At 43.6% G+C, this 57671-nt stretch carries 53 protein-coding genes, 6 tRNA genes, 3 rRNA genes and 2 pseudogenes (2 of these 64 running past the window's edge); 44 read left to right on the top strand and 20 right to left on the bottom strand.

Annotation, left to right across the window (positions count from 1 at the left end; translation table 11 throughout):
• Window positions 1-705: part of an LTA synthase family protein coding region (locus ACYQ3Q_RS05235; protein ID WP_459927568.1), annotated on the bottom strand (this coding region is incomplete at its 3' end). Its footprint begins 939 nt before the window's first position; the window shows 705 of its 1644 annotated nt.
• Window positions 706-982: 277 nt separating this feature from the next.
• Between ACYQ3Q_RS05235 and ACYQ3Q_RS05230 the strand changes: the two genes are divergently transcribed.
• From ACYQ3Q_RS05230 to ACYQ3Q_RS05205, 6 genes are all read left to right on the top strand, one after another.
• Window positions 983-2056: an alanine:cation symporter family protein gene (locus tag ACYQ3Q_RS05230; RefSeq protein WP_459927567.1), complete on the top strand. Its 1074-nt coding sequence runs from the start codon at window positions 983-985 to the stop codon at window positions 2054-2056.
• Window positions 2057-2395: 339 nt separating this feature from the next.
• Entirely contained in the window at window positions 2396-3856 is a 1461-nt protein-coding gene (locus tag ACYQ3Q_RS05225) for an aminotransferase class V-fold PLP-dependent enzyme (protein ID WP_459927566.1), read from the top strand.
• A gap of 31 nt (window positions 3857-3887) precedes the next feature.
• A complete protein-coding gene (locus ACYQ3Q_RS05220; RefSeq protein ID WP_459927565.1) occupies window positions 3888-4820 on the top strand; it encodes an FAD-binding oxidoreductase in 933 nt (310 codons plus the stop codon).
• The gene (locus ACYQ3Q_RS05215) at window positions 4817-5512 is read left to right on the top strand and encodes a (Fe-S)-binding protein (RefSeq protein WP_459927564.1); all 696 of its coding nucleotides are present in this window, start codon (window positions 4817-4819) and stop codon (window positions 5510-5512) included. Before ACYQ3Q_RS05220 ends, ACYQ3Q_RS05215 begins: the two co-directional genes overlap by 4 nt.
• A gap of 116 nt (window positions 5513-5628) precedes the next feature.
• A complete protein-coding gene (locus ACYQ3Q_RS05210; RefSeq protein ID WP_459927563.1) occupies window positions 5629-6906 on the top strand; it encodes a nickel pincer cofactor-dependent isomerase, group 22 in 1278 nt (425 codons plus the stop codon).
• A 123-nt stretch (window positions 6907-7029) separates the two neighbouring features.
• The gene (locus ACYQ3Q_RS05205; protein WP_459927562.1) at window positions 7030-7662 is read left to right on the top strand and encodes a fumarylacetoacetate hydrolase family protein; all 633 of its coding nucleotides are present in this window, start codon (window positions 7030-7032) and stop codon (window positions 7660-7662) included.
• A 106-nt stretch (window positions 7663-7768) separates the two neighbouring features.
• On the opposite strand, the gene ACYQ3Q_RS05200 is transcribed toward ACYQ3Q_RS05205, so the two are convergent.
• The 3 genes and pseudogenes from ACYQ3Q_RS05200 to ACYQ3Q_RS05190 form a co-directional block, all read right to left on the bottom strand.
• Window positions 7769-8569, bottom strand: coding sequence for a ParA family protein (locus tag ACYQ3Q_RS05200; RefSeq protein WP_459927561.1), 801 nt, complete (start codon window positions 8567-8569; stop codon window positions 7769-7771).
• A 176-nt stretch (window positions 8570-8745) separates the two neighbouring features.
• Window positions 8746-9984: a M48 family metallopeptidase gene (locus ACYQ3Q_RS05195; RefSeq protein WP_459927560.1), complete on the bottom strand. Its 1239-nt coding sequence runs from the start codon at window positions 9982-9984 to the stop codon at window positions 8746-8748.
• Window positions 9985-10319: 335 nt separating this feature from the next.
• Window positions 10320-10601 (bottom strand): annotated as a pseudogene (locus tag ACYQ3Q_RS05190) ((Fe-S)-binding protein); the annotation flags it as partial.
• Between the two features lie 337 nt (window positions 10602-10938).
• Here ACYQ3Q_RS05190 and ACYQ3Q_RS05185 point away from each other — a divergent pair.
• From ACYQ3Q_RS05185 to ACYQ3Q_RS05150, 8 genes are all read left to right on the top strand, one after another.
• Complete coding sequence (locus tag ACYQ3Q_RS05185; RefSeq protein ID WP_459927559.1) at window positions 10939-11310, top strand: DUF134 domain-containing protein; 372 nt, start codon at window positions 10939-10941, stop codon at window positions 11308-11310.
• Between the two features lie 271 nt (window positions 11311-11581).
• A complete protein-coding gene (locus ACYQ3Q_RS05180; protein ID WP_459927558.1) occupies window positions 11582-12286 on the top strand; it encodes a DUF1638 domain-containing protein in 705 nt (234 codons plus the stop codon).
• The gene (locus ACYQ3Q_RS05175; protein ID WP_459927557.1) at window positions 12279-13565 is read left to right on the top strand and encodes an FAD-dependent oxidoreductase; all 1287 of its coding nucleotides are present in this window, start codon (window positions 12279-12281) and stop codon (window positions 13563-13565) included. The genes ACYQ3Q_RS05180 and ACYQ3Q_RS05175 overlap by 8 nt, the downstream gene beginning before the upstream one ends.
• Before the next feature lie 66 nt (window positions 13566-13631).
• Window positions 13632-13784, top strand: a complete 153-nt coding sequence (locus tag ACYQ3Q_RS05170) for a hypothetical protein (RefSeq protein WP_459927556.1) — start codon at window positions 13632-13634, stop codon at window positions 13782-13784.
• An 11-nt stretch (window positions 13785-13795) separates the two neighbouring features.
• Entirely contained in the window at window positions 13796-14416 is a 621-nt protein-coding gene (locus tag ACYQ3Q_RS05165; RefSeq protein ID WP_459927555.1) for a methyltransferase domain-containing protein, read from the top strand.
• Between the two features lie 464 nt (window positions 14417-14880).
• Window positions 14881-15426 carry a hypothetical protein gene (locus ACYQ3Q_RS05160; protein WP_459927554.1) on the top strand — a complete coding sequence of 182 codons (546 nt, stop codon included), beginning with the start codon at window positions 14881-14883 and terminating at the stop codon, window positions 15424-15426.
• Window positions 15312-15596: an SPASM domain-containing protein gene (locus ACYQ3Q_RS05155; RefSeq protein ID WP_459927584.1), complete on the top strand. Its 285-nt coding sequence runs from the start codon at window positions 15312-15314 to the stop codon at window positions 15594-15596. The genes ACYQ3Q_RS05160 and ACYQ3Q_RS05155 overlap by 115 nt, the downstream gene beginning before the upstream one ends.
• 98 nt (window positions 15597-15694) lie before the next feature.
• Entirely contained in the window at window positions 15695-16099 is a 405-nt protein-coding gene (locus ACYQ3Q_RS05150; protein WP_459927553.1) for a DUF302 domain-containing protein, read from the top strand.
• Between the two features lie 373 nt (window positions 16100-16472).
• On the opposite strand, the gene ACYQ3Q_RS05145 is transcribed toward ACYQ3Q_RS05150, so the two are convergent.
• Window positions 16473-17465 (bottom strand): NADH:flavin oxidoreductase, encoded by a 993-nt coding sequence (locus ACYQ3Q_RS05145; protein ID WP_459927552.1) that lies wholly within the window; start codon window positions 17463-17465, stop codon window positions 16473-16475.
• Window positions 17466-17726: 261 nt separating this feature from the next.
• Between ACYQ3Q_RS05145 and ACYQ3Q_RS05140 the strand changes: the two genes are divergently transcribed.
• The 4 genes from ACYQ3Q_RS05140 to nifJ all read left to right on the top strand — a co-directional run bounded on the left by ACYQ3Q_RS05140 (window position 17727) and on the right by nifJ (window position 26192).
• On the top strand, window positions 17727-18278 hold the full coding sequence (locus ACYQ3Q_RS05140) for a TetR/AcrR family transcriptional regulator (RefSeq protein WP_459927551.1): 552 nt from the start codon (window positions 17727-17729) through the stop codon (window positions 18276-18278).
• Window positions 18279-18295: 17 nt separating this feature from the next.
• A complete protein-coding gene (locus tag ACYQ3Q_RS05135) occupies window positions 18296-19381 on the top strand; it encodes an efflux RND transporter periplasmic adaptor subunit (protein WP_459927550.1) in 1086 nt (361 codons plus the stop codon).
• Window positions 19381-22446: an efflux RND transporter permease subunit gene (locus tag ACYQ3Q_RS05130; RefSeq protein WP_459927549.1), complete on the top strand. Its 3066-nt coding sequence runs from the start codon at window positions 19381-19383 to the stop codon at window positions 22444-22446. The genes ACYQ3Q_RS05135 and ACYQ3Q_RS05130 overlap by 1 nt, the downstream gene beginning before the upstream one ends.
• A 218-nt stretch (window positions 22447-22664) precedes the next feature.
• Entirely contained in the window at window positions 22665-26192 is a 3528-nt protein-coding gene (gene nifJ / locus ACYQ3Q_RS05125; RefSeq protein WP_459927548.1) for a pyruvate:ferredoxin (flavodoxin) oxidoreductase, read from the top strand.
• Window positions 26193-26336: 144 nt separating this feature from the next.
• Here nifJ and ACYQ3Q_RS05120 read toward each other — a convergent pair whose 3' ends face one another.
• Window positions 26337-26510: a CDIF630_02480 family spore surface protein gene (locus ACYQ3Q_RS05120; protein ID WP_459927547.1), complete on the bottom strand. Its 174-nt coding sequence runs from the start codon at window positions 26508-26510 to the stop codon at window positions 26337-26339.
• Window positions 26511-26752: 242 nt separating this feature from the next.
• On the bottom strand, window positions 26753-27754 hold the full coding sequence (locus ACYQ3Q_RS05115) for a rhodanese-like domain-containing protein (RefSeq protein WP_459927546.1): 1002 nt from the start codon (window positions 27752-27754) through the stop codon (window positions 26753-26755).
• Between the two features lie 374 nt (window positions 27755-28128).
• Between ACYQ3Q_RS05115 and ACYQ3Q_RS05110 the strand changes: the two genes are divergently transcribed.
• From ACYQ3Q_RS05110 to ACYQ3Q_RS05065, 10 genes are all read left to right on the top strand, one after another.
• Window positions 28129-28749, top strand: a complete 621-nt coding sequence (locus ACYQ3Q_RS05110; protein ID WP_459927545.1) for a rhodanese-like domain-containing protein — start codon at window positions 28129-28131, stop codon at window positions 28747-28749.
• A 58-nt stretch (window positions 28750-28807) separates the two neighbouring features.
• Window positions 28808-31054, top strand: a complete 2247-nt coding sequence (gene phsA, locus ACYQ3Q_RS05105) for a thiosulfate reductase PhsA (protein ID WP_459927544.1) — start codon at window positions 28808-28810, stop codon at window positions 31052-31054.
• A complete protein-coding gene (locus ACYQ3Q_RS05100) occupies window positions 31054-31635 on the top strand; it encodes a TorD/DmsD family molecular chaperone (RefSeq protein WP_459927543.1) in 582 nt (193 codons plus the stop codon). The genes phsA and ACYQ3Q_RS05100 overlap by 1 nt, the downstream gene beginning before the upstream one ends.
• Entirely contained in the window at window positions 31628-32191 is a 564-nt protein-coding gene (locus ACYQ3Q_RS05095; protein WP_459927542.1) for a 4Fe-4S dicluster domain-containing protein, read from the top strand. The genes ACYQ3Q_RS05100 and ACYQ3Q_RS05095 overlap by 8 nt, the downstream gene beginning before the upstream one ends.
• A 1-nt stretch (window position 32192) precedes the next feature.
• Entirely contained in the window at window positions 32193-33110 is a 918-nt protein-coding gene (gene nrfD / locus ACYQ3Q_RS05090) for an NrfD/PsrC family molybdoenzyme membrane anchor subunit (protein WP_459927541.1), read from the top strand.
• An 80-nt stretch (window positions 33111-33190) separates the two neighbouring features.
• Window positions 33191-33553: a QcrA and Rieske domain-containing protein gene (locus tag ACYQ3Q_RS05085; RefSeq protein ID WP_459927583.1), complete on the top strand. Its 363-nt coding sequence runs from the start codon at window positions 33191-33193 to the stop codon at window positions 33551-33553.
• Between the two features lie 109 nt (window positions 33554-33662).
• Window positions 33663-34289 (top strand): cytochrome b N-terminal domain-containing protein, encoded by a 627-nt coding sequence (locus ACYQ3Q_RS05080; protein WP_459927540.1) that lies wholly within the window; start codon window positions 33663-33665, stop codon window positions 34287-34289.
• A gap of 35 nt (window positions 34290-34324) precedes the next feature.
• Window positions 34325-34738, top strand: a complete 414-nt coding sequence (locus tag ACYQ3Q_RS05075; RefSeq protein WP_459927539.1) for a hypothetical protein — start codon at window positions 34325-34327, stop codon at window positions 34736-34738.
• 16 nt (window positions 34739-34754) lie between these two features.
• Window positions 34755-36218, top strand: a complete 1464-nt coding sequence (locus tag ACYQ3Q_RS05070) for a hypothetical protein (protein WP_459927538.1) — start codon at window positions 34755-34757, stop codon at window positions 36216-36218.
• 101 nt (window positions 36219-36319) lie between these two features.
• Window positions 36320-37219 carry a selenium metabolism-associated LysR family transcriptional regulator gene (locus tag ACYQ3Q_RS05065; RefSeq protein WP_459927537.1) on the top strand — a complete coding sequence of 300 codons (900 nt, stop codon included), beginning with the start codon at window positions 36320-36322 and terminating at the stop codon, window positions 37217-37219.
• 39 nt (window positions 37220-37258) lie between these two features.
• Here ACYQ3Q_RS05065 and ACYQ3Q_RS05060 read toward each other — a convergent pair whose 3' ends face one another.
• Genes ACYQ3Q_RS05060 through ACYQ3Q_RS05050 form a run of 3 tightly spaced genes read right to left on the bottom strand, consistent with a single transcriptional unit; the run spans window position 37259 to window position 38636 of the window.
• Window positions 37259-37750: a YeeE/YedE thiosulfate transporter family protein gene (locus tag ACYQ3Q_RS05060; RefSeq protein ID WP_459927536.1), complete on the bottom strand. Its 492-nt coding sequence runs from the start codon at window positions 37748-37750 to the stop codon at window positions 37259-37261.
• A gap of 15 nt (window positions 37751-37765) precedes the next feature.
• Window positions 37766-37996, bottom strand: a complete 231-nt coding sequence (locus ACYQ3Q_RS05055) for a sulfurtransferase TusA family protein (protein WP_034145422.1) — start codon at window positions 37994-37996, stop codon at window positions 37766-37768.
• Between the two features lie 10 nt (window positions 37997-38006).
• Window positions 38007-38636, bottom strand: a complete 630-nt coding sequence (locus tag ACYQ3Q_RS05050) for a YeeE/YedE thiosulfate transporter family protein (protein ID WP_459927535.1) — start codon at window positions 38634-38636, stop codon at window positions 38007-38009.
• Between the two features lie 372 nt (window positions 38637-39008).
• Between ACYQ3Q_RS05050 and mutT the strand changes: the two genes are divergently transcribed.
• From mutT to ACYQ3Q_RS05010, 8 genes are all read left to right on the top strand, one after another.
• Window positions 39009-39395, top strand: coding sequence for an 8-oxo-dGTP diphosphatase MutT (mutT, locus tag ACYQ3Q_RS05045; protein WP_459927534.1), 387 nt, complete (start codon window positions 39009-39011; stop codon window positions 39393-39395).
• A gap of 923 nt (window positions 39396-40318) precedes the next feature.
• Window positions 40319-42080: ribosomal RNA gene (locus tag ACYQ3Q_RS05040) — 16S ribosomal RNA — on the top strand.
• Window positions 42081-42392: 312 nt separating this feature from the next.
• Window positions 42393-42476, top strand: a tRNA-Tyr gene (locus ACYQ3Q_RS05035).
• A 6-nt stretch (window positions 42477-42482) separates the two neighbouring features.
• A tRNA-Lys gene (locus tag ACYQ3Q_RS05030) sits at window positions 42483-42559 on the top strand.
• An 8-nt stretch (window positions 42560-42567) separates the two neighbouring features.
• Window positions 42568-42642, top strand: a tRNA-Gly gene (locus tag ACYQ3Q_RS05025).
• A gap of 13 nt (window positions 42643-42655) precedes the next feature.
• Window positions 42656-42730, top strand: a tRNA-Cys gene (locus tag ACYQ3Q_RS05020).
• A 10-nt stretch (window positions 42731-42740) separates the two neighbouring features.
• A tRNA-Leu gene (locus tag ACYQ3Q_RS05015) sits at window positions 42741-42827 on the top strand.
• Between the two features lie 3 nt (window positions 42828-42830).
• Window positions 42831-42907 (top strand) — tRNA-Val (locus ACYQ3Q_RS05010).
• A gap of 769 nt (window positions 42908-43676) precedes the next feature.
• On the opposite strand, the gene ACYQ3Q_RS05005 is transcribed toward ACYQ3Q_RS05010, so the two are convergent.
• The 6 genes from ACYQ3Q_RS05005 to yyaC all read right to left on the bottom strand — a co-directional run bounded on the left by ACYQ3Q_RS05005 (window position 43677) and on the right by yyaC (window position 47118).
• Window positions 43677-44129 (bottom strand): ATP-binding protein, encoded by a 453-nt coding sequence (locus ACYQ3Q_RS05005; RefSeq protein WP_459927533.1) that lies wholly within the window; start codon window positions 44127-44129, stop codon window positions 43677-43679.
• Window positions 44130-44413: 284 nt separating this feature from the next.
• Window positions 44414-45289 carry an IS3 family transposase gene (locus tag ACYQ3Q_RS05000; RefSeq protein WP_459927236.1) on the bottom strand — a complete coding sequence of 292 codons (876 nt, stop codon included), beginning with the start codon at window positions 45287-45289 and terminating at the stop codon, window positions 44414-44416.
• 23 nt (window positions 45290-45312) lie between these two features.
• The gene (locus tag ACYQ3Q_RS04995; RefSeq protein WP_459927235.1) at window positions 45313-45600 is read right to left on the bottom strand and encodes a transposase; all 288 of its coding nucleotides are present in this window, start codon (window positions 45598-45600) and stop codon (window positions 45313-45315) included.
• Between the two features lie 40 nt (window positions 45601-45640).
• The gene (locus tag ACYQ3Q_RS04990) at window positions 45641-46075 is read right to left on the bottom strand and encodes a type II toxin-antitoxin system VapC family toxin (protein WP_459927532.1); all 435 of its coding nucleotides are present in this window, start codon (window positions 46073-46075) and stop codon (window positions 45641-45643) included.
• Window positions 46059-46286: a type II toxin-antitoxin system Phd/YefM family antitoxin gene (locus tag ACYQ3Q_RS04985; protein WP_459927531.1), complete on the bottom strand. Its 228-nt coding sequence runs from the start codon at window positions 46284-46286 to the stop codon at window positions 46059-46061. Before ACYQ3Q_RS04985 ends, ACYQ3Q_RS04990 begins: the two co-directional genes overlap by 17 nt.
• Before the next feature lie 187 nt (window positions 46287-46473).
• Window positions 46474-47118 (bottom strand): spore protease YyaC, encoded by a 645-nt coding sequence (yyaC, locus tag ACYQ3Q_RS04980; protein WP_459927530.1) that lies wholly within the window; start codon window positions 47116-47118, stop codon window positions 46474-46476.
• 400 nt (window positions 47119-47518) lie between these two features.
• Between yyaC and ACYQ3Q_RS04975 the strand changes: the two genes are divergently transcribed.
• Together ACYQ3Q_RS04975 and truA are read left to right on the top strand one after the other, a co-directional pair.
• A complete protein-coding gene (locus ACYQ3Q_RS04975; RefSeq protein ID WP_459927529.1) occupies window positions 47519-47839 on the top strand; it encodes a DnaJ family domain-containing protein in 321 nt (106 codons plus the stop codon).
• Between the two features lie 253 nt (window positions 47840-48092).
• Window positions 48093-48830 carry a tRNA pseudouridine(38-40) synthase TruA gene (truA, locus tag ACYQ3Q_RS04970; protein WP_459927528.1) on the top strand — a complete coding sequence of 246 codons (738 nt, stop codon included), beginning with the start codon at window positions 48093-48095 and terminating at the stop codon, window positions 48828-48830.
• 272 nt (window positions 48831-49102) lie between these two features.
• On the opposite strand, the gene ACYQ3Q_RS04965 is transcribed toward truA, so the two are convergent.
• Both ACYQ3Q_RS04965 and ACYQ3Q_RS04960 read right to left on the bottom strand, forming a co-directional pair.
• Complete coding sequence (locus ACYQ3Q_RS04965) at window positions 49103-49477, bottom strand: hypothetical protein (protein ID WP_459927527.1); 375 nt, start codon at window positions 49475-49477, stop codon at window positions 49103-49105.
• Window positions 49478-49505: 28 nt separating this feature from the next.
• On the bottom strand, window positions 49506-49694 hold the full coding sequence (locus tag ACYQ3Q_RS04960; RefSeq protein WP_459927526.1) for a hypothetical protein: 189 nt from the start codon (window positions 49692-49694) through the stop codon (window positions 49506-49508).
• 114 nt (window positions 49695-49808) lie between these two features.
• Between ACYQ3Q_RS04960 and ACYQ3Q_RS28700 the strand changes: the two are divergent.
• A pseudogene (locus tag ACYQ3Q_RS28700) lies at window positions 49809-49970 on the top strand (YoqH family protein); the annotation flags it as partial.
• 87 nt (window positions 49971-50057) lie between these two features.
• Here the strand turns inward: ACYQ3Q_RS28700 and ACYQ3Q_RS04955 are convergent.
• Window positions 50058-50438, bottom strand: a complete 381-nt coding sequence (locus ACYQ3Q_RS04955; RefSeq protein ID WP_459927525.1) for an ATP-binding cassette domain-containing protein — start codon at window positions 50436-50438, stop codon at window positions 50058-50060.
• Window positions 50439-50931: 493 nt separating this feature from the next.
• On the opposite strand from ACYQ3Q_RS04955, the gene ACYQ3Q_RS04950 reads away from it, so the two are divergent.
• Both ACYQ3Q_RS04950 and ACYQ3Q_RS04945 read left to right on the top strand, forming a co-directional pair.
• On the top strand, window positions 50932-51414 hold the full coding sequence (locus ACYQ3Q_RS04950; RefSeq protein WP_459927524.1) for a GNAT family N-acetyltransferase: 483 nt from the start codon (window positions 50932-50934) through the stop codon (window positions 51412-51414).
• 504 nt (window positions 51415-51918) lie between these two features.
• A complete protein-coding gene (locus ACYQ3Q_RS04945; protein WP_459927523.1) occupies window positions 51919-53508 on the top strand; it encodes an NAD(P)/FAD-dependent oxidoreductase in 1590 nt (529 codons plus the stop codon).
• Window positions 53509-53904: 396 nt separating this feature from the next.
• Here the strand turns inward: ACYQ3Q_RS04945 and ACYQ3Q_RS04940 are convergent, their stop codons facing one another.
• On the bottom strand, window positions 53905-54099 hold the full coding sequence (locus tag ACYQ3Q_RS04940; protein WP_459927522.1) for a hypothetical protein: 195 nt from the start codon (window positions 54097-54099) through the stop codon (window positions 53905-53907).
• Window positions 54100-54207: 108 nt separating this feature from the next.
• On the opposite strand from ACYQ3Q_RS04940, the gene ACYQ3Q_RS04935 reads away from it, so the two are divergent.
• From ACYQ3Q_RS04935 to ACYQ3Q_RS04925, 3 genes are all read left to right on the top strand, one after another.
• Window positions 54208-55969, top strand: a 16S ribosomal RNA gene (locus tag ACYQ3Q_RS04935).
• A 93-nt stretch (window positions 55970-56062) separates the two neighbouring features.
• Window positions 56063-56359 (top strand): hypothetical protein, encoded by a 297-nt coding sequence (locus tag ACYQ3Q_RS04930; RefSeq protein WP_459927521.1) that lies wholly within the window; start codon window positions 56063-56065, stop codon window positions 56357-56359.
• Between the two features lie 157 nt (window positions 56360-56516).
• Window positions 56517-57671: ribosomal RNA gene (locus tag ACYQ3Q_RS04925) — 23S ribosomal RNA — on the top strand; it runs 2348 nt beyond the window's last position.
• The 16S and 23S rRNA genes sit together here, the layout of an rRNA operon.

Genomic DNA, 57671 nt, shown 5'->3' with positions numbered 1-57671 from the left:
GGCTGCACCGAAATACTTTGGCCAGGGGACAGGCTCGACATGTTTAAGCTGATTAATAGCAGCTTGGCTAAACTGACTGTTTGGCGAAGAGGCAGCGTTGCTTTTACTTAAATAATTATAGAGCTCATATCCTTGGGCATTAAAAAATCCTACATCACGGGTCATGGCCATCCTGTTATCCTTAGCAGGATAAAGCCAGATGTTAAGGAGCGTGAGAACGAGAGCCAGAGAGGTAGTTATAAAGATTGTCTTCTGATGATAAACAGAAGCGGATTTGCGCTGATAGGCAAGGGGCTGCAGAAGCATATTTATCTTGAGAGCTTTTCTGAAATAGGAAAGAGGAAGTAGTATCTTTGCAACTTTCAAAAAATTGCGTCGAATAACTATCAAGAAGAAATCAAAGTAGAAGATCAAGTAGGCCAGGGAGAATAGTTCAAAGATGCTTGAACTAAGGTCTTTAATTAAACCGAGCTGTAGGAGCGCTTGGAAATTGGGGAGTTGCCCAAAATAACTATCGTAGATAACACTAGCCATAAAGTAAGTAGATAGTAGAAAGTTTACGATCCAAAACAATATTGTCCGTGGTTTTGTTAGCTCTAGTAGCCCAAAAATAATCACTACGGAAGCTAACTCCAACAAAATGATCTGTAAATCTGCAGTCTCCGGGAATAAGAAGCTCCTCAAAAAATAAATTTTGAACATCATAATGAGTGTGAATAATTTAACCCTTTCCCTAAAAAGGATGAGAAAAAGAGGAAAACGCATGTGCTTAATTCCTTTCGTCTTGAATGCTTCAGGGCCTATTAATTATCCAGTTTAATCCTATGACATAAAGACGAAAGGTATGATTTCTATAAATAGGGGAAGAATGTGTAAAAAATACCAACTAAAGATCGTCATGAAACATTAGAGCCAGTTTTTTTAACCAAAAACGTCTATGGTGATATGGTTGTAATGAGTATTGAGTAGCAGGGGCTTAGGCATGGCCTTTGCAGTTCTTACCCTGGTATCTTGCGGTATCCTTCTTCCAGGTATTCAATCCAATTCATTCGCTACTGCTGCAAAAGGGGCCTTTGGTATTGACCCGCTCATTGTAGCTGTTCTCTATGCAGGGTTACTCGGATATATCGTATTCGGCGGCGGCAAGAGAATCGCTAAAGTAGCAGGGTTGATTGTTCCATTCATGGCGGTTGCTTACATTGCTTTGGCATTAATTATTTTGATTATTAATTTTAGTACGGTTCCCTATGTTTTCGGCTTAATCTTTAGTAGTGCGTTTAACATGAACGCAGTATATGGTGCTGTCTTCGGATTAGCAATCAGTTGGGGTGTTAAGAGAGGCATATTCTCCAATGAAGCTGGTCAGGGTACAGGTGCACAGGCTGCAGGTGCTGCTGAAGTATCACACCCTGCAAAACAAGGGCTTGTTCAAGCCTTCTCAGTGTATGTTGATACATTGTTGGTATGTACTGCAACAGCAATCATGATACTTTCAACAAACACGTTCAATGTAGCTAACCCAGCGGGCGGTTTCATATCAGAATTTGTTCCGGGCTTGGAAAAAGGAAACTTTACACAAGCGGCTGTTGATTCATTTATACCTGGAATTGGCGGTGGTTTCGTAGCAATTGCCTTGGGCTTCTTTACCTTCACAACTGTGTTAGCTTATGCATTCTACACAGATTCTAATGTTGGCTATCTCTTTAGAAACAACAGTAACGGCAGCGGTTATAAAATGGCGATCACGGCTTCAAGAGTTGGTATTGTAGTTATGGTTTTCATCAGTACAATTATGTCGGCTGACGTCGTTTGGAACTTTGGCTCCGCAGGGGTTGGAGCAATGGCCTGGTTCAATGTTATCGTAATCATACTGCTGACCAAACCAGGGATTGCTACTCTAAGAGACTACGAAGCACAGAAGAAGCTGGGCTTAGATCCTGTATTCGTTCCAGAGAGAATTGGTATTAAAGGCGCTGAACTCTGGCATAAGATTGTTGCCAGATCCTATGCCAAAGAATTAGCAGCCTTAAAGGAAAAAGACAAGAAAATGGTATAAGAATAGACACCGCCAGAAATAAGATGGGCTGGCGGTGTCTATTGTTGTATGGCAGAGCAGGATAGTAACAGTGTAGTTGGGTAATACGGAGTATTTCCTAAGTTAGCAATTTGCTATTTCAGCTAAACATCTTTAGTTTCGAATCCTAGATTTAAAATCTGGGATTTTTTTATATCTAGAAAGTAATTTTGGACTCGCTTTTAATTGCTGAAACAGTGCACCTGTCCCTCTGTTTACCTATCTGGCAGCGAAACAACTTCATGCGAGAAAAAAGTATGTTCAAGGCGAGTAAATTACGATATAACTATATTAATTAGACCGAGGACGGAGGATTAGGTAATGCAATTGCAAAACTACTTTGAAGAGTTTAGAGCTAATACTATCGGTAATAATCAAGTTTTTGAAACGTATTACGGCAATGTCAAGATGGTATATGCAGATTGGACGGCAAGTGGTCGGATGTATGGCCCGATTGAGAGCAAGATTACTAATAAGTTTGGACCCTTTGTTGGAAATACCCATTCCCTGTCAAGTGAAACAGGAATGTTGATGACACAAGCTTACAATATTGCACATCAAAGGATAAAGGAGCATGTCAAGGCAGATCGTAATGATGTAATCATTACGGCGGGTTCAGGAATGACTTGTGTTATTAATAAGCTGCAGCGAATCCTGGGGCTTAAGATAAGTGAAAAACTGTGGCCATTTGTAAACATCCCGGAAGAATTAAAGCCTGTAGTATTTGTCACCCACATGGAACATCACTCCAATCAGACTTCGTGGCTCGAGACGATAGCCGATGTAGAGATAATAAGTCCTGACAGAAACGGACTGATCGATGTTAATAATCTGGACGAATTATTAAAAAAGTATCACGATCGTAACTTAAAGATTGGATCTTTTACGGCTTGTTCCAATGTAACAGGAATTCAGACCCCCTATCATAAAATGGCCAAGATCATGCACCAGCACAATGGCGTTTGTTTTGTGGATTTCGCTGCGTCCGCTCCATATATTCAGATTGATATGCATCCCGAGGACCCTGAAGAAAAGTTAGATGCCATTTTCTTTTCACCACACAAGTTTTTAGGCGGCCCTGCAACATCGGGAGTACTTGTCTTTGATTCAAGACTATATGCCAATAATGTGCCCGACAATTCGGGTGGCGGCATCGTAGATTGGACAAACCCTTGGGGAGAACATAAGTATTCTTCTGATATAGAAATCCGGGAAGATGGTGGGACTCCTGGTTTTTTGCAAGCCATAAGGACAGCACTGTGTCTCAGGCTTAAAGAGGATATGGGTGTAGAGAATATGCTGAAGAGAGAAAAGGAACTAATGAATATACTGTTCAGTGAACTTGACAGTGTCGAGGGACTTCACATTCTTGCGGAAAATATCAGGGATCGTCTAGGAATACTATCCTTTTATGTGGACAATATCCACTATAATCTTTTGGTAAAAATACTCAATGACCGATTTGGAATACAGTCAAGAGGAGGGTGTTCCTGTGCCGGTACATATGGACATTATCTGTTTAACATTGACAAAGGTACATCCTATAAAATTACTAATTTTATTAATTCAGGAGACTTGTCGCAGAAACCAGGCTGGGTGAGATTATCAATACATCCCATTATGACAGACCAAGAGGTACAGTTTATTGCAGATGCGGTGAAGCAGGTCGTTAAAAATATAAAAAAGTGGCAAGATGACTACTCTTACGATGCTAGCTTAAACGAATTTAGAAACAGACATTCCCCTGATCTGGAGAATGTTAAAGAATGGTTTAAGTTGTGATTCAAACGTGAAGAAGTGAGGAGGTTTAAGAATGTCAGAAACTGTTCAGGCCTTGACGAAGATTGTAGGTACGGAGTATATCCATCTCGCATTGGAGGATCGAATGTGCTATTCCTATGACGGCACCTTCCGAACTTTTTTGCCGGACTATATTGTTAGGCCAAAAAACACCCTGGAGATTCAAGAAATTGTAAAGTTGGCCGTGGCTCTTAAGATCCCCCTTTACCCAAGAGGAGCGGGAACGGGCTTAAGTGGGGGCTCGGTTCCTGTTCAGGGGGGGATCGTCATGGATCTTACCCGCTTAAATAGTATTATAGAAATTGATGTGAAGAACTTAGTGGCGATTGTTGAGCCAGGAGTCATCACTGCCGACCTACATAAGGCAGTTGAAGCCTTAGGGTTATATTATCCGCCCGATCCTGCCAGCTTGAAATCCTGTACTATGGGTGGCAATGTGGCAGAAGGAGCGGGTGGGCCCAGGGCCATTAAATACGGGGTCACTCGGGATTATGTCATGGGGTTAGAAGTAGTCACTGCTGCAGGCGAAATAATCCGTACTGGGGGTCGAACCGTTAAAAATGTTGCAGGTTATGACTTAACACGGCTCTTTATCGGTTCGGAGGGGACACTAGGGGTGGTTACTCAGATTATAGTCAGGCTCATTCCTAAACCAGAAGCTAAAAAGACAATTTTGAGTATGTTTCCCAAACTCGATGGGGCAGCCGAGACAGTGCCTCAAATCATTGCAAGAGGAATTATTCCAGCTGCTTTAGAAATTATGGATGACTTGGCCATTAACTGTGTAGAAAATCACTTGCATATGGGACTTCCGAGGGATTCAGAAGCGATTCTGTTGATCGAAGTGGATGGTGACAAGGAGGTCGTTGAAAAACAGGCGCCGATCATTGCTCAGATCTGCCAAGACAATGGAGCATCAGAGGTTAGAGTAGCCAGGGTTGCATGACGAATTACATTTTCCAAAACACTGGAAAATCTGTACTCAACGTGCTTAAAGAGAACCACGTGGAGGTCTTCATACCGGAGCAGCTGTGTTGTGGGGTGCCAGCGGAGGCCAGTGGGGATAAGGAGACTATGATGCATTTAGCCGCGGAGAATGTGAAACTTTTCTCTGGGCTAGAGGTTGACGCGATTATTACCGATTGCCCAAGTTGTGGGATGGCTCTCAAAGAGTATGGAGAGAAATTGGGGACTGAAGAGGCCAAAGCATTTAGTTCTAAAGTCAAGGATATTACGCAGTTCCTGATGCAAGACATTGAACTTAAGATCCCAATCAATAACCTTCCGGTCACAGTAACTTATCATGACCCATGCCATGCCATTAGGGGGCTGAAAATCCAAAAAGAACCACGTGAACTGCTTAAGAGAATTCCGGGTCTGACACTCAAAGAAATGAACGGGTCGAACCAATGTTGTGGTTCAGCAGGTTCGTTCAATCTATCTTATTACCAGCTCTCAATGCAGATTCTTGATAAGAAACTTAAAAATATCACAGCTACTGAGGCTGAAGTGGTGGCTACCGCTTGTCCGGCCTGTGAAATGCAGATTGGTCATGGAGTTCGCAAGAATCACCTGACACAGAAAGTAATGCACCCGATCGAGTTGCTTAGTCAGGCCTATTCGACTGGGCATGAATAAAAAAACAGACCGCCGCAGTCGGGGCTGACGCTGTTTTGGTAGTAAAGCTAAGACCAACTTGGAATGGTTGGGGACAAGATTTGAAATCATCGATTCGTGTAGAGAGGAGGGAAAATATGAGCCTTGAACAGTTGCTTGCCCATGTGCAAATTCCGAAAATGGTTAGAGTACGTCAGAATTTTGCTAGACCTATTCTTACCGATATTCCGGAAACAGTGAGGGAAGAAATGCAACGGCCGGAAATTCTCGGTCGGATAAAAAGCGGTGATAAGATTGCGGTCACAGCCGGAAGTAGGGGTATAGCAAATATTGTCCTTATACTACGGGAAGTGGTTGCTAATTTAAAGGCCATAGGAGCAGAGCCTTTTATTATACCGACTATGGGGAGCCACGGCGGGGCGACGACCGAGGGGCAAGTGGAAGTGCTACATAGTTTAGGTATTAGTGAGGAATCGGTAGGGGCTCCGATTAAGGCCACTATGGATGTCGTACAAGTGGGAGTCTCAGCAGGAGGAATGCCTGTCTACTTCGATAAGTATGCCGCCACTGTGGCTGATGCTACAGTGGTTATTAACCGGGTAAAACCTCATACTTCCTTTCGGGGATCGTATGAAAGTGGCTTGGCTAAAATGATTGCCATCGGGTTAGGTAAACAGCGGGGCGCCGAGTGCTGCCATTCCGGAGGTTCAGGGAAGATGTCCAAACGAATCGCGGACATAGCCCAAACGTCTATAGAGAAGACAAATATAGTTTTTGCGCTAGGCATTATTGAGAATGCCTTTGACGAGACCTGTAAGATTGTGGCTCTCCCAAAAGAAGAAATCATGACTCAAGAGCCAGAACTCCTTGAAGAGGCCAGGACTAATTTCCCGCAAATCCTGTTTCCTAAATACGATGTCCTCATCGTTAACAAAATTGGCAAGAACATCAGTGGACTTGGTATGGATCCGAACATCATTAAGAGATTTCCTACGCTTGCCATGCAATTTGAGCCTTCGATGCAACGGATCGTCGTTCTTGATCTCACCGATGAAACTCACGGAAATTTTCATGGCTTGGGCCTGGCCGATGTGTGCACTAAGCGGGTATTTGAGAAAATTGATTATAATAAAACCTATCCCAATCCCTTGACCTCCAGACTTCCAGAGGCATCCAAGATTCCGATGGTTATGGAGAACGATATTCTTGCGATTAAAGCAGCCCTTCAAACCTGTTCTAACGTAGATTATAGCAAGATCAAAATAGTCTGGATTAAGAATACTCTAAAATTAGATGAAATTCTTATTTCCGAACATCTCCTTGATCAAGTGAGGTCAGATTCTAGACTAGAGATCGTGGGGGATCCCCAACCGATGGTCTTTAATGAGCGGGGAGATTTGCTAAGCGACTTCTAGAAAATGGACGAGAGGAATACTATCACCCGTTGGATGTCTACCCCCACTGAAGGACAATTTGGAACATCTACTGATATAAAATGGGAGTCTTAAACTAGAATCAAAGAGTAAAGGAGCTTATAAATGCCAATATCTGTGAAAAACATATTTTGTGTAGGTCGTAATTATGCTCAACACGCTCATGAACTTAATAATGCGGTTCCACAGGTGCCATTACTGTTTACTAAGCCAACTCACTCTTTAGCTGAGGCTAATGGTCGTGAGATAATCTTTCCCGGAGATCGGGGTCAAATTCAATATGAAGTTGAACTTGTATTCCATATTGCCAGACAATATGAGCCAGGGATTAAGGTAGATGACCTTGTAGATCTAATGGCGATAGGTATTGACTTTACATTGCGTGATGTCCAGACAGAATTAAAAGCGAAAGGTTATCCCTGGGTACTATCCAAAGGGTTTATCAACTCAGCAGTAATCACCCCTTGGCAGGCGTTTGCTGGACTTAAAGATTATATGGATGTTGACTTTTCCTTAGACAAGAATGGAAAAGAGGTTCAACGGGGTAATATGAAAAATATGATTTTCGACCTACCAACAGTCTTTGAATACACAGCAAAGCATTTTGGACTTGATCAAGGAGATATCATGTTTACCGGTACTCCGGAGGGAGTAGGACCTGTTCTTGACGGAGACCATTTTGCGTGCAAATTGGCAGATAAAACATTGGGGAACTGTATCATAAAGCTCTCGCGATAAACAATGTCTTTTGATGAAACAGGGGGACAGGTTTCTTGTTTTTGATTGCGATCAAAACAAAGTACCTGTCCCCTGTTTTACCCTTTTCCTTGTTTTCCATTTTGTTTTAGGCTATGGCAAATACTTCCTTTACAAAAGAAAGATACTCGGGTGCTTTTTTTATGTCAGGTTCACCGTAGGACTGGGCTAATCCATGGCGTATGGCTCGTTTGATAACAGTGTCAAACACCTTTATGTCTGGGGTCTCAGCAAATTCTTTCCGTAGTTCTTGGAGCTTCACATGATGAAGGTTGGTATGGTCTTGGACCATTGTAGGCAAAATCCCTAAAATGTTTAGCTTAGTTCCTTGTTCCTGAATACCCTTGATTAGAACAATTGTCTCGTAGATACCATCGATTGACAGACCCTCTGGAAGGACAGGGATGATAATATCCGTGGAGGCTAATAGGGAATTCAAGGTTGGCATGTCATTGCTAGGAGACGTGTCAATGAGAATGTAATCGTACTGAGTCTTTATCTGAGCAATTGCTTTTCTCAAAAGGTATTTGGGGGCAGGGAATAGCTTGGCATTAAGATGAGCCATGACTGTTGGACTAAGATTCGTTAGCGAAGTGTTTGATAAGTACAGATCCACCCCAAATGCATTTTGCTTGATGTCTTTCATGGTTGCTTCACCAATTAAAACATCGTAAATCGTTTTCTTTAGTTCAGCCTTCTTGATACCGAAGGATAAGGCAATGTGGCCTTGGGCATCCATGTCAATAATTGCTGTCTTATATCCTAGACTAACTAAGCCTACAGCCATGTTTGTGACGGTTGCCGTCTTGCCAACCCCACCTTTCTGTGAGGCAACAGAAATGATTCGTGCAGCTTTTGTAATATTATTAGTTTTAGAATGTTTAGCCATATTACAAACAACCCCTTCCTAAATATGTATGATTTATTTTACCATAATATTCCATAAGGGTAAATACTTAGGTTGGTAAAACACTAATATAATGCATGGATTACAGCTTAGAGAATCAACTTTTTAATTTACTAGAGATACAAGGGGAGAAACAAGGAGACGGGTTCTCGTTTGTATTACTGAGATTCCTTTTGTAAGGTGTTTATTCTGGTAAGCGCTGGTGGATGGCTATAGCTAAACCAGACAATGAAGCGGGGGGGAGACAAATCAGATAGACTTGTGCTGGCAAGGTTTTTCTGCAACTGGATTTCTCCAGTTAGGTCTCCTGTGAGTTCGAGAGAAAAACGATCCGCACGTAGCTCCATTCCTCTGGATATGGCATTCTGAAGAGGATTGCTGACAAAGAAAAGCAGGATAAGTGCCAGTTGCAAGGCAGCCCAAAGCTGGGGCGGTTTTTTTCTGTTTTTAGGTAACCAAGGTTTTAAGAGAAAATTTAATAGGCCGAAGACTATAAAACATCCTATCACCCCGTAGAAAAGGCCATGGCTGATATCGTTATTTCGCCAATGTCCCATCTCATGAGCAATCACGGCCTTGACCTCTGGTAAGGAATAATTGCGTAAGAGAGTGTCGTAAATGACAATTCGTTTAGTAGTCCCCACCCCGGTAAAATAGGCGTTGGCTACTGTAGTCTGCCTGCTGGCGTCCATCACGAGAACAGCACCAATCTTTAGTCCAGCTCCTTGAGCAAGCTCATCAACCATGGTAACGACAGCGGGATCGTTCAAGGGTTCAAACTGGTTAAAAAGAGGGGAGATAACTATAGGCCAAAAAAGCTGCGCTATAACGAGCCAGATACTAAAGAGAACAGCACCGACCAACCACCAATAGCGTGATAACCGGTTGACCAACCAGAAAAAAATGAGTCCTCCCACTACAGAAATGAGGAGATCGATTACGGCACTTTTCAAATAATCGATCCACCAAGCTGCTAAGTTTTGAGTACTAAAACCCCAGATTTTTTGCCAGTAATATCCGGTGTAATAAGAAAAAGGCAGGGAGAGAACTTTAAATAGAAGCCACATGCTCAGTATGGATAAAGCAGAGGCTGACCAATAATTCCTACTAATCTTTTGAAGGCGCTGAAAGAAAGACTGTCCCTTAGAACTAAAGAGCAACCAAAATAAAAGGACGGTTTGGAGAGAGAACTTTATTATATAGAGGATGCGGGGAGTTGAATTGAATATTCTAGCTTTATCAGCCATAGCCAGCGAAAAATACTTAGTCACCGAAGGATCTATAGGTCCGGGAAAGAGGGCGGACAAAAGATATAAAAGAGCGAAAAGCGCGGCTAATCCTATGAGGAGAAGCCAGGCGATTTTGGTACGGTGTATGCTGTAATTTAGATCATGCATTTTTTGAATTCTCCACCTTTATTTTTAAAACTTCCTTTCATTATTATAGACCCAATCTAGAGTGCAATGCAGGATTATTTTGTGTTTTACTGGCCTAGAAGGGTTCAGGCGAAGAAGACTAATCAGCCTGGACCGGGTCTTATTGACACAAAAAGTGAGAAGCACGTTGATTGTCCAATTCAATGTGCTTCTCGCATCTATGACAGTCCTTCCGCAAAAGAGGGAAGAATACTATAAGGTTAGTTCAGGGGAATCCTTGTCTAACAGCAGATACACGCCTTAAATGTGCAGCTACTTGGGACCGATTGCAACGCCACCTACAATAATTACTCTCATGAAAATGTGTCACACTTTGCGCAGTATTCAAAGGACAATAAGAAGGGCTGGAGCAAACCATTGTTGGCATCAGAAAAACTTTTTTCTAAGCCATTCAGGAACTTCCGTACAAATTCATCTTCTTCCACTTTAGTTTTTGGGCGAGTTAATGTATCGATACCAACGTAGCCATCTAAAGAAGTACAGAATTTTTCTTTCCAGGCAGGCTTAGGATCCGTTAGTGGGGGTTCCATATCCGGTCTATCATAGGGCTGAAATAAAGGCATTAGATCATCAGGTTGGAGTTATGCTTTGGGTGTGTCGGTTGCCTCATTATGAAGAAAATAGGATCGTTATTGACATATGCCCCATTAAATTTAATTATACTATGTATTGAACATATGTCAATAATTAATTTACATAATATTACTGTCAGATAACTGTTCAAATCTGTTTCGGCCAGTAATCCCTCAAAGATAATTTAGTGACAAGCCAATTGGTCCTAGAGAGGGTATAATATAATCATAAATGATAGCGCAGATATAGTTATTGACATATGTTCAAAATGGAGTATACTGAATAATTAAGAGCATATGTCAATAACCGAGGAGATTTGCCGCTAATTGAGGTGAAAGAATTATGCCAAGACCACGAAAATGGAGAAAAGTGTGTTGCTTGCCAGAAAGCAACCGATTTGGGCCACTTAACGCTCTAATTAATCAAGAGCACTTTGTTATTATGACCATTGATGAGTATGAGACGATACGGCTTATTGATTTAGAAGGATTTACGCAGGAAGAGTCTGCCGACCAAATGAAAATTGCGCGCACAACCGTTCAACGTATTTACAATGATGCAAGAAAAAAACTTGCGGAATCCTTAGTCCATGGAAAAGTTCTTAGGATAGAGGGTGGAGATTACAAGCTTTGTGACGGCCTTGAAAAATCATGCGGTTGTGGAGGTTGTCCTAGACATAGATGCGGTGGAAGTTCTATGGAAGATGATGAATAAGGATGATCAATTGAACAAATACTTCGATTAAAATTGTCACAGATGTAACCGATAGGCTTTAACACCTTCTATGTAATTTAGTGGAGGGTGTTTATTTTTATTTTCCTTGTCGATAACAAATCTTTAAACTAAGAAGCCTTGCTGGCAAGTTCATTTCTGCCAATTATTAGCTCCTAGGGGTTTGACTATACCCCTATGGGGTATTATAATAGAGAAGATTAATGTAGCATCTAATCTCTAATCAGTTAAGAATCGAAAAGGGGGAATTAAATTGGCAAGAAGCATTTCATTCGGTGATTATGCCATTGTGGCCTGCGGAACCATGATTCCTGAATTAAATTATCTAAAAGAGATCGGTTTTCTAGATGTGCAGGCGATATATACTGCCCCAGGACTTCACCAGGTTCCTGCTGAATTAGAGAATCAACTGCAAAAGCAATTGGAAATAGCTAAAAAAAGCGCTAAAAAAATAATTGTGGTCTTTGGTGGTAAGTATTGTTACATTAACATGCGCGATCCGTACCGAACCATCGATACAGTGATTGAGGAAGTACGAGAAGAAGGTTACTATATTGCTCGAACCGATGTTGAAAACTGCCTAGACATGTTGGCAAGTGGAAGCGAAAGAGAGAGTTTGGCTGAAGGACAAAAGGTTTGGTTTTGTACCCCTGGGTGGCTGAAATACCGTGATATGGTATTCAAAGGCTGGGATAAAGCTAATGCGAACGAAAATTTCCCCCAGTATACCGGCGGAGGAATTATGCTTGATCCGATAGGGTTCTTTGAGGATTATGCTATGGAACATGTCGAGGAGATCCTAGACTTTTCCGACTGGGCCTCTATACCCTTGGAAGCTCGCACAATAGGATTGGAACGCTTGAAAGAAGTCCTAGTCAGTGCGATGAACGAAGAGGATAGACTTCAAAGTTATGGGGAAGTATTTAAAGTAAATAAAAGGAGAGAGATTAATGAGTGACAATATTCTTTATTTATCAGCAGATGAGTTTAACCTTGAATTACAACATTTTAAGGGGTTAATAGCCCTAGACTTTTTCTCCGAGGATTGTCCTCCTTGTAAGCAGCTGGCGCCAATCTATGAGCGAATGGCTGAAAAATTCCCCGCCGTTAGATTTGTAAAAATGTTACGTCAAGCGAATCGTCCGTTGGCTGAAAAATACGCTGTCAAAGGAAGTCCGACTGTCTTGTTCTTCCGCAATGGAGAAGAAGTTGGACAGCGTCTAAGTGGGTATATCTCCATAACTCAAGCACGTTTAGCGTTTGAGGATTTGCTAGGAATTAAACCTGAAAAGATTGTCAAACAAAAGGTAAGCGCCGATGTCTTGATTTTGGGGGGAGGCCCGGCTGGCTTAACGGCGGCTACCTATGTATCTCGAGCCAAATTAAAGGTGGTCGTGGTAGAGGAAGGTCTTGCGGGGGGGCAAGCGGCGACTACCTATCACATCGCTAATTATCCTGGGACGCCAGGGGTTCTCGGTGGGAAAGAATTGATGAGCAATATGATTAACCAAGCCAAGGGTTTTGGAACTGAAATCCATGATCTCAAAGAAGTCGTAAGTCTAGACCTCAAACAAAACATGAAACAAATTATTACGGAAGACACTGAATACGAGGCTCCTGTGGTTATTTTGGCAACAGGTGCAGAATCCCGACGCCTCCCTGCTGAAAGAGAAGCAGATTTCCGCGGGAATGGTATTCATTACTGTGCCACTTGTGATGGCGCTATGTACCAGGATGCCGACGAAGTTATCGTCGTGGGTGGTGGAAACTCGGCGGTTGAAGAAGCCGTATACCTGACAAAATTTGCAAAGCACGTTACGATCATTCATCAGTTTGATCATTTCCAAGCGTCTAAAACAGCTCAAGAAGAAGCATTAGGGAATCAGAAAATAAATGTGATCTGGGATTCTGAAGTTCGATCCATCGTTGGGGAGAAGCATTTGACCGGAGTGGTTATAGAAAACGTCAAAACTCATACTCAAAGTACGGTGGAGGCTAATGGTGTCTTTGTTTATATCGGCATGCAACCCCGCACAGCAAGTTTTGCGGAACAAATCAAGCTCAATCAATGGGGATATGTCGAAGCAGACGATGAAATGCGGACTAACCTGTCCGGTGTCTTTGTAGCAGGGGACGTTCGGAGTAAAACGGTGCGGCAAGTAGCCACAGCTGTGGGTGATGGAGCGATCGCTGCGGTTAATGCGGAGCGGTACCTTGCGGGCCGCAAAGCAAGCTAAGCATAATTATAAGTTGTCTTTGGGAACACTAGTCAAAGGTCTAATTATGCTATAGGAGGGTTTAAAATGGGGAACATTAACCTAACACCAGAGGAAGTTCAGGTGATTCTAAGTTCAATCAATAATTGCCTCAAGACGTGCAAGGAAGGTGGAACCGGCAGTGGGTGCTCCGATTGTACTAAACTCCAAGGGGTCAAGGATAAGCTTATGGCATTGTAAGGATGAGATGAGTGACGGTACTGGAAATTATCAAGAGATATACGGAAGCTGACGAAAATTCCAATTTGAGTTGTGGCGGAAATATCGCGTTTTTAGATTTGCAGCCGGGTGAAAAAGTGCTGGATTTGGGATGCGGTCAGGGCGGGGAAACTTTACATGCTGCAACATTAGTTGGCGGAGACGGATTTGCTTGGGGGTTAGACATTACCCCGAAAATGATTGAAAGGGCTCGAGAACGGACGAACCAAAGCTTGCTCAAGAATATCGATTTTTTGCTTGCGTCAATGGAGGAAATTCCACTCGAGGATGCAAGTTTGGATGCTGTGCTCAGCAACTGTGCCATTAATCATGTCCAAGATAAGTTGGCTGTTTACCGTGAAATTCAGCGTCTCCTGAAATCTGGCGGTCGTTTTGTCGTTTCGGACATTATGACGGATATCCCTCTCCCCCTTGAAATTAAGCAAGATCCAGAAGCAGTTGCTGCCTGTTTCGGAGGGGCCATCACAGTTAAAGAATATGAAGAAGTGTTACTATCTGCAGGATTTAGCAGAATCGAGATATACAAAGAACGACGCTACGTCAAAAATAGGTACGAAATGATCAGTCGTACTTTTCTAGGAAAAAAACGTTAGAATCTAATACTAGGAACTGGGGGTGAAATCATTGCGTCCAATCAGTAAAATATCTTCCACTTGCTGCACTAGCTTAGCCTTAACGGTAGCACAATGCTGCTCAAAATCATCCCAAATCGTAGCAGGCTGCCACGACTGATTTTATTGGGAGGTGGAATAATCTGTCGCCTTTAAAAAATGATCAACGTTTAGAAAAGAGTGGAGACATGTATTTTAGCCGTTATAACCTGATTTTGCCGATGAAGGATAACCCAGAATTCCCTTATGCTATCATGAACTCATTGTCAGGTGGGTTTGATCTGGTAAAAGCTTAGGAGTATGACAAACTTCAAAGTTTACAACGAGGGGACAATTTAGAGGACGAAGAGTTTCTGCAGTATTTAAGCGAGCGCGGTTATCTCTATCCCAATGAGCGAGCCGAGAAGAATCGTTTAGATGTACGTTGGCCTGAATTCAAAGAGGCTTTGGAGGAGACGGCTCCGCAAGTCCTTCTTGTTCCGACCTACTCTTGTAATCTAGCCTGCCCTTATTGCTACCAGAATGGGATCAAACTACGGGTAGTTCTGGATAAATCTAACTTTGAAGAGCTGGTAACCTTAGCTGAGGATTTAGAGAGTAGAGGCTGGCTGGATCTCCCACCGCAACGTTTTAAAACACAAGTTGGACGTAATTACGAGCTATTTGAGTGTTCGGCCACACCTGGGCATTTGCTGGGACACGCCGAGCACTGGGCCACGTTTGCCAAGTTGGCGGAAAAATATCCTTTGTTAAAGAAGTTTCATAAACCTGAATTTAAGGGCATCAATCACCTTGTTCAGACGGGCGAACTAACCTACCCTCTTACGACACTTGCCCAGCTTGTAAAACTGAATGGGTCTTTGATCTCTACGGCGATATTTATGGCTGTACGGCAACTACTGGGCAAGAAAAATTTAAACTTGGGACTTATTTCCCAGTGTTTCAACTCAAAGCCGAGGAAGTTAAAGAATGGCAGGAACGCAGTGTTCTGACGATTCCCGAATGCCAAGACTGTGAGGTGGGTCTAATTTGTGGGGGAGGGTGTGGTGCTGTAGCTAAGGATCGGCTAGGCAAAGTTCGGGCTCCGGATTGCCACCCGATAAAAGAGTTGTTAACGATTGGGATAAACTACTATGGTGACGATATACTGAAGATAGTCTAAATAATTAGGTCTGCCTAAACTTCCAATTTTATAGTGGAAGTGGCAACTAACAACTACTTGAAACAATCCATTACAGTTAGTCTTAGGATATTTTTTTCATGAAAGGTGTATGGTGTATTATGGAACCTATTTATTCAGTATCTACGACTAAAACTTTTGAGGAAGCTGTAAAATCAGTTGAAGAACAAACTCAGGCAAATGGATTTCGAGTATTGCATATACACGATGTCCAGGAAACTCTTGCAGAGAAAAACTTTAAAATTCAACCTTTAAAGATATTAGAAGTATGTAATGCCAAGTTTGCTGCGAATGCTTTAGACATAGATTTGGTGGTCAGCCTCTTAATGCCTTGTAGGATTAACGTTTATTCTGCAGAGGGAAAAATAGTCATAAGCACGATCCGACCGACTGGCTTAGCTAGTATTTTTAACAAACAGGAACTAAAAACCTTTGCTGAAGAAGTAGAAAAGGTTCTTTTTGCAATCATTGACCAAAGTAAATAGGAGCTGAGGAGGTTGCTGTGACAGACATACACTGTATGGGCAGACATTGGTTGTGGCACAAAGGTTTTAATTGGTCACAGAATTTTATCGGGATTAAATATGCAAAAATAAAGAGACCCGGACTTTGCGCGAAAATTGCATTAAGAGACCTAATATTTTAACGTTATAAAGTCTCTTTGGTTTGGAAAAGATTGTTTATTAAAGAAATGAATAGTGTCATTGGTGGAGAAAACAGGGGGACAGGTGCATTGTTTCTTAATGAAACAGTGCACCTGTCCCCCTGTTTCTTGTTAGGAGATTTAAGGAATTGAGTAATGCAAAAAAGCCTTGGGGGGACTAGGGAATAAGGAGTATGGACTGGGGACTAGGACTTTTACCGTAAGCTATTGATAGCCTGCTCTGCCCACTTGGAATTATTAAGGATCGCTCTTCCTACCCCTATAAGATCTGCTTTCCCTTCTTCAAGCAATTGTTCAGCAGCTTGGACTTCGGTTATTCCACCAGTGAGAATCACTGGAATGGAGACCACTTTTTTGATGGCTTCGCTGAGCGGTGCGAAAAAACCTTGTCCGCTAAGGCCAGGGATCATATATCCTGAGAAACCGCCGGAAATGTCCAGAATGTTTACACCAGCCTTTTCAAATTCTTGGGCAGCAAGTTGACTATCCTCGATAATAATTCCCCCTTCTCTAAAATCTGAGGCACCTAAGCGTAGAAGAATGGGGAAGTCGTCACCCACTGCAGCGCGTATCGCTTCAATGACTTGTAGGTGAAGGCGAATACGGTTATGGACATTTCCACCGTATTCATCGGTACGTTTGTTAGTTAGCGGAGAGAAAAATTGATTGAGAAGGTAACCATGGGCGGAATGGATTTCCACGCCATCAAAACCAGCCTGCTTAGTACGTCGAGCTGCATCTCCAAAGGCCCTGATGATATTGGTAATTTCCTCACGGGTAAGCTCATTGGGCATACTTCCTCTACGTGGGTGCGCAACAGCTGAAGGTGCCACTGGAGTAGTTCCGGTAATTTCTTGAGTTGTATTGCTTCCAGCATGGTTGATTTGCATTATGGCCTTTGAGTTATTACGTTGAATGACCTCCGCCAATTTCTTTAGATCTTCAACCATGGTGTCGTCAGAAACGGAAAGCTGTAGGTCACTTGCTTTGCCATCTAATGAGATATAACTGTGTTCAATTATAATAAGCGAAAGGTAGCCGCCAGCGGATTTTTCGGCATAGTAGTCTAGAATTGACGGGTTTACTTTCCCATCAGGATCTGCTTTCGCGGTAGCCATCGGTGGCATTACCAAACGGTTAGTGAGGGTTAAAGAGCCGGCCTGCAGTGGTTTCAGTAGATAGGACATAAGTTAAAACCTCCTTTTAATAATAGATAGCTATAGGTTATAACTATTGAAATGCTTTAGCAAGTAAGGTTAGTATGTCACAGTTCTCGCCTATGGATTTTAAGACTTTAATAGGCTGAAGAAGAAAAACTAGGCACGACCCCTTGATTCCATAAACAATCAGAAGTAAACTAGAGATACTGGCAAAGTTTCCCCCGAGACTTTAACCGTTGCCAATCCTAAAAGTATATTCATCATATCAAGGAAATTAGGAGGTTAATCATGCGTGAGCGAATTATCCAGACCGCTACTGAGTCCATTAAAAAATACGGCTTACGAGGCTTTACGTTGGATGACATCACCGGCGAACTGAGCATGAGTAAAAAAACCCTCTATAAATACTTCGCCTCCAAAAACGCCCTGATCTCGGAAATTGTGCAAAGGGCTGCTGAAATCGAAAAACAACGGGTGCTGCAAGAAATCGATCGCTGTACGACCTGGCTTGAAAAGCTCAACGCTATCCTTTCCGTTTACTCCTATCCAGCCATTCCCTTCCGCGTCCTCAATGAACTGCAGCGTTATTTTCCCGCCGAACAGGAGACTATTGCAGAAATCCGCCGTTTCCGACAACAGATGGCTATGACCGTCTTAGAGGAGGGCATCGCCAAAGGTGAGATCCGGGATGACCTTGATCCTGCCATTATGATGCTGACGTTTACTAAGACGGTTCTGTCACCCATGGAAGACCAATTTTTAAATGCTAATGACATCACTATTAACCAACTTCTAGAACAAATGAAAAAGCTTTTGTTTTACGGCATCCTAAATCGTTGAGGAGGAATTTCTAAACTATGTTAAAAACCAAACAGCTGACTGCTGTCTTCATAACCTTTTTTCTGCTTCATGTCTTTTTAATCGGCTGCAGTTCTCAACCGACAGACACCACCTCGGTGGAGATTACTCGACCGGTAACGGTTTCAGCGCTGACCGAACAGTCCCAGTCGGTTAGGTTGGAGTACTTAGGCGTCATCGGCTCTGGTGAATTAAAGAAGTACAGTTTTAAAGTCCCAGGGAAATTAGCACAACTGAATGTAAGCAAAGGAGAGGCTATCCATCAGGGGGAGCTGCTCGCCAGCCTGGATCAAACTGATCATTCCCTAGCCCTGCGCAATTCTCAACTTAACCTCTCTCAGGCTGAGAAAGTGTATCTGGATGCCCAATCCCAATATACCAATTATCAGGAACTCTTAAAGGCCGGAGCCATGGCCCAACTTGATCTGGATAAAGCCAAGCTGGATAGGGATGTTAAAGAGTCCAATTACCAGAAGGCTCAAGTCGATGTTGAAGCCAAACAAAATGTTCTCAACGATACCAAGCTTTATGCAGATATGGAGGGCTATGTGACCGATATCCTCTATAAGGAAGGGGAAAATCTAGCCGCTGGCTATCCTGTCATCGTCGTCCGCAGCCAGAAGCAAGTGATCAATGTCGGTCTCAACCAGACCGATGCCGCGAAGATTAAGCTAGGGACGCGAGTTGAAGTCAAAGTCGGTAGCTTTAGCGGAGCGGGAGAAGTAACCCGCATCGATCAAGTGCCGGATACCGAGACTCGTACCTATAACACAGAGATTAAATTAACCGAAGAAATCCCGGCCCAGGCCTATTTTATTGGTGCCACAGCCGATGTTTCACTAGCTAACGGTACAGAGAAAGGCATCTGGATCCCTATTTCTGCTGTAATGAATGACGGCGAGGATTACGTTTTTATTGTCCAAGCTGACCGGGCTGTGAAAAAGAATATTAGCTTAAAAAACAGTCAGGGCTTTAATGTGCGAGTTGAAGGGCTTAATTCGGGAGATAACCTGGTCACCTCCGGCATGAAGGAACTGAGTGAGGGCATGAAAGTAACGATCCCTCAGACGGCAGGAGGGCAATGATGGAAAAGGGTCTGATTTATCAAGTTATTCATAATCGCCGCTTTACCCTTTTTTTCACGTTAGTGACCTTGTTGCTCGGGCTTTACAGTTATTATGTCATACCCAAACAGGAAAGCCCCAATGTAAACGCCCCTTTTGCGATTATTAAGACAGTCTATCCGGGAGCCGAACCCGCCGATGTAGAAAAACTCGTCACCAAAGTCATCGAAGATAAAACCATCGAAGTTCCAGGTTACAAAACTTCCTCCTCCTATTCCCGCAACAGCGTTTCCATCGTCGTGTTAGAACTACAAAATGATGCCGATGTCGATAAAGCCTGGATCGATCTGCGCCGCTATATGGACGAGCTCCAAAGCAGTCTGCCTTCAGAATGCCAAAAGATCGAGGTTGATACCGATTTAGCGGGTACTCCCGGCATGATTCTCAGCTTTTCAGGCGATCAGTATTCTTATGAACAGCTTTCCGACTTCGCCGATCAGTATAAAAATGAGTTGAGCAAAGTTAACGGCCTAGCCCGCTTTGAAGTGGATGGGGTACAAAAAAAAGAAGCCCAGGTAGAAGTCAATACTGCCCGATTGAATCAATTTGCCCTATCCTTGGATGACATTGTCAATGCTTTAAAAATTCAAAATGTCAATATTCCCTCAGGTTCGCTGAGTAATGGAACGACCAAGATCAATGTCAGTATCCCGGGCAGTTTTAACTCCCTTCAGGACATCGAAAATTCGGTCGTATCAGTCTCTAAAACTACCGGAGCTATCGTCCATTTAAACGATATTGCCACGGTGTCTTGGCAGTTGGCAAATTCCACGACCCGGATCAGAGAAAACGGCCGCAACGCTATTTTGCTAAGTGCCTATTTTTCTGACAATAAGAATATCGTTCTCATAGGCCAAGACTTGCAGACCAAACTTAATCAGCTCAAGCAGCAAATGCCGCCTGGCTTAACCGTCGATGAGGTCATCTACCAACCAGCCAATGTTAATGAAAGTGTGACTAACTTCTTTAGAAACCTGCTCGAAGGAATAGCCCTGGTCCTAGTGGTCGTTTTCCTTGGTATGGGACTGAAGAATGCCATTGTCGCTTCTGCAGCCGTACCCATCTCCATCCTGATCGCTTTCTGTGCCATGTACATCCTCCAGATCAGAGTGCATGAGATCTCCATCGCTGCCTTGATCATTGCTTTAGGGATGTTGATTGATGATGCTATCGTGATCATTGATTCGATCCAGGTTCTGATCGACGAAGGAATGGAGAAAATGTCCGCCTGTGTAATCGGTACAAAGCGGGCTGTCCTACCAGTATTCACGGCGACATTAACCACTGCGGCTGCTTTTACCCCCATGCTCTTCGTACCCGGTCCGGCCGGAGAGTTCCTTCGTGCCTTGCCTCAGGTCGTGATCTTGGCTGTCGCTGCCTCGTTTATAGTGGCTATCTTTGTTACCCCGGCCCTAGCATATATCTTTTTTGATCAACTCAAACCGGGAAAAATTCATCAGCGATCCCCTGTCAAAAACTTCTACCAAGGCTTCCTGGCGATTGGTATGAAGTATAAGAAAATGACACTTCTCTTAGCCCTCTCCTTGCTGGCCCTTACTGTGCTCTTAGCCTTTAGGTTGCCGGTGATGTTTTTCCCCAAAGCGGACGTCAATATGTTTTATATTGATATCCATGCTGAAACCTCAGCTGACCTCGATAATACTGACCGAGTGGCTCAGCAGGTGGAAAAGCTCGTCTCTGCCCAGCAAGAAGTCTTGGATTATACCACCTCTCTAGGGGAAGGACTTCCCAAATTCTATTTAACAGTAGCCAAATCCTCTCCGTCACAAGATTTTGCTCAAGTTCTGCTGAAAGTGGACTTGTCCAAGGGCGACCGCTTTAAATCCAACCAGGAAATGGCGGTCTTTATGCAAGAATTGTTGGACAAGAGCTTGATCGGGGGAACAGCCCGAGCAGAATTGCTGGAAAAGGCCTTCCCAGGAACCCCCATAGGTATTCAGGTCAACAGTAATGATCAGCAGGCCCTAACCAAGGCTGTCAACTATATCCATGATCAACTGGCCGCGATCCCGGGCACTTTGAATGTGAATGACGACCTGGACAGTGCCGAATACCAATTTACCGTTAATGTCGACCATGACAAAGCTTCCCAATTGGGTATCACCAACTATGATATTGAGCGCCAGATCAATATCGCTTTAAAAGGTGCCGAAGCGACTGTTTTCCACAAAGCTGGCAATGAATACCCTATCTTAGTCACCAGTGATATTCACTCTAAAGAGGCCTTGGAAAACCTAGCCATCAAATCCTCTCTCTCCGGCCAGAAAGCCCTACTCAAACAGTTAGCCACCCTTAACCTGGAAGCCTCTATTCCTACGATCCGCAAATACGATCGGGAGCTGGCTATTACCGTCTCCTCTCAAGTTAAACCCGGTCACAGTGCCATTACGATTGAAAATAACCTTAAACAAATCCTCGCCCAAAACCCAGACGAGTTAAAAGGGGTTAGCCTCACTTACAAAGGGGAAGCGAAAGATATTAGTGATAATTTTGGCGATCTGGGCACAGCTGCTCTATTTGCCCTCTTTGCCATCTATCTCATTCTCATGCTCCAGTTTCGCTCCTTCTTGCAGCCTTTTGTCATATTTATCACGATACCACTCTCACTTTTCGGGGTGATTATCGGCCTGTTAGCTTTCGGCCAGCCCCTTTCCTTTACAGCGATGGTCGGGGTCGTCAGCCTAATGGGAGTGGTGATTAAAAATGCCATTCTTTTAATTGAATATATCAACAGAGCTCGTCAAGAGGGCATGACAGTCACGGATGCCTGCTTCGATGCTGTCAGCAAACGCTATCGGCCCATTTTCCTAAGTTCCATGACAACGGTCATCGGTCTGGTTCCCTTAGCTCTCTCCGGCAGTGACCTGTTCGAACCCTTGTCAGTAGCAATTATGTGCGGATTAACAGTCTCAACGTTACTAACCCTTGTGATCATTCCGGTAATCTATAGCCTTTGGTTTAAGGAGGGAAAACTTGCCACTGAAGTTAATAGTCTGACAATATAGCAACCTTAAACAGGTGATGGTGTGTATGGAACTTTTGCGATGGCAAATAAAATCCACGTTTATAAAACTCCTAGATTAAAAAAGTCTAGGAGTTTTTAATTTTTTAAACATTTTTATGAAAAATAGGTGTTTTTTACTTCAAAACTATGTATGAGAGTCCTCCAGTAACAAATACTAATTTAAACTTTAGATTAAAGGTTTTTTAGGAGGTTCTTAATGTGGCTAAGAAGATGAAAACAATGGATGGAAATCAGGCCGCAGCTGAAGCATCTTATGCTCTGACTGAGGTTGCAACCATCTTCCCAATTACGCCCTCTTCTCCGATGGCTGAGGGCGTTGACGAATGGGCAGCACATGGCAAAAAGAATTTATTTGACCAACCGGTTAGAGTTGTTGAGATGCAATCCGAGTCCGGCGCTTCGGCCGCCTTACACGGCTCCCTCCAAGCTGGAGCCCTAACCACAACCTATACGGCTTCCCAAGGTTTACTTCTGATGATTCCTGAAATGTATAAATTGGTTGGAAATCTAGTGCCAGCAGTATTCCATGTCACTGCCAGGGCTTTAGCAACCCATGCATTATCAATTTTTGGCGATCATCAAGATATTAATGCTGCTCGTCAAACCGGTTTTACAATGATTTGCTCGAACGATGTTCAAGAAGCGATGGACTTAGGTTTTGTTGCTCATCTTGCAGCGATTAGGTCCCGGGTTCCAGTATTGCATTTTTTTGATGGGTTCAGAACCTCCCATGAAGTTCAAAAAATTGAGACGACAAGTTATGACGAAATTGCTAAACTTGTCGACTTTGACAAGATTCAGGAATTTAGAGACCGGTCTTTAAATCCAAACCGTCCTGTCCTCAGAGGGACTGCCCAAAATCCAGACATCTATTTCCAAGGACGTGAGGTTTCCAACCCCTTCTTCGAAGCCGTTCCTGACATCGTCGAAGATTATTTCAAAGAAATCAAGAAATTAACGGGTCGCGAGTACCATCCCTTCCAGTATTATGGTGACCCCGAGGCCGAAAACATCCTCATAGCTATGGGTTCCGTCTGTAACACCATCGAGGAAACGATCGACTTTATGGCCCAAAGAGGAGAAAAAGTCGGGCTCATTAAAGTCCACCTCTATCGCCCATTTGCCAAAAAATACTTCTTTGACGTCCTGCCAAAATCCGTTCAGAAAATCGCCGTCCTAGACCGAACCAAGGAACCTGGTTCTACCGGTGAGCCTCTGTACCTAGATGTTTTACAAATCTTTAACCATGAAACTTCAAAACCAATGATCGTTGGGGGACGCTATGGTCTAGGCTCAAGAGACACTACTCCCCCGCAGATTCTTGCTGCTTACCAGAACTTGAAGAAGGCTCAGCCTAAGGATCACTTTACGATAGGTATTATCGATGATGTGAGCCACACTTCCTTACCAATAGAAGAGACAGTTGACACTTCGCCAGAAGGAACAATCCGCTGTAAGTTCTGGGGACTTGGCTCTGATGGTACGGTTGGAGCAAATAAAAGCGCCATAAAAATTATTGGAGATAATACTGACCTTAATGTTCAGGGTTACTTTGAATATGATAGTAAAAAATCTGGTGGAACGACAATCTCACACCTGCGCTTTGGCGAGCAACCTATCAAATCGTCTTATCTGGTGTTTGATGCGGATTATATTGCTTGCCATAATAAGTCATTTATCTATCACTATGATATCCTAAGGGGGCTGAAAAAAGGAGGAACCTTTGTTCTCAACTGTCCATGGCGAGCAGATGAATTAGAAGATCATTTGCCAGCCTTTCTCAAACGTTATGTTGCTAAAAATAAGATCAATTTCTATATCATCGATGCTATTTCCATTGCCAGAGAAATTGGGCTCGGCGGACGCATCAACATGGTCATGCAGTCTGCTTTCTTTAAATTAGCAAAGGTAATCCCTCTCGAGGATGCCATTCAATATCTAAAAGACTCTATCCAGAAAGTCTATGGCAAGAAGGGGTCCAATATTGTTGAGATGAACCATAAGGCTGTCGATCGTGGTATTGATGCCTTACATAAAGTGGAGGTTCCTGCTGCTTGGGCTGAGGTTCCTGATGAGGATATGCCCATTAAGGGTGAGCCAGACTTTATTAAAAATATTCAACGACCTATGGCCCGTCATGAAGGAGAAGACCTGCCCACCAGTGCTTTTGTAGGTGTTGAAGATGGAACTTTCCCACTAAGCACAACGCAGTATGAAAAACGAGGAATTGCAGTTTATATACCCGAATGGCAAATCGATAAATGTATTCAATGTAATCAGTGTGCTTATGTCTGTCCCCATGCCACCATTCGGCCCTTCCTCTTGGAGGATAGCGAGCTTGAAAAAGCCCCGGATACCTTCAAAACAAAAAAACCGATCGGCAAAGGGCTTGAAGGTTACCACTATCGCATTCAGGTCACACCGCTTGATTGTACAGGTTGTGGAAACTGTGCCGATGTTTGTCCCGCACCAGGTAAAGCAATTATCATGAAACCCGCCGACCATGAGATTGAAATGGAATCAGAAAACTGGGAATATGCCATTAAAAACGTTACCGAAAAACGCCATCTCATGGATGTTAAGACCTTAAAAGGAAGTCAATTTGCCCAGCCGCTGCTTGAATTCAATGGTGCTTGTCCTGGCTGTGGTGAGACACCCTATGCAAGGCTTATTACCCAGTTGTATGGTGACCGTATGGTAATTGCCAATGCTACAGGATGTTCCTCCATCTGGGGCGGTAGTGCTCCCTCTATTCCGTATACGGTTAATGCAGAAGGGAAAGGACCGGCCTGGATGAGTCCGCTTTTTGAGGATAATGCTGAGTTCGGCTATGGCATATATCTTGGTGCCAAGCAAATTCGAGCTAAAATAGTCCAGCTGATGCAACAAGGCATGGAAAGTTCTCTGAGCGAAAACCTTAAAGGGACTTTCCGGGAATGGCTGGAAAACCTGGAAGATGGAGAAGGATCTAAGAGAGCAGCGGCGCGCGTACTGGAAGCGCTGAACAACGAAGATGTCTCTGGCAATCCGCTGCTTCTCGAAATCAAGGAGAAGAAGGATTATCTCATCAAACCCTCTGTTTGGATTTTTGGTGGAGATGGTTTTGCTTATGATATTGGTTATAATGGAATAGACCATGTCATCGCGAGTGGGGATGATGTGAATATCCTTGTGATGGACACTGAGGTTTACTCTAATACGGGGGGACAGGCCTCCAAGGCAACCCAGACGGCAGCCATCGCAAAGTTTGCCGCAGCAGGGAAGAAAGTCCGTAAAAAAGATCTCGGACTGATGGCTTCGACCTATGGCTATGTCTATGTTGCTCAAATTGCTATGGGAGCTAATATGAATCAAACGATTAAAGCGATTGCTGAAGCAGAAAGCTATCCTGGGCCGTCGATTATCATTGCTTATGCTACTTGTGTGAACCACGGGATAAAATCCGGCATGGGCACAAGTATCATGCAACAGAAAAAGGCTGTAGAATCAGGGTACTGGCATCTCTGGAGACATGACCCTCGTCTTAAAGAGCAAGGTAAGAATCCGTTTGTTCTCGACTCCAAAGAACCGACTGCTTCTTTCCAAGATTTCATAAAAGGGGAAATCCGTTATTCTTCGCTCATGAACGTATTCCCAGATGTCGCTCAAGAAATGTTCGATGCAGCAGAGGGGCACGCTCGAGAAAAATATCAGACCTTAAAGCGTTACGCAGAAATGCAATACTGATAAACTGTGTAAGGGTGTCAAACTAAGAATGACTAAAGGCATGTCAATTATCTACAATTGACATGCCTTAATTCGTACAGTTAAAACAGGAATGACTCCCGGACCATTGTGGTTCGGGAGTCATTCCTGTTTAGTTTTGCTTTTTTAGGACAAGGAGTTTGTATCCACCCATTCCTTGGCATTATGCACTGATTCTTCACTGGGGATAGGAACATTTGATTGGGGTTTAACACTTTCGATGTGCCCTCGCCAAGCAGCCGTGTCATGTCTTTCGATGGGGTTTGCTATGAACTTTTCTTTGGATTTATTTTCAGTCATTACAAGACCTCCTTTAAGATTCAGTCTTATTATTCCCAGTTTTTTGTTCTATAATTGGTTTAAAGGGCTATCAAGAAATTTTCATGAAAAATCAAATGATGAAGATGTATAAAAAACATCAAAATCTGCTCATTGTGGAGTGAGTTTCAGAGTTAGAGAGTATGCAGTGATTAATAAAACGAGAGAAGAGACGGCTTAGCCATCTCTTCTCTCGTTTTATTAAAGGTTGTTCTATTAAGAAGTTATTGGACAACTTCGTAAGATTTGTCAGAACTCCACCCTTTGCTAAAGCCAGCCATCCCGAATCCGTAATTCAGACTCTTGGTGGGGATGCCAGAGATATTAAGCAAGGAGTCTACCTGTCCAGCCGTTTGTCCGGTATAACAATAGACAACGACAGTCTTGCCTTGGCTTTTTTCCTTGATCGAATCGAGGTTTTTCGCGACATCAGGACCGTAGGGAACGTTAACTGCGCCTTTTACGTGGCCTTTGGCAAAATCTTCTGCTTTGCGAACATCAACAATGTAGTATTTGTCAGCCTCTTTAGCTAGAGCCTCTTTCATAACCGGGAGATCAATCTTATAGGAATCTTTCGGCATTTCATAAAAATACTTCTGAACTGCCTCATCAATTGCTTTGCTCTTACCAGCAACAGCAGGAATGGTCGGCATTGCAGTCACTTCTGTTACAGTGGGATACTTCTGTCCTAACCAGCCTCTGGTCTCAAAGCCTGGCATACTACTGCCACCCATACCAGAGTTTAAGGAGAGGGTCTTGATTCCGGCAACGTTGAGAAGTGAATCTGTTTGACCAGCGGTCTGTCCGGTATAGCAAGCAACGATTAAGGTTTTGTCTTTGGCGATTGCACGAATGCTCTCGAAGTTTTTGGCGATATCTGGGCCATAAGGTACGTTAATGGATCCCTTGATATGCCCTTGAGCATAAGCATCTGCTTTACGTACATCCAATATTACGTATTTATCTGGGTTTTTGTCGAGCTCATCCTTTAAATCTTTCTCAGCTATCTTATAAGAATTTTTCACAGTGGAGCCAATATCGTTGAAATAAGTTTCAACAGCTCCTTTAATTGCTTTTGCGGGGTCTTCCGCAGGAGTAGATACGGCTGCTACTGGTGGAGCTGCCGGAGGAGTAGTAGCGGGCTGCGCTGCTTGACCACAACCAGTAGCAAGAAGGCCAGAAATCAGGAGGAGGGACAAGATGGGAGTTAATTTTCTTTTTAACATATTAATCATCCTTTCAAGTTGAACTATATTCTAAGTTTCTTAGAATATGTTATTTAGCTTAAATATTCTACGAACATGTGAAAAAAACCTTTATCACAATTAATTTAAGCTTATAAATCTTTATTATATGTCTATAACCTTAAACAATAGGATAATATTTCTTATAAATTTTAAAGGATTGCTTTATTTAAAATTAATTATAGCCTATAATTTTTTGTTATATGCTTATAATATTAAAGAATAAGAGTAATAAGCAATAATGGCAGGAGAAATATATCACTTGAAGAATAAAACTTATAGAGCTTTTTAACGATGATTGAAGAAATCATCTTAATCAGACTTGTGAATTTTTTATTAAGAGGAGGGCGAGAAATTTGAAAGTTAAGTCGATGTCAATGAGATCCATGGGTTTGACCGTTGTCTATCTATTGTTATTAGGTTTTGGCATGACTTTTTTAGTCGGCTGCAATAGCCCATCAACGGTGGGCAACGTTGACAAGGGGCAAGCTTCGTCGCAGGCAAACGTTAATCAGAATGCCACTCAACCGGTCCAAGGCGTCCCCGCCGACATGATACCGTCTACAGCCAACGTATCGGTCGATGTTTTGGAAGCAGCTCTAGAGGCTAATAAAGAGTGGCAGTTAATTGACGTACGGGAAGCCAGAGAATATGCCACTGGGCATATCAAGATGGCGCTTAATAGACCTTTGGGTGATCTAGAGAAGAATCTTGCCCAGATTAGTAAGGACAAAGAGATTGTCTTAATCGACCTTAACGGTAGCCGCGCGCAGTCAGCATGGCATCTTCTGGTCAAGAAAGGCTATGACCAAACCAAAGTTAAAGTCTTAACTGGGGGCATGTTGCAGTGGAGAGGAATCGTCAGCTCAGCGGGTAGCAGCAGTGCTGATACTGATGATAGTAGTGACTCCAATAATGGTGGTGGTAATGCTGCAGAAGCGAAGCCTGAGGTTCAGGAAATGGTGGGCGGCTGTTAAACTATTTAGGTTTAGAAATTATCAAGGTTATGATGTTGTGATGAGTGGAGGGAAAACTATGAAACGAAGAAATTTCTTAAAGGGTGCACTTTATGGAACCGGCGCTACCATGGCGCTCGTGGGTGGGTTCGGTACCTTCAATAGACTGGACTCGCTCAAAGCTGAGGCTACAAATAAGGAACTTGAAACATCTGTTTTTTCTTCCTGTGAAATGTGTCGAAACCAGTGCCCAATTGCCGTTAAAGTCAAAAACGGGAAAGTCTTTAAAATTGATGGTCATCCGAATGATGCGGCATTCGGGGGCTCAATCTGTGCTAGAGGAAATGCTGGTCCGTCCCTGCTTTATGACCCCCAACGGATTAAGAAACCGATGATTCGTACTGGTGAACGAGGGGATGGCAAATTCAAAGAAGTAAGTTGGGATGAAGCATACACCTATATAGCGGATAAATTATATAACGTCAAGGATCAATACGGCGGGGAAGCGATCGCCTTGGCTAGTCGTAAAGGCCCTCATGATTGGTTTTTCCGGTCGATTGGTAAAGCTTTGGGTTCGCCTAATGTGTTTTCACATGAGGCAACTTGTCCAATGACTCGTTCCGTAGCCTTAGACACAACCTTTGGGAATGAAGCGATTCAAGCCGATTATGCCAATGCCAAGTATCTTATCTCCATTGGTCGAAACTGGTTTGAGGGAATTCACGTTGCTCAGACTAGAGCTGTTTCTAAAGCGCTAAGCAATGGGGCTAAATTGGTAGTGCTCGATCCCCGTTTTAGTGTTACTGCCTCCAAAGGAGAATGGCTTCCGATCAAAGGCACCGCTGATTTAGCTTTTGTAATGGCCATGGCCAATATCATGATTCAAGAAAATCTCTATGATCAAAACTTTATCTCCCAGTACACAGAGGGCTTTGAGAAATGGGCCGAAGAGGTTAAGGATAAAACTCCGGAATGGGCAGAGAAAGAGACTGGAATTTCCAAAGATAAAATCATTCAGATAACTAGAGAGTTTGCTGCTGCAAAACCTCGAGCGATCTTAGACTTTGGCTGGCGAACGGCTTATACACCCAATGATTATCAACTGCGTCGTGCAATTCTGATCGTTAATATGATGATCGGAAACTTAGAAGTTCCTGGGGGATATTATAGAACCAAACCGGCCAGTTTCTTGAAGGATTTTCCTGATCAAACTGCTTACGCCAAAGGGTTAGGGAATGTAAAACAACCGAGTTTTCCCAAGGCTTCCAAAGGGCGAATTGATGGCACAGGGGTCAAAGGCACACCAGGTCAAATTATTCCCGCTTATGATGGGGCTGTGGGTAAAATCGTAGAGAGTATCTTAACTGAGGAGCCATACCCTATCCGTGCCTGGCTTGTCCATCGATTTAATCCCTATATATCGATCACTGAAAGTCCGAGGGTTTTAGAGGCCTTCAAAAAGCTAGACCTTTTGGTAACCTGTGATGTTTATATGACTGACACGGCCTATTTTTCAGATGTGGTATTACCGGAATGCACCTATTTAGAACGCTATGAACCGATTTTTGATATGTCGGGATTAACGCCCAAATATGTGATCAGACAACCTGCAGTACCTCTTGTTTATCCGGATACAAAACCATACTGGCAGATTTATAAAGAGCTTGGTGAAAAGATGGGCATTGGGGATTATTACGAATTTAAGAATATGGAAGACTTTATGACCCAGCAACTCGCTCCTACGGGTTTAAGCTTAGACAAAATGAAGGAAATCGGAGTTTGGACTCCTCCAGGGATGAACCCCTTCTATGTCCGAGCTAACGATGCTAAAGCATCCTTGGATAAGGTTTTGACGAATCATAGTAAAAAGATTGAAATCTTCTCTGCAGATGTGGAAGAAGCGACAAAACAAGGTGTTCCGAACTATGTCAGTCATCCTCAACCAGAAGAAGGAAAGTTCCGGTTCGTTCAGGGTAAAGTAGCGGTACACACCAACGCAGGAACGGCGAATGTCCCGATCTTGAACGAGTTAATGCCCACTAATTCATTGTGGATGAATCCAGTGAGCTGTACAAAACTCGGCTTGAAAGATGGAGATAAGATTGTAATTTCCTCTGATATTTATGAGCATAAGGGAATCTTGAAAATGACCGAAGGAATACGGCCGGATACCGTTTTCTGTTATCACGGTTTTGGACGAATCTCACCCGAACTCAAGAGAGCTTTTGGTAAGGGTATCAATGGTAATCACATAATCCTTAATGAAATTGGGGAAGTTGGCAACACCGTTACCTCGACCACGTTTGTAACGGTTCGGAAAGCCTAATGGATAATAGCGTGATTGCAGAACTTTATTTGTCCTTTGCAGCTGTTTTTCACCGACCTAATCTAGAGGTCTCCGATCATTTAGAAGAGTTGGTGGATCTCTGGTCTGAAATAATTCCGGAAATAGATGAACCGCTCCAGAAATTAAAAGCCTTTTGTCAGCAATTTCCACCGGGGGAACAGAGGCTCAATGCTTTATGGGAACACTACATTCCACTTTTCGAAACTGGGGCAGTTGAAGCCTCCCCTTATGCCTCTGTTTATGGCGAGGAAGAAGGTTTAGTGCTAGGTAAAGAGGCGTTTAATGTTCAACAATTCTATGCAAATTGTGGGTATGTTATGGGAGAAAAAAGTGGAGAACTTCCTGACCATTTAGCGGTTGAATTAGAGTTCTGTGCGTTGCTAGCTAGCAATGGGCAGGCTGAATTATTATTAGAGTTTCTAAAAAAGCATTTAACTCCTTTTTTAGAAAGTATTTTACCAAGAATTAAGAATTCTCATCGCCCGGTTTACGCTGAGGTGGCCACAATTCTTGATGTCAAACAGTTTAATTCACAGAAAGAGGGTGATTTTGTTGGCTAAAAAGTATACCATGATCATTAACCTTGCGAAGTGTATCGGCTGTCAGGCTTGTACAGTCGCTTGTAAGTTCCAAAATAATGTACCCGATGGAAAGTTCAGAACCAAGACTCCCGCAGATGGGCTAAAGGGGACCTATCCAAATGTATCGCTGTTTTTTATTAAAGAGGCCTGTCAAATGTGTCAAAAGGCACCCTGTGTTAGTGTTTGTCCGACAAATGCTTCTTATTACAATGAAGATGGAGTGGTCTTAGTCGATGAGGACAAGTGTGTTGGTTGCCTGTATTGTATGACGGCCTGCCCCTATGATGCTCGTTTTTTGAACAAGAAAACGGGTGCGGTAGACAAATGCACCTTCTGTTACGAATCAAAGGTTTCTAAAGGTGAAAAACCAGCTTGTGTTTCAACCTGTGTCGGGAGTGCTTTAATCTTTGGCGACCTTAATGATCCACTTAGTCAAGCCTCTCAGTTCTTGGCAAAGCACAAAGGAGAAGTTCGCAAACCTGAGTTAGGTACTCAGCCGGGTGTTTATTACATTTATGAAGGGGTGGTGAAGTAAGGTGGATGTTATATGGGGTGTTAGTGTCAATGAAGTCGCTTGGGGCGGATTGATTGCTGTTTATTTATTCCTGGCCGGGATTGCCGGCGGAGCATTTTTAACTGCTGCTTTGACGGACCTTTTCAGCAAAAAGCAGTTTCTAAAGGTAATTCGGTCCGGGGCCTATATTGCTGTAGTCAGTATTATCGTCGGTTTGGGGTTATTAATTGTTGACTTAGGTCGTCCATTAAGTTTTTGGAAACTTCTTCTGAATGTGAATATGGGCTCGGTCATGTCAATCGGCGTCTTTATCGTTTCGGGCTTCACAGCCTTGTCAGTTGTTTATGGGTATCTTGTCTGGTCGAGTGCTGCAGCACAAAAACAGTTAAAGGTTACGTCTGCTAACTCAGAAGTAACCGTTACTTCTGTTGGCCAGGGCCTTCAATCGTTTCGTAAACCTGTTGCCGTCTTGGGAGTGTTATTTTCTATTGGGACCGCGACTTACACTGGTTTCTTATTATCCGCGGTAACCACCAATAACTTCTGGTACACACCTTTTCTTGGTATTGAGGCGGTTCCATTCTTGCCGATACTATTTTTAGTGTCTGCTGCTTCGACTGGTTTAGCGGCAACCTTGATTGGAGCGTTTAACTGCGGGGATCTAACAGCCTATAAAAAAGTTGATATGATTCTAATTATGCTTGAGATAATTTTAATCTCCATTCTTTATCTATCGGTTGACCCTATTTTCTTTAGTGGAAGTATGGCTGCCCTGTTCTGGTTAGGCGTTGTTGGTGTAGGATTATTAGTTCCCTTGCTTTTATCATTCTATGGTATCACAAAGCACAAAAATGTGATTTTACCAGTTTGCGGGATGGTAGTCATTGGGGGATTGAGTTTGCGCTATTTCGTTGTGTATACTGGACAGCTGTTTAGATAAAGGGGTGGACCTTTTTGACAATTGATCGGTCACTCTATAGCAGGCGCCAGGTCTTAAGTCTAGGGAGGAAAACTTTGTTAGTGCTTGGATTAGGTTGTCTATACCCTGTCAGTCGCTATTTAAGAGCTAAAGAAAACCCGCTAGCCGAGGCCGGAATTGCTAGTAGTGAGATGCCCTTAAATATTAATTGGCAACGACTTGGCCAAACCCGCTTTTGGCTGCGGCAAGAAAACGATGAACTGGAAGCGATGTGGGCCAGTTGTACTCATTTGGGGTGTGAGGTGAGCTACGACCTGGAACAGAATCAGTGGCTTTGTCCCTGTCACGGTAGCCGCTTCAACAGGGATGGCCAACCTTTATCAGGTCCGGCGGTGAGTCCCTTGGTGCGGGCGGAAGTGAAGGAGGAAGACGGTTTTTATCGTTTGCACCAACCAGTGGTATAGAAGGAGAGATGACTGTAGTAGTTTCTTGACTGCCAATGCAGCTGGTCTTAAATCGGTAGACAAAATGAGACAGCAGGCAATTCTGAGTAAGCTGGATAGGGAGAATTAGATGGGAAAGCAAAGAAACAATTCCTTTACGGGACATATTCGCCCCCGCCAAATAAAGGCGGGTGCTCTGCGCTTGAGAGCCACATTCTGTTTGGGCGGGTTTTCCTTTTTGGCCTTTATAGTATTAACTATAACTGGTGTGTTACTCTTGTTCTATTACCAGCCTGGAGATCGGGCTTTTGCTTCTCTTAGTGAGATAGATTCCGTGCTGCCTTACGGGGGATTTACCCGATCCTTGCATTTCTGGGCAGGCCAGATGATGGTGATTAGCGTTTTTCTGCATATGGTACGGGTTGTTTGGTCGAGGGCTTATCGCCCTTTACGCGAGCTTAATTGGATTACGGGGGTAGTGCTTTTTGGCTTGACAGTGATCTTAGATTATTCCGGTTATCTGCTTCGCGGGGGGCAAGAAAGCGGGGCCGCGGCAACCGTTGGACAAGCTCTGTTCACGTCCTTACCGGGTGGACAAGGTTTGGCAACCGTTTTTTTTGGCCAACCTTCGCCCCTCAACGGCAGTACCTTAAATATGTTTGTCTGGCATGTTTTTATTTTGTCAGGTACAGCTGGGTTTTTGCAGATGTTTCATTTTTGGCGGATCCGGCGAGGCGGAGGGGTTCGACCTTTGTAAGGAAGCCTTTGTATATGGACGTGAGGTGAGAATACATGGACCCAATAGAAAGCGACGGGCTTCAAGTACCAGAAAAAGTTGAGTACAGCGGACGCCGGGAAAAAGTACCCTTGATCGAATTGCAGGTGAGGGAATACATTAGCACTTTTCTTTGGTTGGGCCTTTTATTTGCGTTAACTGCTGGACTGAAAGTCCCTTTGGATAGCTCGCCAAGGGCTGCGGCGGTAAGCATATCCAAAGCCCCCTGGGTATTTGGCGCAATCCAATGGTTGTTACAACGGTACCCGGCGTGGCTGAGTGGGTGGGTTATACCTCTTCTGTCTATGGCAATGCTATTAACCCTGCCTTGGTGGGGGCAAAAAGTGGGCAAGAGGAGGGCTTGGATAATTTTCCTGATCCTGAGTTTGGTTTGGGTAGGATTAACTTTCTTATATATGTTTATGGGGTGAAGGAGGATTTTCCAACATGACCAAGCGATCGCGATTAATAATACTTTTGGGGTTAGCAATTATCTTTTGCTTCACTATGGTTTCCTTAGCGGTCGATTCGTTTCGCTCTTCCCCTTGGCAGGACTGGCAAACAAAGTATTTCCAAGCGCAGATTGAAGAACTTCAGGGGGCTATGTCTATAGCTCAAGGGGAAGGGCAAGTAAAGAAATTAGAACAGGAAATTACAGAGTGGCAGGATAAGAAGCCTGCTCTGCAGGAGATACGCCTATCAAACGGTCGCATTGAACGTTGCACCACTTGTCATATGGGGATTGAAGAAATTTCGGAATCTCACCCCAGTGATAGTCTTGGGTGTACAGTTTGTCACGGAGGGAATGCCTTGTCTGTGGATGAGCAGACGGCCCATGAGGGGATGTATGGCGGGGGGCACCCTGGTCGGTTAGAGGTGGCCCGCTTAAGTTGCGGAGGTAACTCGGAAGTTGGGCAATGTCATAGTGGAAATCGGCAAGAGGCTGACAATCAGGTGGATTTGCTTACCACTGCCTTAATGGCCAGTAAAGGGGGGGAACTCTCCATGACTAGGTATATGCACGGGCTGGACATCCCGCCACGGGTGCTGTTAAAACCCGGGGAGACCGCTGCTGATTTTCCAGCGCCTTTTAACCATCGTGGGGAAGAGCAGAAATTCCAGCAGAACTGTTTGGCAGTTTGCCACCTGACTGGGGGAGAACTACCGGGGCAAAAAGTCCAGGCCAACGGGTGTGAGAGCTGTCATGTGCTAAGTAATCCACAGCACACCTATGAGGGAAAGGATGTCACGATCCCCAAGTCAAAGTCAGGTTATGGGATATCCCACTCTCTGACCGTGCAAATCCCCTACACTCAGTGTAATCAATGTCATAATCAGGGGGATTATAAAGTCGACACTATGGATTTTATTCCTCGCCCTGATTTAGAGCGTGTTAAAGCTTCGCCCCCCCCGGACAAGGAGAGCTTGGAGACGCGTTGGCAGAATGTATATTCCCCGGGATTGGTCTTTACCAAATGCGAAGTCAATTTGGACTGTATCGACTGCCATACCCGCCAAGAGACCATGGGAGACGGGGAGATGTACTACTCTGAATGGAATGCGTTGAAAATCCAATGTCGAGATTGCCATGGAAGTACGGTTAGTAAGCCTATTGAGTGGAAAATAACGGACAAATCCGACATGGCCTGGGTGGAAGCCCGCATCAATCCAGTCTTTCCCCCTCTCGAAATGGGGGATGTCGTTCTGAAGACGGCAAAGGGCGAGGAATTAGCTTACGTCCGTCTGGAAGACGCTAAATGGTTCAGTTACCGTAAAACGAATGGAGAAAAATATCTAATTCCGCAGGTTCTTGACAGTCAATGCCGCCAGGACCCGGATAAACAGTCTTCCGATGATTGCCATAAATGCCATGATGTCTCGAAGGATAAACCTTCTTCGGGAGGAGAGTGAACATGTTGAACGAACGTTAAATTGATTGAATTCTAAAGTGCTTGGCTATACAATACTAATATACGTTATATCCTTAGAAACTAGAGGATGGTGAAATTAGATTGGATAGTAACCAGCTCAAGATTTTTTGTATGGTAACGCGCCAGCAAAGTTTTTCTAAAGCAGCAAAGTTATTGCACATGAGCCAACCGGCTGTTAGCACACACGTTAAAAATTTAGAAGAATTCTACCAAGGGCAATTGTTTGCCCGGACTCCACAGGGCGTGACGCTTACCAAGGCTGGCGAAGTCTTTTATAACTATGCACAAAAAATCCTTGACCTTCAAGACGAAATGGAACAACAAATCGAAACCGTCTTCAAGCATGAAAACAATCAAGTCGTGGTTGGGGCAAGTACCACCATCGGAAATGTCTCTCTTCCCTGCTCGATCTATTTATTTAAAGAACAATACCCAGAGGTCGAGCTTTGTTTAAATATTGCCAATGCCGAAGAGGTTCTGAGTATGGTTATGTCGGATGTCGTTGATATAGGGGTTGTGGAAGGCGACACAGAGTCTTCTACACTCAAATCGCTGCATGTTACTTCGGACGAATTAGTGCTGATTGTCCCTCCCCAGCATCCCGCTGAAGGAGTTATATCCCTGCAAGACTTCTTGAAACACCCGCTAATTATGCGAGAAGATGGATCTGGCACACGAAAAATTTTGGCAACAGCTTTAGCGCGTCATGGCTATTCGGTGAATCAGCTGAACGTGATTACCGAGATGAAGAATATCTATGCCATTAAATCTGCCGTTGAGGCTGGGTTAGGTGGATCGGTTATGCCATTACTGGCGGTTCGCAAAGAAGCTTACACGGGGACTCTTAAAGTTCTAAGGATTATCGACATGGATATGCCTCTTATCTTTAATATTGTTTATCCTAATAATCGCCCACTTACGACTAAGGCAAAGCTATTTATTAAATTCCTCACCAATCCTGAAGAAAGCTGTCTTTGTTGAACATAGATACAAATGTAAGAGACAGCGCGAGCTGTCTCTTTACATTAAATATTTAAGGAGAAGTTTTGACCCTAGCCAAGCTCCCAAAAAGACTGCGATTGCAAAAATCCATCCGGTCAGAGAGCTAGAAGCAATTCCGTTCAACAGGGCGCCTACATTGCAACCATAAGCAATTCGTGCTCCGTATCCCATGAGCAGTCCCCCGATTAAAGCCGAAAAAAAGAACTTTTTATCACGAATGGGCCGAAAGCGAACCTGCGAAGCGACCAAGGTTGACCAAAAAGCACCCAGCAACAACCCGAAGTTCAAATAGGTTCCCGAGGCAGCCATTAATTCCTCAAATGTAAAGCCTCGGTCTGTAAGAATACCAAGGTTAGTACCGATCCATTCCGCCCAAATTTCAATATTTAAAGTAACTCCCCATGGTTGACCCCTCACGATTAGCACAAGAATATTGAGCAGACCTAAAATAATGGCCCCTATCCAATAAGCCCAAGGACCATGGATGATTGTCTGTAAAGTCTTTCTCATCGCTTCACACTCTCTCTAATCATGCGTTTTCGTCAGTTCAAGGCGCCATATTCCATTCGCAACTTCTTTCTCTTCAATAATATATCGATTGGCTTTTGCCCAAACGACGATACCCCTTGAGGTACAACTGTGTTCAGTCTCAAGGACCAAAATATCACCGCATTGCATGGACAATAACTTTTTTTTTGCTTTAATCAGGGGAATTGGACACATTTCTCCCCATATATCAAGTGCAAAACGAGTCATAGTCGTTCACCTATTCCCCTAATTGTTTTTTTTGCCACCATCTAGCCAACTGCCATAAGGCGGACAATGCAATTATCTCCAGAATAAGGGTTGGAACCCAACCTAACACATCCGGCAAGAAGATCCCCGGCCATTCACCAAAGGCGTTTCTCCAGTTTATCACCGATCGCTCTCCTACAACAGAGCCCACAACTAAACCGAAAAAAGCCACTAATTGCATGGCAAAACCTTCCCCAATACGGATTATAATTCCCGTTGAACAGCCGCCAGCCAACACCATTCCTATCCCGAACAACAGACCACCGACAAGGGTATGCACGCCTAAGGGGAAAACATTAAGGCTCAACGGGATATTTCTCTGCGCAGCTCCCCAGGAAACCAGCGCAAAGCCAAGGATACTAATCCCTAAAAGCAACAGAAAGGCTCGAGTGAGTTGGGTCATACCGATTAAGATTGGATCACGCAAAGCAGACACAAGACAAAAACGGGATTTTTGTAAGACAAAACCCAAGCATATTCCTAGAGTCAGGAGTAGGGTAAGACGGATACTTATTTGAGACAGAAGAGCGATTAACAACGTAAGAAATAGAATAAATCCGATGTTCCATTTCCGTTGGGAATGAAAAGTACTATTATCCATCTAGCTCTCCTCTTCTTATAGTTTAACAATTAAATCTGGATAATACTATTACTTCTGGATAATACTATTACTTCTTAATTCGACTGCGACAGTAAAATTCCTTTTTAAAATAGTCGAAAAGAAGAAAAAACTCCGATTTAGAATGGTCCCATAAACTGCTTAACTCACTTTTTCTAATTAGTAACTTATTTCGAGGTGGCAAAGAGACTCTAGAAAATGCATAAAACGAGAAGTAAGAGAAGAACTTAATGTTGACGTACAGGTGCCTAATAACCATAAGATCACAGGATTATTAGGATTGAAGCACTGCTTTACTAGACCGGGGCAAAAAAGAAAATTTAGAGCTAAAGCTTAGAACTAAAGGATGAGACTATGAAGGAAGTAACAGCAGCAATCATTTTAAAAGATAACCAAGTCTTGATTGCTCAAAGGGCACCTGGAGAAAATTTAGCAGGCAAGTGGGAGTTTCCAGGTGGTAAAACGGAACCCGGAGAGACTCCTCAGGAATGCTTAAAACGAGAAATCAAAGAAGAACTGGATGTAGAGATCGATGTTTCAGAGTTCTTCGGTGAAAGTATCTACGAGTATCATAATGGAACCATCAAACTGCTGGCTTTCTGGTGCAGGTGGATATCGGGAGCCTTAACGTTGAAAGTGCACAGCCAGATCGCTTGGGTTAATCACCATGAGTTAGACTTATATGACTTTGCCCCTGCAGATATTCCACTTGTGGAAAAGTTAAAGGCAGTCATGATATAGAGGTTTAAGCATCCCAAATTATCATTACCTAATCGAAAAAAAAGCATTATAACTTTTTAAGAAAAGTGCAATAAATATGTAAAGAACAACAATTCCCTTCATCATTAATGAATTCAACCCACCATTCAGGTGGGTTGAATTCATTTTTGGCCTAGTAAACTTTTCATTACTTCATCAATCCGGGCGAATTAATAATCCTTACCATTGGTGAGGAAAAATTTGATATCCATCCCGGAGATAATTGGTGTATACCGGGGGATACTGAGCATGGTGCCGATGTGATCGAAAATTCCATGGCCATTGAGGTATTCTGCCCTATTCGGGAAGATTATTTATCGTAATAAACCTTAAGGCATTCGGACAATTGAGTGTCTTTTAGCAAGTGTTTTATATTTAATGGAACGGATAGTCTATGGTCTTTTCAACACTAGAACCTATTATATTATGAAGTTTAATTGTAGTGCAGAATTGGTAAAACAATTCTGCACTATAATTAAACGCTGGAATTCATCACCAACAGCCCAAGTATATGCAGACATGTTTGAACTTGGTGCAGGCAAAAAGCTACGTCTGTCAATGATGAAGCGCAGAGCCGGATGCCTTAAAAGTAAATTAGTTGTTGACAACACAAGTTGAAAATGCTACGATCTGTCTCCGGCCCAAACGGGCTTAAGAATCAAGGTGATCGAAAATGCAAGGAGATCATACTTCAAGCTACTTGATCAAAACTGAGTTTCAATTAGTCATTGACAACTAGAGTTTAAGATGCTAAGATGTATTTCTGGCCTAAACATCCCTGTTTGAGCCACAGCCATGGTCTTTGAAAACTAAACAACAAGGACAGCCAATGAGAGAAACTCGCAAGAGTTTCAAAATAAATCATGAGCGAATCATCTTCTTCAAGTAAGAAGTTTGAATAACTTTTTTTGGAGAGTTTGATCCTGGCTCAGGACGAACGCTGGCGGCGTGCCTAACACATGCAAGTCGAACGCCGGAAGTCAGATGACAGAGGCCAGAAGCCAGAAGGGAAAAACCCTAATCTGGCATCCGGTTTCTGACATCTGACAACCGGAGTGGCGGACGGGTGAGTAACGCGTGGGTAACCTACCCATAAAGCCGGGACAACCCTTGGAAACGAGGGCTAATACCGGATAATCTTAGATGCTGGCATCAGCGTTTAAGGAAAGGTGGCCTCTGAGTATGCTACCGATTATGGATGGACCCGCGTCTGATTAGCTAGTTGGTGGGGTAAAGGCCTACCAAGGCGACGATCAGTAGCCGGCCTGAGAGGGTGAACGGCCACACTGGGACTGAGACACGGCCCAGACTCCTACGGGAGGCAGCAGTGGGGAATCTTCCGCAATGGACGAAAGTCTGACGGAGCAACGCCGCGTGTATGATGAAGGTCTTCGGATTGTAAAGTACTGTCTTTGGGGAAGAATGACTGATTTGAAAATATTGAGTCAGTATGACGGTACCCAAGGAGGAAGCCCCGGCTAACTACGTGCCAGCAGCCGCGGTAATACGTAGGGGGCAAGCGTTGTCCGGAATTATTGGGCGTAAAGGGCGCGTAGGCGGATCGTTAAGTCTGGTGTGAAAGATCAGGGCTCAACCCTGAGAGTGCATCGGAAACTGGGGATCTTGAGGACAGGAGAGGAAAGTGGAATTCCACGTGTAGCGGTGAAATGCGTAGATATGTGGAGGAACACCAGTGGCGAAGGCGACTTTCTGGACTGTAACTGACGCTGAGGCGCGAAAGCGTGGGGAGCAAACAGGATTAGATACCCTGGTAGTCCACGCCGTAAACGATGAGTGCTAGGTGTAGAGGGTATCGACCCCTTCTGTGCCGCAGTTAACACAATAAGCACTCCGCCTGGGGAGTACGGCCGCAAGGTTGAAACTCAAAGGAATTGACGGGGGCCCGCACAAGCGGTGGAGCATGTGGTTTAATTCGACGCAACGCGAAGAACCTTACCAGGGCTTGACATCCTACGAATCTCTAGGAAACTAGGGAGTGCCCTTCGGGGAGCGTAGAGACAGGTGGTGCATGGTTGTCGTCAGCTCGTGTCGTGAGATGTTGGGTTAAGTCCCGCAACGAGCGCAACCCCTGTGTTTAGTTGCTAACGCGTGAAGGCGAGCACTCTAGACAGACTGCCGGTGATAAACCGGAGGAAGGTGGGGATGACGTCAAATCATCATGCCCCTTATGTCCTGGGCTACACACGTGCTACAATGGCCGGTACAGACGGAAGCAAAGCCGTGAGGTGGAGCAAATCCGAGAAAGCCGGTCTCAGTTCGGATTGCAGGCTGCAACTCGCCTGCATGAAGTCGGAATCGCTAGTAATCGCAGGTCAGCATACTGCGGTGAATACGTTCCCGGGCCTTGTACACACCGCCCGTCACACCACGAAAGTCTGCAACACCCGAAGCCGGTGAGGTAACCGGTCCAGAGGACAGAGGGCAGAAGCCAAGACGGAAGTCAGTGGTCAGAAGCCAGAGGTCAGAGTAGAGTTAGTCTAAATAGACTACATGCATCTGACATCTGGCCTCTGATAACCGATCTCTGAAAAGGCATCTGAGTTCTGACCTCTGGATTGGAGCTAGCCGTCGAAGGTGGGGCCGATGATTGGGGTGAAGTCGTAACAAGGTAGCCGTATCGGAAGGTGCGGCTGGATCACCTCCTTTCTAAGGAGAACCAAATCGAGGTTTGAAGCTCGATGCGCGAGGCACGAAGGAGACGAGTGCTAAGACATCGAAAGAATCTCTGGTTTTATCCTAATGGTCGATTCTTTTAAAGGACGCAAGTCTGGCGAGAGATCATTAGAGTCGAAAGACTCATGCCGAGGGATCGGCAACTCATTGGTATGAACTGTTGTTTAGTTTTGAGAGACCAGATGATCGAATTCCGAAATCCGATGCCCGAAATCCGAAAGGATGACGGAATATGGAGGAGGGATTTCGTTGTATGGAATCTAATAAAGCCAAAACGTTTAACATGGGTAGGTGGCCGAGTGGTTAAAGGCGACAGACTGTAAATCTGTTCCGCGAGGTACGATGGTTCGAATCCATCCCTGCCCACCAAATTATGGGCCATTAGCTCAGTCGGCTAGAGCACCTGACTTTTAATCAGGGTGTCCCGCGTTCGAGTCGCGGATGGCCCACCAATCAATTTGCGGGTGTAACTCAGTGGTAGAGTGTCACCTTCCCAAGGTGAAAGTCGCGAGTTCGAATCTCGTCTCCCGCTCCACTTTCATTTTCTTGGCGGCATAGCCAAGTGGTAAGGCAGAGGTCTGCAAAACCTCTATTCCTCAGTTCAAATCTGAGTGCCGCCTCCAAACGATTCATGCCGATGTGGCGTAACTGGCAGACGCACGGGACTTAAAATCCCGCGGATTAATCCCCGTACCGGTTCGATTCCGGTCATCGGCACCATATGGGTTTGTAGCTCAGCTGGTTAGAGTACCGCGTTGACATCGCGGGGGTCGGAGGTTCGAGTCCTCTCAAACCCACCATATGAACTTTAAAGCTTCTCTTCGGAGGAGCTTTTTTCGTGCCCTAAAACCTGATCTCAATCATATGTGATAAGTTACCAATTACTAGCTGCTCTCATCAATAAAAAAACATCATGTTGATCAAATAATTCTTCAACATGATTCAAACAAAATAATAGCTACCATGGCAAGATTTTTCGATAAGTGCTTTTGCGACCAAGATCGTCGTTCTTTGTTGGTTAATCCTAAAATTTTTTATTATACTTAGACAGTTAATGAAGAATTTGTGATAATATTGGAAATATTAACACTTGTAGTAAAACATTGTAGGCAGTAAGCGAATGAACGAAAGCGATATCACTTTTGCTGGGTAAGCAAACAGATACAGATACTGACACTATCCGTAAAAATGAAGGGGCGTGAAAACAAAACCAGTAAACTATTTAGACCTAAATTATTGCAACGAAAACGTATAAATAAAATACTTGAGGAGATATTTGAAGTCTCGCTTTTTCTCTTGCTCTCCTCAAGGTTTTTACATCCATCAAACGAATAATCAATATAAGTCTGTTTTATACAGAAGGCAATTTAATTGAAGTATTTTATGCTACGGTAAACGGAGGAAACGTTAGTGAAAGAAAGCCTACAATGAGAACTTAGAGGAAAACAATTCGACAAAGTTAATCGAAGCTAAAACGAAAACTAGACCTAGAAGAGAAAAATCTCTCCAAGGTCTAGTTTCACGTTTCGGGGAGAAGTTCGTTAAGCGTTACCTTACTACAGTACGCAACTATAGAATAATGCTTGCTTTAAAGACTCTGTCTTCGGCTGTGAAGGAATACACGCCGGCGTATTTTTGTACTATCGCTGCAATGCTTTTCGTACCAAGACCATGATTTTCCTCCGTGCTTACCGGCATGTCGTCGACAAAGATGATCGTGCCATCGAAGCTGTTGGTGATTTGTATGTAGAGCTTATTATTGTTGACTTTGGAGACGATTTTTAAGGTTCTGTCATTTTCGATGTTGATGCTATTGCAAGCATTAATAGCATTTTCAATGGCATTAGCAAAAATTACACAAAGGTCCATATCGGATACGGCGTTATTCTCCGGGAGATTGATCTGAGTTTCAACATTAATTTGTTCATTCTTTGCCTTCGTAATATAGGAAGATAGAATCAAATTGACCGTATAGTTAAAACAGTCGAGATTTACTATGAAAATAAATTTTATTGATGACATATCAAAATTAGACTTAATCGAAATAACTAAAAATAATTAGTAAGGAATGGAGTTGTCAAATTTGGTTTAGTCCCTAAACTCGTAATTTTAGTACCAATTTATGGTTATAATATAACTGGCTCTTATCTACAGGCAGGATAGTGAAATGCTGGAGAGCAACACGAGCGGCCGGTAGAGTTCTGCTAAGGATAGCCAGGGGATATATTTAATCACCCTGGTATCTTTATTTCTATCCTTAGGAGAACCAAAAAGCGATAAACTCAAGAGGCGAAGCCTCTTAACTGTTACACCGCTTGGGGTAAACGCTCTCGATAATACTGTGAACGCATTACTAGGGGCGGATAACCTCCGTTTGGAGTGTAAATTCGTTTCCGATTGTAATAGGTTTCTATAAATCTAAACACTATGCTTTTAATCTTTTCCATACTCATTGTTTCGGTTCTGAATTTATAGATGCTTTCTTTCTTTAATGTGGCAAAAAAGGACTCCATTCTGGCATTGTCATAACATTTACCAGTACTGCTCATACTCTGTTTCGCACCATGCTGGGCGAGTGCTTGACGGTAGATCCCGCTTGTGTATTGACTACCCCTGTCCGAATGAAAGACCATCCCATAGGCTTGATACCTCTTAACACCCGAGGTAAAGGCTTCGACACATAGCTCGGCTCTCATGTGATTTGCCATTTTAAATCCCACGATACTTCCATCGAAACAATCCAATACGGCGGCTAAATAAAGCTTTCCGTCAGCCGTTGGGATTTCTGTGACATCTCCAAGCCATTTTTGATTGGGTGATACTGCAGAAAAGTCTTGTTTGATGAGATTGGCACTGGCTTGAGCGGCTAGATCTGCTTTGGTTATTCCTCTACAGTGATGTTTCTTCTTGAGCATAAGATGGTTGATTTTACAGAGCTTAAGGATTACATAATAGCTACCGGTATAGCCTTGATAAAGTTTTAAATGGAGATAAATCCTGTATGCTCCATAGTCCGGGTTGTCCGCACGAATTTGAAGGATCTTAGCCAAAAGTTCTTCGTATTTGTAAGGCTTGGACTGCCTTTTTAACCACTTATAATATCCGGCTTCACTAACCAGTAATACTCTGCACATGGTTTTTATGCTGTGCTTGGTTTTCTCTTTAGTTTTGTGAAACCACATCCAATGAAAAAGCTCTCGTGCAGCTATTTCTTTTGGCTCTCTGCGAAAAAACCTAAGGCCCTTTTTAGAATATCATTGGCGGCTTCAAGGTCTTTAATCTTCTTTTCCATTGCTTTGGTTTCAGCTGTTTTTGGGTCAATACGTTTATGTCCGCTGCCAACAAAACTTACTTCTCCATACCGTTTTGATTGATTTTTCCATGAGTATAGCGTTGTTACTGGAATCCCCAGTTTCTCTGAGGCAGCCGTCGTCCCTAATTCGTAAGACAACTTGATGGCCTCTTGTTTGAAGTCTTTGTCGTATTCTCGCATCTGGATTTACCTTCTTTCGTTTTTCCTATTCTTACCAGAATTACGAGTTTTCTGACTTAACTAAAATGATACTACTCCAGAAGTCATCGGGTGTAATTGCTGTAACTGGTGACTCTGCGAAGTCTTTTAGATTGCGAGTAATGATTAACTCAAGCCTCCTACGTTTGGCACAAGTTGCCAACAAAGCATCTTCATAATCATCCATTGACAGACTGAGTGCTTTCTCGCAGTCACTTCTTGTAACGTCAATAACTTCAAGTATGTTGAAAATTGTTGAAAGTATCTGCTTTGCTTGATTGGTATCATGAAAATATTTTTTAAGGAAATAGTAAATATCGGTTACAGAACTTGCAGTTATGGATGCAGTTAACTTATCTTCCGCAACATACCTAAAAATCTTTTCGGCAGAGACATTATGAGGAGTACGATTCATCAAAGCATCAAGCATGACATTTGTATCAATCAATACGTTCATATTTTTTTAACCTTTCTTCTCTTGCCTGTTCTAGAGTCATATCATTGGGAATAATACCAAACAATGATTCCACCATTTTTACCTTATCTTCTTTTAAAGGAGAGAGTTTTGCAATACCCTTTCCATTCTTCGTGATGATAATGTCCTCCTCATTAACGAGTGTTAAATACTTCCCAATGTTATTTTTAAATTCAGTCGCCGTAATAAGCATACAAACCACTCCTTGTCCAAAATATTAGATGATTTCATCATATCATAATCGCACGATATTGCAATTGCAAATCGTGCGATTATGTGTAGGGGAAAGTAGTTTCCTGTCAAATCAAACACTCTTATCAATTTGCTCAGTGTAGAATACCTAAAATCCTTGATATTGAAAACGGTACGGGCCGGTAACTCTAGGAGCACTGACTCTGGTTATTTCTGTTATTAACTAAAGAATCCCTACGAGAGGCAGGTACTGCCTGCCAAATTAGATGCGTGATATCTGAGGCAAGCTTCATCACCGTATGAAGGCGAGTGCACTGCAGAACCTGAAGCTCAAAAAAGCCACCTATATTGACAATCCCCATAATCGAAATATCACCTACTGTGGGCAAATACTTATGAACAGCTGCTCCTGGCGTTAAAGGGGAGTTGGAAAGGGTAATCTTACCGATATCTTCAAGTTTACCTAGACAGGCATCAATCGCTAGGACTATATCAGGATTATATAGGGTCGAAGCCTTTTTGAGTTCTTGAATCAGGTTTTGGGCGTGTAGAGGTTCATCCAGTGTCCCTAATACCGTATAACCCAGACGCTTTAAATTTGTCCCAACCAGTGGTCCCAGACAGTCACCCGTTGCTCGATCCGTACCGATACAGATGAAGAGAATCTTTTTCATGTTAGTGAGTTCTTTTAAAGTTGAGACGAAAGATAGGTTATCCCTGTAATTATAGGTAAATGTATTAACTGAGGTTTGGATGCGTCTTGAATTATCTATAATTATTACACCCCCATGAATCAGATCCCGTCCATTCTCGACAAGTGTTATAACTAACATCAGTTCTTAGTTGTAGTACTGATTTTCTCAGAGATGAAGAACGAACTATCATCTAATAGCTCCTATTAGTCATTGTATAAGCGAGAGTGAAATATATGCCTGAAAATGAGAATGGATAATGACGAACCTACAAAGGTTTTAAGTGTTCAAGCTATGGACAATGTAAAAAACTAGAGGAGTAAAATGAACATTGGCGAACAATCTCCTGAAAAGATAAAACGCAGCGCCTGCGCTGCTTATATTTGAATTGCTGCAAGACCAAACGATCCCAAGGAGTTCTTAAATGAACTTAAAAGGGTATTATTAAAAACTGTAGAAGCATGAAGTACAATGCCTAACACATGTTGTTCATCATATAATACAAAAACAAATAAATTTGTAATTGTGAGGGGATAGCAACATGAAGGATGTCTTTAGTATTCTAACGGAACGGAGAATTCTGGAAGCCATAGCGAGAGGTGATTCCAATAACCTTCCTGGTGCAGGAAAACCTTTAAAGATTGATGGCCTTTACTTTTTGCCCCGGAAGCTTAGAGCAGCATACATTGTCCTTAAAAACTCAGGCTATCTCGATCAAACCAGCAAAGGAAACGATCGTTTTTTGCCTCCTGCGACGGAACAATTAGACTCATCTGATGAAGACTCTTCTATTTCTAAACAAGAACTTTCTGAAAAGGTCCTAAATCATAACGTCATGATGGATTGCAGACGTAGGAAGTGAATACTTCAACTAAGTGGATCATCGAGTTTCACGATATGGTAAAATTAATTAAGTAACTAAATGAGCTTAGTTGGATGATTTTAGGTTTCTATGGCGAGACTATTACAAAACTAAAAATTATTAAACCTCACTTAAAATATCTCTTAGGAACATTATTGTAGTATACTAACATGTATGCATACATGGTTATGGGGAAAGTTAAATTAAGGCAAATGCAAACATGGGGAACGTAAATAAATAAAAGGTGGCACATATGAGAAATTTAAAAATGACTATAAGCTATGACGGTTTCAAATATAAAGGATGGCAAAAACAAAAAGAGACGGATCTAACGATACAAGGTAAAATCGAAGCTGTCTTATCTAAAATGACAGGAGAAGCAATTCAGATAGTGGGTTGTGGAAGAACGGATTCAGGGGTACATGCTGAAAATTATATCGCGAATTTTCATACAAAATCTACGTTTACTACCGACACTATCTTAGATTATTTATATGAGTATTTACCTGAGGATATAGGGGTTAAATCTATCGAAGAGGTACCTGAGCGATTTCATGCCAGATATAATGTTAAGTCAAAAACCTACGTCTATAGAATAAATAACAAAAAGTTTAGGGATGTATTTAATAGAAAGTATACATATCATCTTGCGGAGAAACTTGATTTAAGCGAAATAAGAAAAGCTACGGAGGTCTTAATTGGCAGTCATGATTTCCAAAGTTTTACGAACATAAAAAACAGTGACAAATCGACGATCAGAACGATCAATTACATTAATATAATAGAAAAGGATGGACTTTTAGACATAGAGGTTAATGGGAATGGCTTCTTATGGAATATGGTGAGAATCATTGTCGGAACGCTTATCGAAGTAGGTAAAGGTAATCTTAAACCAAAAGAGGTTGAAAAAATATTAAATGAAAAGAAACGATGGGAAGCAGGACCCTTAGCCCAAGCAAAAGGCTTATTCCTAAGAGATGTTAGATATTAAGGCTTAAGGAACTACGTCTAAGCAACTGATCGGAAGAGCCTTACCGGAGTTTTTGATGAAGAAGACAGTAAAAGTGTTCACTCGCTGAGCGATATAGAAAACTTGGTTAGCGCCAAGACTTCAGGCGCAGGCGGTCGCCATAGTTGCACTAATGTTTCCAGAAAGTATACAACTGAAAGTTATACTTTCTGACTAGTATAAAGAAAAGAACAAGGCGTATGCCGCTTGACGCGAAGCACCACCTTGTTCGACTAGTGAAGAGGATTATTCGTTTAACAGTATGGTTTCTTGTAAAGCTCGATTTTTTTTAAGCCGTTTTTGCGAGCCATTGTAACCCAGCCTCTATCGCCAAAGAAAAGGAACATGTGTCTAAAGAATAGGAAATTAAGGCCAATATAGATATTATCAGTCCTGGTAACCTGCGCATGTTTGATGTTCTCTGCAATTGCTGAAAAGGCGTCCTGAAGCTTTTGAATGGGTTTTTTCATAAAAGGTGCGTCTTTAGCGGCAACCATCATGGGGCCTGCTCCGATCAGCACGCCGAAACAGAACTCCGCATTGATATGTTGGCTATAGCTCTTGATCACTCTGACTGCCTCAAGGTTTATTTCTGGTTCGGGAAACCCGCAGTTAACAATCGCAAACACTTTGACCTTGTTACTTACCACTTTATTTTCAGTATAGTAATGGTTCGGCTACTTGCCTTGCGATATCGTTTGCCTCGATATTATTCTCATTGATACCCAATTGCTGAGGATCTAAAAAAGAAATTTCTTGCTTAAGATTTTCGAACGATTCCTGATCAACCCAGTACTTATAAAGTAATTCAAATACAGCTCTTTCGTTATCGGCCGTTATCTTCATTAGGCTACCTCCAATCCTTAAAAAATTTGTGGCTAAGTTATGAATTACTGTCCTTTCTCGAATGCAGTTAGTATGTCTTGAAGTAATTTTGTTTACACCTTTCTCAAACTATATCCATCCCCACAAACTCCGCCTACTTTTTCAGGAACTCTCTCTTTCCCAACGGCGGCATCTTTGACACCGGATACTATAATTAGAGTTTTTCCTGCCAATAGTACTACGGGCAATCAAGGACCTGTAAGAATGCAGGGACGTTTAAGTCATTGCCATAGATGAATTTTCGGGATGGAGCGGATGCGGAATTACTCATAGGAAAGAGCATTGCTTACTGGCATCTGAGAAGCCTTCCAGGAGGGATAGAAGCTAGCCAAGGCAGCGAAGAGGATGACAATCACCAGCCAGATCACATAACCAGAGATCGATGGCGCAAATTCCAGCGGGGGGGGCCGACAATACCACCCCTTCATTTTTACCGCGCCATTTTGATATCTGATTTTCACTCATGGCGTGAATGGCTTTTTCTCCGAGGATGATTTCTCCGGAGGTTGGTTTGTCAATCCCTGCGATCATATTCATCAACGTTGATTTACCGCTGCCCGACTTTCCGACTACGGAAACAAATTCTCCCTGATTAATGGTCAGGCTTATTCCTTTGAGAGCATTGAAAGTACCTGCAGACGTTATGAAGGTTTTTCCGACGTTATGCAAATTCAATAATGCTTGCTGCTTTGATTCTCTAGACATATTTCTCACTCCTTCTCTAAATGATTAGTGTATAATTATCCATAACTGAACACTTTGTATGGTTTACTATAAGGGATCTTTAGTTTGCAAGTATATAATCAATCTCGAGGGAATGTACGTTATGAAACAATTCGTTTAAATTGTTCGGAAATGGGGGAGTGGAATGAATAATAATGAACCGAACCGAAGAACAGTAAAAACCCGAATATTTTCAGGAGCTAGTAAACCCTTGCATTCATTCCATAATATCCGTTGAATCTAGATTTTAGGAAACTATCAATTTAATACTGCCATGGAAAAAGGAAAGTAATCAGCTCTCGTTATCCTTAGGGAGAATAGAGCATAATTCTAAATAGTAAATTGGCAAAGAGAGACCAAAAAATCTGGTCTCTCTCAGCGTGGAAATTCATATTACACTATTTGAGGATCAGGTCTTGTAACGGTGGGTCTAGGGTGACAGCAAAAGGTTGCCTATTTGAAAGGAGAGTTAGATATGATTCGACTCTGTGATTTGAGTGAGAGTGACAAGATTTTTGTTATAATTAATGACGCTGCCCAAGCTTACCGGGGCATCATTCCGGTTGATCGATGGAAAGAACCGTATATGACGAAAGAAGAGCTTCAACACCAAATAGAGGAAGGTGTTGAGTTTTGGGGTTACGAAGAGGACGGTCAACTGCTTGGAGTTATGGGTATTCAACCGGTTAATGACGTTACCTTGATCCGACATGCTTATGTCCAAACTGTTAAAAGAAATTCAGGAATAGGTGGTAAACTATTATCACATCTCAAAACATTAACGAGTAAGCCAATCCTAATCGGTACATGGGCTGCAGCCGATTGGGCTATTAAATTTTATCAGAAACATGGATTTAGGGTTGTTTCAAGGGAAGAAAAAAACAGCTTGTTAAGAAAGTATTGGAATATTCCGGATCGTCAGGTGGAAACATCAGTTGTCTTGAAGGAGGCATACTAGTGTAGGCTAGAACTGCGGAGTGAGTCTACGAAAACTATTCCACTTTGATCTTTATAGTATATACGGCGTTGTAGCCGTATCCTTTTCTATTCCAATACCTGAGCACTCTAGCGGTAAAGGTCTTTGATGGTATTCGTATTAGATCTTCATAATTGAAGATAGCTGGTCTTATTATCTCCCCCTCTATTACAATAAATCCGAATGGTAACAATATGCCCAGGGGGTGATCACTGGCAGAGAATACGCTCTTGAATTTGACTTGACGGATGAAGAGATTGAACGGCGCTGAGAGGAAAAGTTCCGAAAGAATTAAGTAAAAGAACCGTTACCCTGTGTTAAGTTGCATTGGAAGTTGTGAAAAGCCTTATACTATACCCCTAGGCTAATTATTGTAGTATACTAACCCATGTCCATTAAGTCAGGCATGGGTTAGCCTGTTGTAAGGCAAATGTAAATAGCATTGTTTGCTTGTAGTCCATCAACTTAATCTGTTAGGAGAATACAATGATTAAAATTACTGACTTAATAGTAGCGCTAACGTATGATTTAAAAATGTTAGAGGACATTGTAGCAAAAAGGTTGCAAATTGAGCATAGTCGTATAGAGCGCATCAGTATTGCAAAACGCACGGTAAATGCTCGTAACAAACAGGACATTCATTTCAATATGACCGTTCTTGTATGTGTTTCAGGAGGCGAAAACGAAGTCATTTCAATGAACAAGGACAAATGTATCTCTAAAGAAATAGAGCTTATTTATACCGTGCCCAAGGACAAAAAGCTGAAAGAACGCCCTGTGATTGTAGGTTGCGGCCCAGCAGGGATGTTTGCGGCATTGATTCTGGCGCAAGCAGGGGCAAGACCCATTCTGCTGGAGCGGGGACTCGATGTAGATAGCCGAAAGAGAAAGGTATTAAAGTTTTGGCAGACCGGAATTCTTGATACCCAAACTAATGTACAGTTCGGTGAGGGAGGAGCGGGTACCTTTTCAGATGGCAAGTTGAAAATCGGTCAGAAGAATTCTCGTAAAATGAAGGTGCTTAGCGAGTTTGTGCAGGCCGGTGCGCCGCCTGAAATCATGTATTTAAGTAAGCCGCATATTGGCACTGATCGTTTGCAAGAAATAGTTAAGAGAATTCGGGAGCAAGTGATAAGCCTGGGGGGTGAGGTGCGCTTTAATGCAACCGTAACAGAAATACTGTTCAAGGAAGGACAGGTAACTGGTGTTCGTTTTGAAGAGAAGGGGAATAACACCGAAGTTTCTTCAGATAATGTTGTTCTGGCCATCGGACATAGCGCACGTGATACTTTTAAGAGTCTACTGAATAGCGGCGTTTATATGGAACAAAAGCCCTTTGCGATGGGAGTACGTATTGAACACGCCCAAGAGATGATCGATAAAATTCAGTACGGCGGCTTCGCTGGGCATCCTGAGCTTGGCGCAGCTGATTACAAAATGGTAGTACATCTGCAAAACGGAAGGGGCGTATATACTTTCTGCATGTGCCCAGGGGGGATAGTAGTTGCGGCGACGTCAGAGGAAAACGGCCTGACAACGAATGGAATGAGCGAATTCGCGCGGGACGGTAGAAATGCCAATACTGCGCTCTTAGTGACCCTTGAGAAGGGAGATTTTGGGAGCGAAGATCCACTTGCCGGTTGTGCTTTTCAGCGCAGGATAGAGGCAGCAGCATTCGCAGCAGGCGGCGGAGGATATAAAGCGCCGGTGCAAAGGTTGGAAGATTTTCTCCAAAAGCGCAAAACAATAGCTTTTGGTGATGTACTACCTACCTATCTGCCTGGAACTGAGTTCGCCGAGCTGGATTCATTTTTACCGGAATATATCACAAATTCGCTACGGCAAGCTATCAAAGAGATGGGCTTGTGGATGCCTGGCTTTGCCTATCCGGATGCGCTGCTGACGGGGGCCGAAACCCGCAGTTCTTCCCCAGTGCGCATAACAAGAGGGGACAGCTTAGAGGCCATTGGCATCAAAGGCCTTTACCCCTGCGGAGAGGGAGCAGGATACGCTGGAGGTATCATATCTGCTGCCGTGGACGGAGTGCTATGCGCAGAACAGATACTGGGCAGTTAATGCTCTTCCTAGATGCATTACCGTAACAAAACAACATTTTGACGCTCTTGAGTTTTATGGATAATAATAACAGTAGACAACTTAAACTAAAAGGTGTATTCTAATTGAGCGCCAAAAAAGCGCAGCGACTGAAAAATCAAAAGAGGTTAGACCTTCAAACTTTTCAATTGAAAGGAAGCAAATTAGTGTTGACAACTGAAGTTGAAAATGCTAAATGTGTATCTGGCCCAAAAACGTGCCGAAGCATCACAATGATTAAAAATGCTAGGAGTTTATGCTTCAAGCTACTTGATCGGAACTGAGAAAAATAGTTATTGACAACGAGAGTTGGAAATGATAGAATGCAATTCCGGCCGTAAACGGCTAAGAAACATGGTCTTTGGTCACCTCCCGCCATCACGGCATCTTGCCATCCATGGCGATGGTTCCTTTTCGCCATCCTTGGCTACAGAGACACTCGGCCATCCTTGGCCAGCGCTCTAATCTCGAACATCCATGTTCGAGTCTTGGCTCCGGTGACACCCAGACCTTGTCGAATATAATGTCATCCATGACATATTCAACACTAGGCACATTCATGTGCCGTCGCATGGTCTTTGAAAACTAAACAACAAGGACAGCCAATGAGAGAAACTCGAAAGAGTTTCAAAATAAATCATGAGCGAATCATCTTCTTCAAGTAAGAAGTTTGAATAACTTTTTTTGGAGAGTTTGATCCTGGCTCAGGACGAACGCTGGCGGCGTGCCTAACACATGCAAGTCGAACGCCGGAAGTCAGATGACAGAGGCCAGAAGCCAGAAGGGAAAAACCCTAATCTGGCATCCGGTTTCTGACATCTGACAACCGGAGTGGCGGACGGGTGAGTAACGCGTGGGTAACCTACCCATAAAGCCGGGACAACCCTTGGAAACGAGGGCTAATACCGGATAATCTTAGATGCTGGCATCAGTGTTTAAGGAAAGGTGGCCTCTGAGTATGCTACCGATTATGGATGGACCCGCGTCTGATTAGCTAGTTGGTGGGGTAAAGGCCTACCAAGGCGACGATCAGTAGCCGGCCTGAGAGGGTGAACGGCCACACTGGGACTGAGACACGGCCCAGACTCCTACGGGAGGCAGCAGTGGGGAATCTTCCGCAATGGACGAAAGTCTGACGGAGCAACGCCGCGTGTATGATGAAGGTCTTCGGATTGTAAAGTACTGTCTTTGGGGAAGAATGACTGATTTGAAAATATTGAGTCAGTATGACGGTACCCAAGGAGGAAGCCCCGGCTAACTACGTGCCAGCAGCCGCGGTAATACGTAGGGGGCAAGCGTTGTCCGGAATTATTGGGCGTAAAGGGCGCGTAGGCGGATCGTTAAGTCTGGTGTGAAAGATCAGGGCTCAACCCTGAGAGTGCATCGGAAACTGGGGATCTTGAGGACAGGAGAGGAAAGTGGAATTCCACGTGTAGCGGTGAAATGCGTAGATATGTGGAGGAACACCAGTGGCGAAGGCGACTTTCTGGACTGTAACTGACGCTGAGGCGCGAAAGCGTGGGGAGCAAACAGGATTAGATACCCTGGTAGTCCACGCCGTAAACGATGAGTGCTAGGTGTAGAGGGTATCGACCCCTTCTGTGCCGCAGTTAACACAATAAGCACTCCGCCTGGGGAGTACGGCCGCAAGGTTGAAACTCAAAGGAATTGACGGGGGCCCGCACAAGCGGTGGAGCATGTGGTTTAATTCGACGCAACGCGAAGAACCTTACCAGGGCTTGACATCCTACGAATCTCTAGGAAACTAGGGAGTGCCCTTCGGGGAGCGTAGAGACAGGTGGTGCATGGTTGTCGTCAGCTCGTGTCGTGAGATGTTGGGTTAAGTCCCGCAACGAGCGCAACCCCTGTGTTTAGTTGCTAACGCGTAATGGCGAGCACTCTAGACAGACTGCCGGTGATAAACCGGAGGAAGGTGGGGATGACGTCAAATCATCATGCCCCTTATGTCCTGGGCTACACACGTGCTACAATGGCCGGTACAGACGGAAGCAAAGCCGTGAGGTGGAGCAAATCCGAGAAAGCCGGTCTCAGTTCGGATTGCAGGCTGCAACTCGCCTGCATGAAGTCGGAATCGCTAGTAATCGCAGGTCAGCATACTGCGGTGAATACGTTCCCGGGCCTTGTACACACCGCCCGTCACACCACGAAAGTCTGCAACACCCGAAGCCGGTGAGGTAACCGGTCCAGAGGACAGAGGGCAGAAGCCAAGACGGAAGTCAGTGGTCAGAAGCCAGAGGTCAGAGTAGAGTTAGTCTAAATAGACTACATGCATCTGACATCTGGCCTCTGATAACCGATCTCTGAAAAGGCATCTGAGTTCTGACCTCTGGATTGGAGCTAGCCGTCGAAGGTGGGGCCGATGATTGGGGTGAAGTCGTAACAAGGTAGCCGTATCGGAAGGTGCGGCTGGATCACCTCCTTTCTAAGGAGAACCAAATCGAGGTTTGAAGCTCGATGCGCGAGGCACGAAGGAGACGAGTGCTAAGACATCGAAAGAATCTCTGGTTTTATCCTAATGGTCGATTCTTTTAAAGGACTTAACGTCTGGCGAGAGATCATTAGAGTCGCAAGACTCATGCCGAGGGATCGGCAACTCATTGGTAAGAGCTGTTGTTTAGTTTTGAGAGACCAGATGATCGAGGTCCGAAGTCCGATGTCCGAGATCCGAAAGGATAACGGGAGTTGGACGAAGGGTTTTGTGAAATGGAAACTCAGTCAGACGGGATTGAAGTTAAAGCAGAAATGTTTGACTACCGATCCTATATTTTTCAGCGAACGTGAATATAGAAGTAAGATAACGATCTTGTTTTAGCCCAAAGGCTAAAACTTCGATTCGAACATCGCGCCTCGAACTTCGCGCATCGCGTAATGTTCTTTGAAAACTGCATAGAGGAAATAATCTAGTAAAAAGTCGAAAGAATTCACTTTGAAACGTAAGTTTCAAATCAACCTAGAAGTAGCGATCAATAGGTCAAGCTACTAAGGGCGTACGGTGGATGCCTAGGCGCTAAGAGTCGATGAAGGGCGCGGTTAACAGCGAAATGCCACGGGGAGTCGTAAGCAGGCTTTGATCCGTGGATACCCGAATGGGGCAACCCAACCGGAGTCATATCCGGTTATCGTTAACTGAATACATAGGTTAACGAAGGCAACCCGGGGAACTGAAACATCTAAGTACCCGGAGGAAGAGAAAGAATAATCGATTCCCTGAGTAGCGGCGAGCGAAACGGGAACAGCCCAAACCCTACTCGAGATCCGAGGTCCGAAGTCAGAAGTCCGAGCTTAAGCTGAATCTCAAGAGGAATGCTTATATCGGACATCGGACATCGGAATTCTGATCTCGGGTAGGGGGTTGTAGGACCCTCTATTAAGAATGATTCCCTAGCTGAACAGAACTGGAAAGTTCGGGCAGAGAAGGTAACACCCCTGTAAACGAAAGGGAATCAAACTGTGAGGGAATCCTGAGTACCGCGGGACACGTGAAACCCCGTGGGAAACAGGGAGGACCACCTCCCAAGGCTAAATACTTCTTAGCGACCGATAGCGAACAAGTACCGTGAGGGAAAGGTGAAAAGCACCTCGGAAGAGGAGTGAAAGAGAACCTGAAACCGTGCGCTTACAAGCAGTTGTAGGTCGAGGTCCGAGGTCCGAAATCCGAAGTCCGATCCAGGTATTCTTAAAAGGAGTACATGCATCGGACATCGGACATCTGACCTCGGACTTCGGCTGGCAGCGTGCCTTTTGTAGAATGAACCGGCGAGTTATGGTATGTAGCGAGGTTAAGGCGAGAAGCTGGAGCCGAAGCGAAAGCGAGTCTGAAAAGGGCGACGAGTTACATGCTGTAGACCCGAAACCGTGTGATCTACCCATGGCCAGGGTGAAGGTGGGGTAAAACCTACTGGAGGCCCGAACTCACTGTCGTTGAAAAGGCAGGGGATGAGCTGTGGGTAGGGGTGAAATGCCAATCGAACACGGAGATAGCTGGTTCTCCCCGAAATAGCTTTAGGGCTAGCCTCAATTGATGACGTATGGCGGTAGAGCACTGAATAGGCTAGGGGCCTTACCAGGTTACCGAACCTTATCAAACTCCGAATGCCATACGATTTAGATTGGGAGTCAGACTG

The organism is Desulfosporosinus burensis, from assembly GCF_054657535.1.
The sequence above is the reverse complement of the archived record's forward strand: the minus strand, read 5'-3'. Positions and strand labels throughout refer to the sequence as shown.

Bases quoted from the DNA above. Each gene is read 5' to 3' on its own strand.
- ACYQ3Q_RS05230 (WP_459927567.1), top strand. From the start codon at position 983: ATGGCCTTTGCAGTTCTTACCCTGGTATCTTGCGGTATCCTTCTTCCA.
- ACYQ3Q_RS05225 (WP_459927566.1), top strand. From the start codon at position 2,396: ATGCAATTGCAAAACTACTTTGAAGAGTTTAGAGCTAATACTATCGGT.
- ACYQ3Q_RS05220 (WP_459927565.1), top strand. From the start codon at position 3,888: ATGTCAGAAACTGTTCAGGCCTTGACGAAGATTGTAGGTACGGAGTAT.
- ACYQ3Q_RS05215 (WP_459927564.1), top strand. From the start codon at position 4,817: ATGACGAATTACATTTTCCAAAACACTGGAAAATCTGTACTCAACGTG.
- ACYQ3Q_RS05210 (WP_459927563.1), top strand. From the start codon at position 5,629: ATGAGCCTTGAACAGTTGCTTGCCCATGTGCAAATTCCGAAAATGGTT.
- ACYQ3Q_RS05205 (WP_459927562.1), top strand. From the start codon at position 7,030: ATGCCAATATCTGTGAAAAACATATTTTGTGTAGGTCGTAATTATGCT.
- ACYQ3Q_RS05200 (WP_459927561.1), bottom strand. From the start codon at position 8,569: ATGGCTAAACATTCTAAAACTAATAATATTACAAAAGCTGCACGAATC.
- ACYQ3Q_RS05195 (WP_459927560.1), bottom strand. From the start codon at position 9,984: ATGCATGATCTAAATTACAGCATACACCGTACCAAAATCGCCTGGCTT.
- ACYQ3Q_RS05185 (WP_459927559.1), top strand. From the start codon at position 10,939: ATGCCAAGACCACGAAAATGGAGAAAAGTGTGTTGCTTGCCAGAAAGC.
- ACYQ3Q_RS05175 (WP_459927557.1), top strand. From the start codon at position 12,279: ATGAGTGACAATATTCTTTATTTATCAGCAGATGAGTTTAACCTTGAA.
- ACYQ3Q_RS05170 (WP_459927556.1), top strand. From the start codon at position 13,632: ATGGGGAACATTAACCTAACACCAGAGGAAGTTCAGGTGATTCTAAGT.
- ACYQ3Q_RS05150 (WP_459927553.1), top strand. From the start codon at position 15,695: ATGAAAGGTGTATGGTGTATTATGGAACCTATTTATTCAGTATCTACG.
- ACYQ3Q_RS05145 (WP_459927552.1), bottom strand. From the start codon at position 17,465: ATGTCCTATCTACTGAAACCACTGCAGGCCGGCTCTTTAACCCTCACT.
- ACYQ3Q_RS05140 (WP_459927551.1), top strand. From the start codon at position 17,727: ATGCGTGAGCGAATTATCCAGACCGCTACTGAGTCCATTAAAAAATAC.
- ACYQ3Q_RS05135 (WP_459927550.1), top strand. From the start codon at position 18,296: ATGTTAAAAACCAAACAGCTGACTGCTGTCTTCATAACCTTTTTTCTG.
- ACYQ3Q_RS05130 (WP_459927549.1), top strand. From the start codon at position 19,381: ATGGAAAAGGGTCTGATTTATCAAGTTATTCATAATCGCCGCTTTACC.
- ACYQ3Q_RS05120 (WP_459927547.1), bottom strand. From the start codon at position 26,510: ATGACTGAAAATAAATCCAAAGAAAAGTTCATAGCAAACCCCATCGAA.
- ACYQ3Q_RS05115 (WP_459927546.1), bottom strand. From the start codon at position 27,754: ATGTTAAAAAGAAAATTAACTCCCATCTTGTCCCTCCTCCTGATTTCT.
- phsA (WP_459927544.1), top strand. From the start codon at position 28,808: ATGAAACGAAGAAATTTCTTAAAGGGTGCACTTTATGGAACCGGCGCT.
- ACYQ3Q_RS05100 (WP_459927543.1), top strand. From the start codon at position 31,054: ATGGATAATAGCGTGATTGCAGAACTTTATTTGTCCTTTGCAGCTGTT.
- ACYQ3Q_RS05080 (WP_459927540.1), top strand. From the start codon at position 33,663: ATGGGAAAGCAAAGAAACAATTCCTTTACGGGACATATTCGCCCCCGC.
- ACYQ3Q_RS05075 (WP_459927539.1), top strand. From the start codon at position 34,325: ATGGACCCAATAGAAAGCGACGGGCTTCAAGTACCAGAAAAAGTTGAG.
- ACYQ3Q_RS05070 (WP_459927538.1), top strand. From the start codon at position 34,755: ATGACCAAGCGATCGCGATTAATAATACTTTTGGGGTTAGCAATTATC.
- ACYQ3Q_RS05060 (WP_459927536.1), bottom strand. From the start codon at position 37,750: ATGAGAAAGACTTTACAGACAATCATCCATGGTCCTTGGGCTTATTGG.
- ACYQ3Q_RS05055 (WP_034145422.1), bottom strand. From the start codon at position 37,996: ATGACTCGTTTTGCACTTGATATATGGGGAGAAATGTGTCCAATTCCC.
- ACYQ3Q_RS05050 (WP_459927535.1), bottom strand. From the start codon at position 38,636: ATGGATAATAGTACTTTTCATTCCCAACGGAAATGGAACATCGGATTT.
- mutT (WP_459927534.1), top strand. From the start codon at position 39,009: ATGAAGGAAGTAACAGCAGCAATCATTTTAAAAGATAACCAAGTCTTG.
- ACYQ3Q_RS05005 (WP_459927533.1), bottom strand. From the start codon at position 44,129: ATGTCATCAATAAAATTTATTTTCATAGTAAATCTCGACTGTTTTAAC.
- ACYQ3Q_RS05000 (WP_459927236.1), bottom strand. From the start codon at position 45,289: ATGTGGTTTCACAAAACTAAAGAGAAAACCAAGCACAGCATAAAAACC.
- ACYQ3Q_RS04995 (WP_459927235.1), bottom strand. From the start codon at position 45,600: ATGCGAGAATACGACAAAGACTTCAAACAAGAGGCCATCAAGTTGTCT.
- ACYQ3Q_RS04990 (WP_459927532.1), bottom strand. From the start codon at position 46,075: ATGAACGTATTGATTGATACAAATGTCATGCTTGATGCTTTGATGAAT.
- ACYQ3Q_RS04985 (WP_459927531.1), bottom strand. From the start codon at position 46,286: ATGCTTATTACGGCGACTGAATTTAAAAATAACATTGGGAAGTATTTA.
- yyaC (WP_459927530.1), bottom strand. From the start codon at position 47,118: ATGTTAGTTATAACACTTGTCGAGAATGGACGGGATCTGATTCATGGG.
- ACYQ3Q_RS04975 (WP_459927529.1), top strand. From the start codon at position 47,519: ATGAAGGATGTCTTTAGTATTCTAACGGAACGGAGAATTCTGGAAGCC.
- truA (WP_459927528.1), top strand. From the start codon at position 48,093: ATGAGAAATTTAAAAATGACTATAAGCTATGACGGTTTCAAATATAAA.
- ACYQ3Q_RS04960 (WP_459927526.1), bottom strand. From the start codon at position 49,694: ATGAAGATAACGGCCGATAACGAAAGAGCTGTATTTGAATTACTTTAT.
- ACYQ3Q_RS04955 (WP_459927525.1), bottom strand. From the start codon at position 50,438: ATGTCTAGAGAATCAAAGCAGCAAGCATTATTGAATTTGCATAACGTC.
- ACYQ3Q_RS04950 (WP_459927524.1), top strand. From the start codon at position 50,932: ATGATTCGACTCTGTGATTTGAGTGAGAGTGACAAGATTTTTGTTATA.
- ACYQ3Q_RS04945 (WP_459927523.1), top strand. From the start codon at position 51,919: ATGATTAAAATTACTGACTTAATAGTAGCGCTAACGTATGATTTAAAA.
- ACYQ3Q_RS04940 (WP_459927522.1), bottom strand. From the start codon at position 54,099: ATGCGACGGCACATGAATGTGCCTAGTGTTGAATATGTCATGGATGAC.
- ACYQ3Q_RS04930 (WP_459927521.1), top strand. From the start codon at position 56,063: ATGGTCGATTCTTTTAAAGGACTTAACGTCTGGCGAGAGATCATTAGA.